The sequence below is a fragment of the Massilia sp. GCM10023247 genome, assembly GCF_042653325.1.
In the GTDB taxonomy this organism is placed as follows: Bacteria; Pseudomonadota; Gammaproteobacteria; order Burkholderiales; family Burkholderiaceae_D; genus Telluria.
This window is the reverse complement of sequence record NZ_JBHSIB010000026.1, coordinates 171612-212303: the sequence shown is the minus strand read 5'-3', so window position 1 is coordinate 212303 and position 40692 is coordinate 171612. Positions and strand designations below refer to the sequence as shown.

The window sequence follows — 40692 nt, the reverse complement described above, 5'->3', positions numbered from 1 at the left end:
TCGGGTAACATCGTCAACATAGTGTCACCTATGTCTCCCGACAAGTGTCACCCATGTGTCCCGGCCAAACAGGCTTCGCCGCTCACGCGTTCAACCGGCGCGAGATCGGCCGGACCGGATTTTCATACGTGATTTGAACGCGTGGACGGCGGAGCCGTCCACCCTACGTTATTTCAGGTAACGCTCGAACCACTCCACCGTCCGCCTGCGCTGGTCCAGCTGGTGCTCCGGCTTGCGGATCGCGTGCCCTTCCCCGTCGTAGATCACCAGCGTCGTCGGCGTGCCCATCGCGCGCAGGCCGTGCCAGAACTCCATCGACTGCACCGCCGGCGTTTCGACGTCGCGCTCGCCCACGTAGAGCAGGGTCGGCGTTTTCGAGTTCCTGATCGACTCGATCGGCGACGCCTTGCGGTACACGGCCGGGTCCTCGTACATGGTGGCGCCGAAGAAGGGCACCATCCACTGGTCGATGCCGTTCTGGCCGTAATAGCTGATCCAGTTGGCGATGCCGGCGCCGGCCACCGCGGCCTTGAAGCGGGTGCTGTGGGTGACGCCCCACATGGTCATGAAGCCGCCGTAGGAATGGCCCATCAGTCCCAGGCGCGCGCCGTCGACCGGCGCCACCGCCAGCGCCGCGTCGACCCCGGCCAGGATGTCGCGCCAGTCGCCGCCGCCGAAGTCGCGCCGGTTGGCCTGGGTGAAGGCCAGGCCCTGGCCGAAGCTGCCGCGCGGGTTGGGCTGGAACACGAAATAACCGCGTTCGACCAGCTCGCGCACCAGAGGGAAGCCGAATTCGCCGCTGGCCACGAAGCGCGGCATCGCCGCCGACGCCGGCCCTCCGTGCACGATCACCACCATCGGGTGCTTGCTGCCGGGGCGCACTTCGCGCGGTCCGATCAGCCAGCCCTGGCTGCGCAAGCCCTCGTTGGTCCAGCCGATGCTGCGCGCCAGCACCTGCGGCGCAAAGCCCTCGTTGTCGCGGGTCACGGCTCTCAGTTCCGGCAGGCGTCCGGCGACAATCCGCGGCGCCGTCTCGTAGGTCTCCATCACCGACACCGCGCTGCTGCCGTCGCGGCTGAAGACGATGCGGCCGTCGCGCGAGCCGTTCGCCCCGACCGCGCCCGACCACAGGGTGCGCGCGGTGTGGGCCGCGGGGTCGACCGCGACCACCGCCATCTCGGCGCCCTGCAGGCTCGACGCCAGCAGTTGCGTGCCCTGCCAGGCCAGGCCGTTGAACGAGCCGGCATAGCCGGGCGTCACGTTGACCGGCTCGCCGCCGGCGAGCGGCACCGTGAAGAGGTCGCCGCCGACCGAGCCGAAGTCGCTCATCAGGCCGCCGACGAACGCGACCGTGCGGCCGTCGGGCGACACGTGCGGCAGGCTGAGCTGCATCTTCGGCGCCGCCACGATGCGCAGCGCGCCGCTGGCGGCATCGATGTGGCCGAGCGTGGCCACCCACCAGTTGTTGTCGCCATTGCCCTGCGCGCTGGTCGCGATGAAGCCCTTGCCGTCGGGCGTCCAGTCGTATTCGTAGACAAAGCTGTCGGCCGGCGAAACCAGGCGCAGCTGGCCGCCGGCGGCGGGAACCACGGCGATGCGCTGGGCATCGTCGCTCACGCCGATCTCGCCGACCTGGCGCGCGCCCGCTTCCACGGCGCCGGTCTGCTTGGTGGCGCCGACCGTGGCCAGCAGCGCGATGCTGGCGCCGTCGGGCGACCAGCGCGCCGTGTTGGCCACGCCTTTCACGGCCCCGAGCGGCGTCGTCTTGCCGGCGCGCGCCACCCACAGCGTCGCGACCGCGCCCAGCGGGTCGGAAGCGATGAAGGCAAGCGCCTCGCGGTCGGGCGACCAGGTCGGGAAATCGTAGGAACAGCTGGCGCAGGGATCGTATTCGGCGCTGATCTTGCCGCTGGCGGCGTCGCGCACGACGATACGCCCGTGCGGCCGGCGGCCGGGCGTGCCAGTATCCACCGCCTCGATCGCGGCGATCCGCTCGCCGCCGGCACTGATCGCCACCGCCCGGTATTCGCGCATCTGCGCCGCCTCGGCGCCCGCGGCGGCCGGGCTCGGTGTCAGGGTCAGTGCCAGCGGTAATGCCAATGCGGCGCCCGCTGCCACGCGGCCCCATGCTTGATCTACTACTCTCATCCGTTCTCCTCCTGGTCGGCGGCCTCGTTGCGGGCCAGCTCATGGTTAATTTTGCCAGGGGCAGTCTACGCGGATTCGGATGCGTCTGGTGCGCAACAAAATCGATGCAGCATGGGTAATCTTGCCTAGATGCATGAAATTCGGTGGCAGATAGTTGACGCACCGCTAGACTGCAAGTTCAAACTGGGCAGGAGTTGAGGATGATTTACAAGGACTGCGATAACAAGGAAGCGGTGGTCACGATCCTGCAGCGGATGCTGGCGCTGGCCGGTCCCGACAAGCGCGCGCTGATCGAGCGCCAACTGCGCACCATGCGCGCCGGGATCAGGGGCGAGCGCGACGCGGCCTGGCTGATCGATTCCTACCTGAAGGACGCCACCCGGACCGCGGTCGTGCACGACCTGCGGCTCGACTCCGGCGCCGGCGACGGCAAGGCGGCGCAAATCGACCACCTGCTGATCCAGCGCACGCGCCGCTTCCACCTGCTCGACACCAAGCAGTTCTCGCAGGGCGTGAAGATCACCGACGAGGGCCAGTTCCTGCGCTGGAACGAATCCGCAAAAAGCTGGGACCCCGTGCCCTCGCCGCTGCTGCACAACGAACACAACCGGGCGGTGCTGCGCCGCACGCTCGAGACACTGGGACTGGGCGACTGCCCGATCGAATCCTGGGTGCTGGTCGCCCCGCATGCGCGCATCGAACGGCCGCGCCGCTTCGATACGGCGCGCGTCATGCGGGCCGACCAGTTCATCGAAAAAATGAACAAGTCGCTCGAGGGCGTGCCGGCGCTCGCCGCGGCCGGCCTGCTGCGCAGCGGCCTGGTCGATTCGATCGGCGACATCGCCAACAAACTGGCCGCGCTGCATTGCCCGTCCACCACCGATTACATGGCGCGCTTCGGGGTCGCGCATGAAGCGCAGCCGGCGAATTCACCAACTGCGCCACCGGCTGCAGCAGCAGCGGCGCCGGCAGCGGCGAAGGCGGTCGCGCTGGCCGACGCATGCCAGGACGAGGACCAGGCCGCGGAGCCGGCGCCAGCTTTGCCCGCTGCAGCGCCGGCCGCCTGCGGCGCCTGCGGCAGCGCCCTGCTGGCGCTCCAGCACGGGCGCTTCGGCTATTACTTCCGCTGCGCCGGCTGCGGCGGCACGACGCCGGCCGAACTGGGATGCGGCACGCCCGGCCACAAGGAAGTCCTGCGCAAGGAAGGAACGCGTTTTTACCGCGAGTGCGGCGGCTGCGGCAGCAGTTCCCTCTACTTCAGCAACGCGGAGTAGGCGCGCCGGGCCGCGCCGGGCGCATGGTTCAGGCCCTGGCGGCCGACAGCATGCGCTCGACGTAGCGCGCGATCAGGTCGATTTCCAGGTTGACCTTGGAACCCGCATGCAGGTGCTTGAGGGTCGTGACCTCGATCGTGTGCGGGATCAGGTTGATCGAAAAACGGCACAGCTTCGCGCCGCCCTGCACCAGGTCCTCGACGCGGTTGACGGTCAGCGAGACGCCGTTGACGACCACCGAGCCTTTATAGGCGAGGAATTTCGCCAGCTCGTGCGGCGCGTCGATGACGAGCTCGCGCGATTCGCCCACGGCCTCGAAGCTATGCACCGTGCCCAGGCCGTCGACGTGGCCCGACACCAGGTGGCCGCCCAGGCGCTCGGCCAGCGTCAGCGCCTTTTCCAGGTTGACTTCGCCCGCGGCGTCCAGGCCCACGGTCTTGCTCAGGCTCTCGCGCGAGACGTCGACCGCGAAACTGCTGTCGGTCTTGGCGACCACGGTCATGCAGGCGCCGTTGATGGCGATCGAGTCGCCCAGCACGACGTCGGCCAGCGGCAGGCCGCCGGCATCGATCTCGAGGCGCACGCCGGCGTCCTCGCTGCCGGCCAGCGGCGAGACGGAGTTGATCTTGCCGACTGCGGCGACGATTCCAGTAAACATACGGTTTATCCTTATTTCGATTCTGTCGTGGTGAAGCGTGCCAGGATGCGCAGGTCGCTGCCGACCTGGCTCACGGCGTGAAAACGCAATACGATCCTGTCGGCCAGGCTGGCGAGCGGCGGCAGCGCGAACATGCCCTGCCCGGCGCCGACCAGGCTCGGGGCCAGGTAGACCAGCAGCTCGTCGACGCAGCCCTCGCGCACCAGCGACGCGTTCAGCTTGGAACCCGCCTCGACGTGCACTTCGTTGATCTCGCGCCGGCCCAGTTCAAGCATCAGCGCCGGCAGGTCGACCTTGCCGCCGGCGTTCGGCAGCAGGATGACTTCATGGCCGCGCGCCTGCAGCATGGCCTGCTTGCCGGGGTCGGGCACGGCCGCCACGATCCAGCAGGGCGCGCCCTGCAGGATGCGCGCGGCGGGGTCGATCTCGAGCCGGCTGTCGACGATCACGCGGCGCGGCTGGCGCGCCGCGGGGCCCATCTCGATCCCGCGCACGGTCAGCTGGGGATCGTCCGCCTTGACGGTGCCGATGCCGGTCAGGATGGCGCAGGCACGGGCGCGCCAGGCATGGCCGTCGGCGCGGGCCTCGGGTCCGGTGATCCACTGGCTCTCGCCGCTCTCGAGCGCCGTCATGCCGTCCAGGCTGGCCGCGGTCTTCAGGCGCACCCAGGGCCGGCCGCGCTGCATGCGCGAGAAAAAGCCGATGTTCAGTTCGTACGCGGCATCGGCCAGCAGGCCGGATGCGGTCTCGATCCCGGCCGCCTGCAACTGGGCCATGCCGCGCCCGCCGACCAGCGGGTTGGGGTCGCCCATGGCCGCCACCACCCGTTTCAAGCCGGCCTCGACCAGCGCGGTCGAACAGGGCGGCGTGCGGCCAAAGTGGCTGCAGGGTTCGAGCGTGACATAGGCGGTCGCGCCGCGCACGTCCTGGCCGCGCGCGGCGGCGTCGCGCAGCGCCTGGACCTCGGCATGGGCCTGGCCGGCGGGCTGGGTGTGGCCGGCGCCGATCACCTCGCCGTCGCGCACGATCACGCAGCCCACGCGCGGATTCGGCGCGGTGATATACATGCCTTTTGCGGCCCACTCCAGGGCCAGGGCCATGCCGTCGGTATCGGTCTTGATCTGCAAAGTCGCGCTCGTGCTCATGTTCGTTCATCGGGACGCGACTCAGGAAGGCGCCTCGGCGCCCTCGCAGTTGTCGTCGCGCGCCGGGTCGCAGGCACGCGCCCGGCCCAGCATGTTGATTTTAATACGGCGGATCGCCCCGCCGTAAAACAGCGTCAGCGTCCCCGGGCGCGCTGCCGCGCTGCTGGTGTCGCTGCAACTGCGCCCGGCGCCATTGTAGGCGATGTAATACGGCGGCGCAGGGCCGGCGAAGCCGAAGTCGAACGCGAACCCGCTCGCGAGCGGCCCGTGCACGGCGATGATCTCGTCGCCGGGGCCGGCCGCGCCGTCCTCGTCGCGGTCCGCGAACACGGTCCAGCCCTGCGCCCAGTCGCTTCCGGCCGGGTCGCGCGGGGCCAGCCGGATGCGCTCGTTGCGGGCAATCGCCTGGGCCCGCGCCAGCCCGATCGCCTCGATCAGGTCGCTGGTGGCGCCGCGCAGTTGCTGGGCGCGCAGCAGCGCGTTCAGGTCGGGCAAGGCGACGGCCAGCAGCGCCGCGCCGATGGCCAGCACGGCCAGCAGCTCGACCAGGGTGAAGCCGGGCCGGCGGCGCCTCATGGCCAGCAACGCCGCCCGCCGGCGCCATGCTCGCCCGTGCTCGACAGCGTCAGGGTGCCGCATTCGGGGTCGCGAAAACGCGCGTCGACGTGCGCGGTGCCGGGCCGCGCACTGAGCTGGACGCAGTCGCGCAGCGCGCTGCCGGGGCAGGCCTCGGCCTCGAGCTCATAGGCGCTGCCCTGCGCATCGCTGCCGGACCACCAAGGCAGTCCCTCGACCGGTGCCGCGCGCGAGAAAGCCACATAGCTGTGGTGCAGCGCGCGGTGGTGCTCCTGCTGCAGCATGGCGTTCATCAGCGCCACCTGCCCCTCGGCGCGGCGCGCCTTGATCACATAAGCGCTATAGGCGGGATAGGCGAGCGCCGCCAGCACCGACAGGATGGCCAGCACCACGACCAGTTCGACCAGGGTAAAACCGCTGCGGCGCAACATCGTGTTCTCCTCGTTGAAGTCGTTGTCAGGAACCAGGAAATGTTTCAAGAAGCAGCCCGGTGCAGCTCGGGCCAGTTGGCGATCTCGCGCCAGCCGAGGCGGCGGCCGGCAGTGCCGCCCTGCCCCGATGCACGCTCGTAGTAGCCCTGCAGGACCACGACGGTGGCGGCATCGGCGCCGAAACCGATGGCGGTGATCCGGTAGCGCGGCTGGCTGCCCGGCAGCAGCTCGATCAGGTAGCGCGGCAGGCGCGCCGGCAGCAGGCCGGCGCCGGTCGGCAGCGCGCGCCCGCTGAAACGGCCGTATTCGACGGCGCGCTCGCCCGCCAGGTCGGTCGCCTGCCAGACGGGAGTACCCTGCGCCGCCTCGGCGCGGCACAGCCCGCTGCGCTCGGCGCGGCCGGTGCAGCGTTCCATGAAGGCGCCGGCGTCGTGGGCGGCGAAGATCGCGGAGCGCGCCGAGGTGGGCCCGGCCGCGCCGTCGATGTCGCGCTCGGCGTCGCGCAGCGCCGCCTCGGCTGCGGCGAACGCGATGTGGCGGTCGCGCTCCGAACGGGCCGCCTTCGCCGCCGACAGCGCGGCGCGCGTGCTCGACAGCGACATCATGAGGACGGCGAGCATCAGGAACAGCACGGTGGCGAGGGCCGCGCCCCGCTGGCGGCCTGGCGGCGAGTAAGGCATACGGCGTCCTAGTCGCGCGGCGCGCCGAGCGCGAACACGGCTTCCACGAGGCGCCGTGCGGGCGCCCGCCTTGCGCCGTCCAGCTCGCTTGAAGAGAGGCGCGTTCCCGGATCCGCCGCGCCCTGCGCGTCGGCATACGCGGGCCCGAACAGGAAATAAGCGCCCGGCTGCACGGCCGCGGGGGACGGCCGCTCGCCGTGCAGCAGGAGCGCGACCCGCACGCTGGCGACGCGCTTCCACCAGGTTTTCTTGTTGCGTTCGGCCTCGGCGGCGCCCGCCACTCCAAGGTCGGCGTCGAGCGCGGCGACGGCGCTGGCGTTCAGGTAGCGGTTCGGGATGCCGTCGCGCGGCGTGTCGGTGTCGATCCCGTACAGCACCTGGAAACCGTCGACGCCCTTGACGATGGCGTCGGCGTTCCAGTTGCCGGCGCCGCGGTACTTGCAGCGCAGTTCGGCTTCGCCGTCGGCATTCCGGGCGACATAGAAAATGCTCCAGCCTTCCTCGGCTTCGTGCCTGGCGAATCCGGCGCAGTCGAGCACGCTGCCGTCGCCGTCGGGGGCGCGGCCGGCGCCGGGATAGCGCACGGCCAGCACATCGCTGCCGTGGATGGCCTCGGGCAGCGCGGCAGCGATTCCGGCGCTGGACTTCCCCAGCGTACGGGCGTCGAGCCCCGCGATCGGCGCGGGCGCGGCCGGATCCGGCAAGGCCGGGCCGGGCCGGGCCCAGGCCACGGGACTTCCCTGGCGCAGCGCGCGGCCGACGAGTGCGAGCGCATAGCGGCCGCTGTCGTCGAGCTCGACCGCGTCCGCATGCGCGGCCTGGGCCCGGCTGGCACCGGCCAGCAGCTGCGCGGCCGCCAGCAGCACGCCGAGGCTTGCCGCGAGCGCCACCAGCAGCTCGACCAGGCTCATGCCGCGCGCCGCGCGCGCGTTCATCCGGCTACCACCATCACCAGGACCGGCAGCGCCGCGCGTGGCGGCATGCCGGAGCCGGCCCACGGGCGCCAGCCGATCTTGACGACGACCGGCGCCGCGGCGCCGCCGGCGCAGTCCCAGCCGGACAGCGCGAGCCCGGCATCGAGCTCGCGGCAGACCGCGATGCGCCCGCCCGGGAAGCCCGTGTAGACCGCGCGTTCGAGTTCGTGGATGTCGAAGCGCGCCAGCTGCGCGCTGTCGCAGCTGCTGCCGGCGAAGCAGTGCACGGGCGGGTCGGCCGGCGCGCCGGCGGCGCCGTCGTAGTCGAGCTGGAGGTATGGATTGGCGGCGTCGGGCAAGGCCATCTGCGCCGGGTTGACGCGCATGCGCGCCGCCAGCGAGGCGGCCAGCGCCACCGCGTCCGATTCGAGCGCCGCCTGCTGGCGCAGCCTGCTGCTCGCGGCCTGGGTGGCGGCCGCGCCGAGCACGCCGACGGCCAGCACGAACAGCGCGACCAGCACTTCGATGAGGGACAGGCCGGCGCAGGGCGCCAGGCGGGAACACGGCACGGATACCTCCACAGTCAGGCGCACGATTGCGCGAGCTGCGAAGTTATCAGCGCACTAAAGGATGAGGCTGCGGTGGCTCAAGCGTGCGCCGGGCGGCGGTTTATTTTTGCGGATGGCCGACTTCGGCGAGGGCCTGCTGGAACTCGGCCAGGTCCTTGAAGTCTTTATAGACGGAAGCGAAGCGGATATAGGCGATCTCGTCGAGGCGCTTGAGTTCCTGCATGACGAGCTCGCCCACATGGCCGGTGTCGACTTCGCGCCGGCCGCTGGTGAGCAGTTTTTCCTCGATCGAGGCGACGGCGGCGTCGATCGCCTCGGCCGACACCGGGCGCTTCCTCAGCGCCAGCATCAGGCTGCCGCGCAGCTTGCTGGACGCAAATTCGGTACGGCTGCCGTTCTTCTTGACGATGATCGGCATCGACAACTCGACCCGTTCATAGGTGGTGAAGCGTTTGTCGCACTGGACGCAGCGACGCCGGCGCCGGATGGCGTCGCCCTCCTCGGATGCGCGTGTATCGAGGACCTGGGTGTCTTCATGCTGGCAGAACGGACATTTCATGGCGTAATAATAAAGCAAAAAGGACCGGGCACCCGACTCGTCGGGTTCCCGATCCCTTGCGGTGTTACCTTGATTTCAACGACTGGGTAGCGCTACCCGCTCAGGCAGCGCTCAAGCAGCGCTCAGGCAGCATAAACCGGGTACTTATCGGTCAGCACTTTCACTTCCGCCTTGACGCGCTCGATGGTCGCGGCGTCGTGCGGATTGTCCAGCACGTCGGCGATCAGGTGGCCGACCTTGGTCGCGTCTTCTTCCTTGAAACCGCGGGTAGTGAAGGCCGGGCTGCCCAGGCGGATGCCCGAGGTGACGAAAGGCTTCTGCGGGTCGTTCGGGATGCCGTTCTTGTTGCAGGTCATGTGTGCCTGGCCCAGGATCGCTTCCGCTTCCTTGCCCGTCAGGCCCTTGGCGCGCAGGTCGACCAGCATCACGTGCGACTCGGTACGGCCGGAGACGATACGCAGGCCGCGCGCGATCAGGGCCTCGGCCAGCGCCTTCGCGTTCTTCACCACTTGCTGCTGGTAAGCCTTGAATTCCGGCGACAGCGCTTCCTTGAAGGCGACGGCCTTGCCGGCGATGACATGCATCAGCGGGCCGCCCTGGATGCCCGGGAAGATCGCCGAGTTGATCTGCTTCTCGAACTCGGCCTTCATCAGGATGATGCCGCCGCGCGGGCCGCGCAGCGATTTGTGGGTGGTCGAGGTGACGAAGTCGGCGTACGGCACCGGGTTCGGGTATTCGCCGGCCGCGATCAGGCCGGCGTAGTGCGCCATGTCGACCATGAAGTAGGCGCCGACTTCCTTGGCGACCTTGGCGAAGCGCTCGAAGTCGATCTTCAGCGCGAAGGCCGAGGCGCCCGCGATGATCATCTTCGGCTTGTGCTCGCGCGCCAGGCGCTCCATCTGCTCGTAGTCGATGTCTTCCTGCTCGGTCAGGCCGTAGGAAACGACGTTGAACCATTTACCGGACATGTTCAGCGCCATGCCGTGGGTCAGGTGGCCGCCTTCGGCCAGCGACATGCCCATGATGGTGTCGCCTGGCTTGAGCATGGCGAAGAACACGCCCTGGTTCGCCTGCGAACCCGAGTTCGGCTGCACGTTGGCCGCTTCGGCGCCAAACAACTGCTTGACGCGGTCGATCGCCAGTTGCTCGGCGACGTCGACGTACTCGCAGCCGCCGTAGTAGCGCTTGCCCGGATAGCCTTCGGCGTACTTGTTCGTGAGCTGGGAGCCCTGGGCTTCCATCACGGCCGGCGAGGTGTAGTTCTCGGACGCGATCAGCTCGATGTGATCTTGCTGACGGGTGTTTTCTTTCTGAATGGCGCCCCACAATTCCGGGTCAACCTTGGCCAGCGTGTGATCTTTTGCAAACATGAACAAACTCCAATCGATAAGAGAACCGGACAACGGCAGTGTTGGATCGGCAAGAGGGCCAGGAAGCAGCCAGCCGCGACGCAACGAATGCACGCGAACCATTGTCGGCTGCCCAGGCGAACGGCGGATGAAATCTCACGTTCCCCGGTGGGACTCCACCTTTTCCGCATCGCATCCGACGCGGTTTTCGCCAGTTACGTGAGAGGTAAATGGACTCAGGATTGTATGTGAACTGTCCGCTTAGAGCAAGGCAAGGCCTGCCAGGCTGGCAACTGCCCCGAGCGGCCGGGCAAGATGGTCGTTTCGGCTACAATCATGGGGCTTCTGCCAACCGAGGAACCCCATCATGATCGTTTTCATTACCGGCGCATCGGCCGGTTTCGGCGCCGAAATGGCGCGCACTTTCGTCCGCAACGGCCACCAGGTCGTCATGGCCGCGCGCCGCAGGGAACGCCTCGATGCGCTGGCGGCAGAGCTCGGCGAATCGGCGCTGCCGGTCGAAATGGACGTGACGAGCAAGGCGTCGATCGACGAAGCGCTGGCCCTGCTGCCGCAGTCCTGGCGCCAGATCGATGTCCTCATCAACAATGCCGGCCTGGCGCTCGGCACCGCCCCGGCCCACGAAGCGCCGCTCGACGACTGGGAAACCATGATCGCAACCAATTGCCAGGGCCTGGTGACGATGACGCGCGCCCTGCTGCCGGCGATGGTCGAGCGCGGCAGCGGCCTGGTGATCAACCTCGGCTCGGTGGCCGGCCACTACCCCTACCCCGGCGGTAACGTCTACGGCGCAACCAAGGCCTTCGTGGAACAGTTCACCCTGAACCTGCGTGCCGACCTGATCGGCACCGGCGTGCGCGCCACCAACATCGCCCCGGGCCTGTGCGGCGGCACCGAATTCTCGAACGTGCGCCTCAAGGGCAACGACGCGGCAGCGGCCAAGATCTACGAAGGCACTACGCCCCTGACGGCAAAGGACATCGCCGAGACCGCCTACTGGATCGCCACCCTGCCGCCGCACGTGAACGTCAACAGCATCGAACTGATGCCGACCTGCCAGGGATTCTCGCCGTTCGCCATCAAGCGCACCTGAGGTGCGCAAGGTGGACACCGATTTCCGGCGGCAACACAGCGTACGCCGCGGATTCAATAATTGTGAGAAAGTGTTACAGTTATTGTCCCGATAGCGTTGTCTCTCGTCTACTGTTGCCTGCCTGAAGGCTGGGCAAGGCATCCGGCTGCCTGCCTCGGCCGGATGTTCGTTCGCGGACAGCTACGCAGATAGCGTAAAATGTTTCCAACAATCATTTTTGGCAGAGTGACATGCCTTCCGTTTTCACCTGGGCAGTACGGGTCTACTACGAGGACACGGATGCCGGCGGCATCGTGTTCTACGCGAATTACCTGAAATTTTTCGAGCGCGCGCGCACCGAATGGCTGCGCGCCGCCGGCGTCAGGCAGCAGGAACTGATCGATCGCGACGGCGTGGCCTTTGTGGTGCGCAGCGCCAGCATCGACTACCACGCGCCGGCACGCCTCGACGACGAGCTGACCCTGACCCTGTCGATCGAAAAACTCGGCCGCGCCTCGGTGCAGTTCGTCCAGCAAGCCTGGTGCGGCGAGCGCTTGCTGGCCGCCGCCAGCGTCAAGGTCGGCTGCGTCGATATCGCCACGGTGCGCCCGCGCTCGCTCCCAAGCGATGTGGCTGATAAAATGCGTGCCGCTTGATCCATTCAACAATATTGCACAACAGATGACACCGACCCACGACCTTTCCTTCCTCGCCCTCATCAGCAACGCGCACATCCTCGTGCAGCTCATCATGCTGTTGCTGCTCGTGCTGTCGGTAGTAAGCTGGTCGTACATCTTCCGCAAGATTTTCGCAATCCGCGCCGCGCGCCGCCAGACCGAGCAGTTCGAACGCAGTTTCTGGGCCGGCGGCAACCTGCATACCCTGCACCAGTCCGCCTCCGCCCAGCGCGAGCAAAGCGGCCCGCTGGCACGCATCTTCGAAGCCGGCATGGGCGAGTTCATCAAGGGCAAGCAGGCCTCGCGCGATGCCCTCGACATGGGCGCCGTCCTCGACGGTTCGCGGCGTGCCATGCGCGCCGCCTTCCAGCGCGAGCTCGACGGCCTGGACCTGCACCTGAACTTCCTGGCCTCGGTCGGTTCGGTATCGCCCTACATCGGCCTGCTGGGCACGGTCTGGGGCATCATGAACGCCTTCCGCGGTCTCGCCAGCGTGCAGCAGGCAACCCTGGCCATCGTCGCGCCCGGCATTGCCGAAGCGCTGATCGCCACCGCCATCGGCCTGTTCGCGGCGATTCCGGCAGTCGTGGCATACAACCGCTTCACCCACGACATCGACCGCCTCGCTACCCGCTTCGAGAGCTTCGTCGAGGAATTCTCGAACATCCTGCAGCGCCAGTCGCGCTGATCGGAGGACGGATCATGGCCTTTTCCAGCAGCATGCGCGGCGGACGCCGCAGCAAGTTCAAGTCCGAAATCAACGTCGTGCCCTACATCGACGTGATGCTGGTGCTGCTCATCATCTTCATGGCGGTGCCGGCCAACCAGACGCCGAACGTGGTCAACCTGCCGAGCGCGGAAAAATCCGCCCTGCCGCCGGACACCTACATCCACATCACCGTCAAGCCCGACGCCACGCTGTCGATCGGCGTGGCCGGCAAGGAAACCGTCGCCGCGGAGTCGATGCCGAACCGCGCCGCCCTGCTCGCCCGCCTGCGCGAACTGCACGGCGACAATCCGGATTACCCGGTGATGATTTCCGGCGACCGCGACAGCAAGTACGCGGAAGTCATCGAGTTGATTTCCGAATCGAAAAAGTTAGGAATTAATCGCGTCGGCCTCGCCACGCAGTAATCAGCAATGTCCGCAACCAAGCCAGCTACCCACGGTGCCCCGTACACGGTGCCGCCCGAACCGAACCGCTTGCCCGCCATCCTGCTGGCGCTGGCGGTGCACGCCGCGTTGCTGGCGTTCCTGTGGGTCGGCATCAGCTGGCAGAACACCGAGCCGCCGGCCGTCGAAGCCGAGGTATGGGACATGAAGGTGCAGTCGGCCGCCCCGCCGCCGCCGCCGCCACCGCCGCAAGAAGTGGTGGAGCCGGAGCCGCGTCCGGAGCCGACGCCGGTGCCGCCGCCGCCCGTGCCCAAAGTGGCCGAGCCGGAGCCGGTCAAGCCGGCCCCGCCCGACATCAACCTGGAACGCGAAAAGAAGCTCGCGGAACAGAAGAAGCAGCGCGAGCTGCTCGAAAAGCGCGAGCTGGAAAAGAAAGAGCGCGAACGCGAGCTGGCCGAGCTGAAGAAGAAGGAAGAGGCGAAGAAACTCGCCGAGCAGAAGGAGCTCGAGAAGAAAGAACTCGAAAAGAAAGAACTCGAAAAGAAAGAACTCGAAAAGAAGGCGCTGGAGAAAAAGCTCGCCGCCGAGAAGGCGGAAGCCGACAAGAAGAAGCTGGCCGCCGAAAAGGCCGCCAAGGCGAAGGCCGAGGCTGCCGAACAGGCCAAGCTCGACAAGCTGCGCGACCTCGAGCTCAAGCGCATCACGGGCGCGGCCGGGGCCAGTGCGGGCGACGCCCAGAAATCGAGCGCACCGAAGGTCGACGCCGGCTATGTCGGCAGGCTGACCGCCCTCATCAAAAGCAACACGAACTTCACCGGCAGCACCGACGTGCCTGGCAATCCGAAAGCCGTGTTCAAGGTCGAGCAACTGCCGACCGGCGAAATCCTGTCGGTGCGCCTGACCAAGAGCAGCGGCGTGCCGCAGTTCGATGAAGCGGTGGAGCGTGGCATTAACAAATCGTCACCACTTCCAAAGAAGAAAGATGGTACGGTGGAGCGCAACCTCGTGGTCAATTTCTCCATGAAAGACCTGGACTGATCGCAGCTGAACAATCTTTGCCGAGAAAAGAACGCATGAAAAAACTTCATATCCTGTTATTTTCCGCCTCCCTCATGATGGGATCGGCGGCCAATGCCCAGCTACAAGTGGAAATTGCCGGCGTCGGCAGCAACCAGATCCCGGTCGCGGTCGCCGCTTTTGCCGACGAAGGTATCGCCCCGGCCGACATCTCGGACATCGTGCGCGCCGACCTCGAGCGCAGCGGCGTGTTCAAGGTGATCGACGCCGGCCAGGTCATCAGCGACAGCGCCAGCATCGACCCGAGCGCCTGGAAGGCGCGCGGCGCCGATGCCCTGGTGGTCGGCAGCGTGCAGCGCCAGCCGGACGGCCGCTTCGCCGTCCGCTACAAGCTCTACGACACGGTCAAGGGCAGCCAGCTGTCCCAGCTGGGCGGCGAAGTGCAGCCGAAATACACCCGCCTGCAGGCGCACCGCATCGCCGACGACGTCTATGAAAAGCTGACCGGCGTGCGTGGCATCTTCTCGACCCGGATCGCCTACGTGAAGGAAAACCGCGCCGGTCGCCAGTACGCGCTGGCAGTGGCCGACGCCGACGGCGAGAACGAGATCATCGCCGTCAGCGGCCGCGAGCCGATCATTTCCCCGTCGTGGTCGCCCGACGGCGGCAAGGTGGCCTACGTGTCCTTCGAAGACCGCAAGCCGGTCATCTACATGCAGGACCTGGTCTCCGGCAAGCGCCGCGTGATCGCCAACGAAAAAGGCAGCAACTCGGCGCCCTCGTGGTCGCCGGACGGCAGCAAGCTCGCCATCGCCCTGTCGAAGTCGGGCAGCTACCAGGTCTACAGCGTCAACGCCGACGGCTCCGGCCTGCGCCGCCTGTCGAATTCGAACGGCATCGATACCGAGCCGCAGTTCTCGGCCGACGGCCAGAGCATTTACTTCACCAGCGACCGCAGCGGCGGCCCGCAGATCTACAAGATGAGCGCCTCGGGCGGCCCTGCCACCCGTGTCACCTTCAACGGCAATTACAACATCAGCCCGCGTGTTTCTCCAGACGGCAAGACCCTGGCCTGGATTTCGCAGCGCGACGGCGGTTTCTCCCTTTACGCGAAAGACCTGGCCAGCGGCCAGGAGCTGCGCCTGGCCGATGGGGCCTCCGAACCGAGTTTTTCGCCGAACGGCAAGTACATCATGTACGCGAACAAAGGCGGCGGGCGTGCCTCGCTGGCCGTGGTATCGGTGGATGGACGGGTCAAGCAGCGCTTGAGCACGAAAGCGGGAAACATTCGGGAGCCCAGCTGGGGTCCCTTCATGAAGTAATGAAGCACAAGAAGTAAATCACCAACCAAGACCAGGAGAAAAAACCATGCGCAACGTTAAGAGTGTAAGTTTCATCATCGCCACTGCTGCCCTGCTCGCAGCCTGCAAGACCCCAGTCGCGACCACCCCGCCGCCAGTCGTCGAAAAGGCCCCTGAAGCCCCGGTCGCTACCGACGCCCGCGACGTCCGTCCAGTCGAAACCGCAACCGTCGACCCGCTGAACGATCCAAAGGGCGTGCTGGCCAACCGCAGCGTCTACTTCGACTTCGACAGCTATGTCGTGCGTGAAGACGGCAAGCCGGTCGTCGCCAACCACTCGCAGTACCTGAACCAGAACAAGGGCCGCAAGGTCCTGATCCAGGGTAACACCGACGATCGCGGCGGCACCGAGTACAACCTGGCCCTGGGCCAGAAGCGCGCCGAAGCCGTGCGCCGCTCGATGGCAGCGCTGGGCGTGGCAGAGAACCAGATGGAAGCGGTCTCGCTGGGCGAAGAAAAGCCGAAGGCAACCGGTTCGGGCGAAGCTGCCTGGGCGGAAAACCGTCGCGCGGACATCGTTTACCAGTAATCTGATCAGGACAGCTGAACGAGAGTTCTTAAGGCTGGCTTGATTGACAGCGGGGCGGGTGCAGTGCAGACTGCTACCGCCCCGTTTTTCAATCTGGAACACCGGTTTAGAAAGAGTACGACATGATGAAATTGTCCCCGTCCCGCTTTGCCCCCCTGCTGCTGGCGCTGATGCTGCCGCTGCAGGCGTCCGCCGGTCTGCTGGACGACGATGAGGCGCGCCGCGCCATCCTCGAACTGCGCGCCAAGGTGGATAACATCACGCGCGACCTCACCGCCCGTCTCGACGCCAAATCGGACAAGACCGCCACGCTCGACATGCTCAATCACCAGGAGCAGATGCTGGCCGAAATCGCCAAGCTGCGCGGCCAGATCGAAGTGCTGGCCAACGAAGTGACCAAGGCCCAGAACAGCCAGCGCACCCTGTACGCCGACCTCGACGCGCGCATCAAGAAGCTCGAGCCGCGCCAGGAAACCATCGACGGCGAAACCGCCCAGGTGCTGCCGTCCGAAAAGCAGGCCTACGAGAGCGCAATGCAGGTATTCCAGAGCGGCGACTACAAGCGCGCCGCCGCTGCCCTGCAAGACTTCGTCAGGCGCTACCCCGAGTCGGCCTACGCCTCGAACGCCCAATACTGGCTGGGCAACGCCTACTACGCCCAGCGCGACTACAAGAACGCGATCGCCGCCCAGGAAGTCGTCACCACCACCTACGCCAACAGCGCCAAGGCCCCGGACGCGATGCTCAACATCGCCACCAGCTATGCCGAGCTGAAGGATAAAGTGAAAGCCAAGAAGACGCTGCAGACCCTGGTCTCGAAGTTCCCCGGCACCCCTGCCGCCCAGTCGGCAAAAGACCGCCTGGCCGTCCTGAAATAAGGCCTCACAGCAACATCCAGGCGCTGCACGTTTGACAGCACGGCGGCAGCGCCCTATAATCTTGCTTCTTTCGGGTCGTTAGCTCAGCTGGTAGAGCAGCGGACTTTTAATCCGTTGGTCGCAGGTTCGAATCCCGCACGGCCTACCACGAATAAGTAAGAAGCCCACGCATTTCGGTGCGTGGGCTTTTTGCATTCCGGCGCCGCCATCCGCTCCGACTGCGCTTACTGCCTGGCGTACACCGTCCAGGCATCCAGGTCATACCCATTCTCGCTCTTGTGGCCGAGCATGCGCTTGACGGCCTGCTTCAGTTGGTAGACCGGCTTCGATGCGTTGCCCTAGCGGCGCAGGCGGGTCGTGCCGGGCTTTCTCGGCAAGACCTGGAACTTGCGGTGCAGGTTCCGGCTTGCCGCTGCGCGGTCGGCGTATTCGAAGATGCCGCCCGAGCCGGCGAACAGGATCTCGTTTCCGTAGCGTTCGGCCAGGCTGTTGCGCAGGTATTGCAGCCGTGTCGTGTACATGGCCCACCATTGCGCGCAAAAGCAGGGACCGCGCCGCCATGGGTCGGACAGCGTAGCGCGCTTCCCGGCCCATGCAGGCCGCATACCCAATCGTGCAGCTCAACTGTGCGTCATGCGCCACAGGTAAGCGCCCTGCACGCCCCTCCCCACATCGACGCGCACCTGCCGGCACCGGCTGCGATTCGGCAGGAAATCCTGTGGCAGAGAAATTTGATACATACGCGCAGCATTGTCGAACAGCGCCCGGTCCAAACCTCGGCAGGCTCCGTTACCACCAACTGTCGACAAAGGAGAAGACCATGCGCGCACTGCTTTGCCTTGCCCTCGTTCCGGCCGCCCTTGCCACGGCCGCCTTCGCCTCCGGCCCGATCAGCCGGGGCGATGCCATGGACCTGAAACGCGATATCGCAGGAGAGTACCGGCTCGAAAACGGCCGCGACGTCCGCCTGGCCCTGGTCGAGGACAGGCTCTACCTCGACCTGAACCGCCACTACCGCCGCGAAGTGGAACCCATCGCCGAGAACGTCCTGGCGTCGCGCGACGGCAGCCTGACGGTCCAGTACCTGCCGGATGGCCCGAGCGACCGGATCGTGATCCGCCATCCGGAACTGCCCGCGAACGCGCGGCTCGGGGAGCACAGCTGGCGCGGCCGATGAATGGTGGCCCGGCGCCCGGGCGCATCGAGCGCGTCCAGGCAGCCGTGCCCGTGCGCGCCGGCGCCTGCGGCCGCCGGCGCCGCGGCTTTGCCTTCCTGCGGAGCAACCCGTTTGCCTATAAAATGCTGCAACTAAATTAGGTATTACCCTTGTTTCCTAAAAGGCTGTCATGACCCTTCCCCTGCTGATCAACCTGGCCGCCGCCCTCCTCGGCTGCTTCCTTCTTTACCGGATGCAGGCGGCGCATGCGTCGTTCACGAAGCGCGTCTTCAGCGGCCTGGGCCTGGGCGTGCTGCTGGGCGCCGCCTTCCAGTTCTTCTACGGCGCGGGCTCGAACGAGGTGGCGCAGACCAATGCCTGGCTCGACGTGCTGGGCAGCGGCTATGTCAAGTTGCTACAGATGATCATCATCCCGCTGATCATGGTCTCGATCATCGGCGCCATCCTGAAGCTGCGCGATGCCGCCGCGCTCGGCAAGATCAGCGCGCTGACCATCGGCATCCTGATCGCCACCACCGCGGTGGCGGCCGTGATCGGCATCCTGATGGCCAAGCTGTTCGGCCTCTCTGCCGTAGGCCTGACTGCCTCCGCCGCCGAAGTCGCGCGCGGCGAATACCTGCAGGGCTCGCTGTCGACGGCGCAGGAGATTTCGCTGCCCTCGCTGCTGCTCTCCTTCATTCCGGCCAACCCCTTCCTCGACATGACCGGGGCCCGCAAGACCTCGACCATCGCGGTGGTGTTCTTCTCGGTGTTCGTCGGCATCGCCGCCACCGGCATCGCGGCCAAGAAGCCGAACGAATTCGCTTCGTTCAGCCATTTCGTGCAGGTCGCCCATACGATCGTGATGCGGATGGTGACGCTAGTGCTGCGCCTGACCCCGTACGGCGTGTTCGCGCTGATGACCAAGGTGGTGGCCGCTTCCAGCCTGCAAAGCATCGTCAACCTGCTCGGCTTCGTGCTCGCCTCCTACAGCGCCATCCTGCTGATGTTCTGCGTGCACCTGGCGCTGGTTGCCATCGCCGGCCTGCACCCGGCGCGCTACGTGAAGAAGATTTTCCCGGTGCTGGTGTTCGCCTTCACCTCGCGCACCAGCGCCGGCTCGATTCCGATGAGCGTGGCGACCCAGACCACGCGCCTGGGCACGCCCGAGGGCATCGCCAACTTCGCCGCTTCGTTCGGCGCCAACATCGGCCAGAACGGCTGCGGCGGCATCTATCCGGCCATGCTGGCCGTGATGATCGCGCCGACCGTCGGCATCGACCCGTGGACGGCCAGTTTCCTGCTGCCGCTGCTTGCCGTGGTCGTGTTCGGCTCGATCGGCGTGGCCGGCGTCGGCGGCGGCGCCACCTTCGCCGCGCTGATCGTGCTCTCCGCGCTCGACCTGCCGGTGGCGCTGGCGGGCCTCCTGATTTCGATCGAGCCGCTGATCGACATGGGCCGTACGGCGCTCAACGTCAGCGGTTCGATTACCGCCGGCACGCTCACCTCGCGCATCCTCGGCGAGACCGATATGCAGGTCTTTCATAGCGACGCGGAAATCACTCTGGACGCCGAGGAACACGCCACCTGAAGCCGCGCCACTGCTGATTGTTTGCGCACGGAATCGTGCGCGGACCCCCTGACGAATCCGTCTATGATGATGTCATGTCAACATCTACGACGGACAGCTAATGGAACAGAAGTGGCCACAGGAACTCTGGCTGGTCAGGCACGGGCAAAGTGCGGGCAACGTCGCGCGTGACGCGGCCGAGGCTGCTGCCGGGCACGAAATCGACATCGCCGAGCGCGACGTCGACGTGCCGCTGTCCGAGCTCGGCATCCGCCAGTCCGAAGCGCTGGCCTCCTGGTTCGCCAACCTGCCCGCGGACGAACGTCCGAACGTCGTGCTGCATTCACCCTATGTCCGCGCGGCCGAAACGGCGAAGGTCCTGATCCGCCGCCTCGAGCGCGATTCGCTGCTCGCGGTCAACGCCGACGAGCGCCTGCGCGAAAAGGAATTCGGCATCCTCGACCGCCTGACCACGCACGGCATCGCCCACAAATACCCCGAGCTGTATGCGCAGCGCCAGCACGTCGGCAAGTTCTACTTCCGCCCGCCCGGCGGCGAGAGCTGGTGCGACGTCATCCTGCGCCTGCGCAGCGTGCTCGACACGCTCTCGCGCGACTACTGCAACGAGCGCGTCGTGATCGTCGCGCACCAGGTCATCGTCAACTGCTTCCGCTACCTCATCGAGCGCCTCGACGAAGCGAGCATCCTCGCCTTCGACCGCGCCGGCGACGTCCCGAACTGCTCGGTCACCTCTTACCGCTTCGATGCCGAGGAAGGCAAGCACGGCGCCCTGGTGGTACGTCTCGTCAATTTCGTCGCGCCCCTCGAGGACAGCGGCACTCCGGTTACCGTCGGCAAAGACGTGCCGACGGCGCCCAAGGCGTGAGGCCGCCCCCATGAATGCCATCACCACGGCGCCTGCCATGCATACCGTCACGACCGAATTGCTGCGCGACTGGCCGCTGCCGATGCCGGGCGCGGAAGGCGACAAGGAAGAACGCGGCCACGTGCTGGTGCTCGGCGGCTCGCGCGAAATGCCCGGGGCGGTCATCCTCGCCGCCACCGCCGCCCTGCGCGCCGGGGCCGGCAAGCTGACGGTCGCCACCGGCGCCAGCGTGGCCCAACTGGTCGCCTCCAGCATGCCGGAGGCGCGCGTGATCGGCCTGGCCGAAACCGAGGCCGGCGGTTTCCTGCCCGATGCCATTGCCCGCCTCGATCCGCTGGCCGACCGCGTCAATGCCATCCTGATCGGGCCCGGCATGCAGGACGAAGCAGCCGCGGCCGCACTGGTGCACGGCCTGCTCGGGCGCCTGCAGGGCAGCGACACGGCCGTCGTCCTCGACGCCTGCGCAATGGGCACGCTGCTGCATGCGCCGCCCGACGCCAACCCGGACGCCGCCTTCCGCTTCGAACAGCCCGTCATCGTCACGCCGCATTGCGGCGAAATGGCGCACCTGACCGGCATCGAGAAGAACGACATCGTGTCCGGCCCCGATGCCCGCGCCCTGGCCGCCGCGGCCGAATGGAACGCGGTCGTCGCGCTGAAGGGCGCGCGCACCGTGATCGCCTCGCCCGGCGGCGATTTGTGGGAACACGAAGGCGGCAATGTGGGCCTGGCCATTTCCGGCTCGGGCGATACGCTTGCCGGCATCATCGCCGGCCTCGCCGCGCGCGGCGCCACGCTCGAACAGGCCGCCTGCTGGGGTGTCGCGCTGCATGCGCGCGCCGGCGAGCGCCTTGCGCGCCGCATGGGCGTGCTGGGCTACCTGGCGCGCGAAATCCCGGACGAAATTCCGGCGCTACTCGAATCTGTCGCCGGCCGCGAGGCGGGCGACGCAACGACCATCCGGGCAACACCGGTGGGCCGGGAAGAACGGTAGTCCGTTTGACCGGTATCAAAGTCCGCAGGCTGCATCGCGGAATAAAGCAAGAAGAGCACAATTCGACGAACTGGCGGTAATGTCGGCAGTCTAAATTTAACGTTGAATTCGTGCACTATACGGGGCCGCGTGTTGCGTCGGTTCCCTGAGGGCTTCACCAATGAACACGGACGGAAACAGTCGTTTTCAAGAGGTTCATGGTTGGAGCTGAACTGGCGTCGTAACCCCTCCAGCAGCCTCACCTGGAGACTACGGCACAAGATAGACGTGAACGAGGAGTTAAACAATGAGCGCAATGACCAAAGCACCAAAGATCCTGCTGACCGCAGCCCTCCTGGCCTCCATGCTGGGCGCTTGCAAGAAGAACGACACCACCGGCACCGGCACCGCCGGCGACACCTCGGCTACGTCGCCGAGCTCGACGTCGGGCACGAGCGGCACCACCGGCACCACGGGTGATACCGGCACCGGCGCAACCGGAACCGGCACCACCGGCACCGGCGCCATGGGCACCACTGGCGACACCACCGGCACCGGCGCGACCGGCACCACCGGCACCGGCGCTACGGGTACCACCGGCGACACCACCGGCACCACCGGCACCACCGGCACCACCGGCACGACCGGCACCAGCGGCACCAGCGGCACCTCGGGCACCACCGGCACTACCGGCACCAGCGGCACCACCGGCAGCACCGATTCGTCGGGCACCGGCACCGGCACCAGCGGCACCTCGGGCACTTCGGGCACCACCGGTACCACCGGTACCTCGGGCACTGGCCGCTAAGCGGCCCCTGTCGCTCAAAAGCGGAGCCCCACAACGAGGGCTCCGCATTTGCGCATGCCGGCAGATTTGTCTGCCGGCGTTCGGCGTGCGTCCGGTGATTCCGACGGTTCACGCCTTCCTTTGATGGGCTGCTGCGGCGCCTTCCTATAGTTCCTCCCTGCGGTTCCTCCCTGCGCTGCCCTTTCGCGGCCGTTGCTGCCGTACGTTCCTGCCGGTTGTTCTCCCGCCAGTTGTTCCCTGCCAGGTCTCCGTTCCAGTTCTCTGTACATGTCATCGCCGCGGCTGTACGCGTGGAGTCGGGACTCCACCCTACGGCTGTACGCGTGGAGTCGGATTCCACCCTACCCGGCCCCCGTTTCGCACGGTCGCGCCCGTAGGGGGGAGCGGGCGGCGAACCGCCCGCGACTCCGCGCCTTCCGCGCCAGTCACCGCACGCCTGCTCATCGCCACTGTGTCAAACAGCGCACAGTGGACGACGGGAAGTCCTGACACAATCACAGCTCGCACCCACACCGCCGGCCGGATAGATGAGCCGGCGGCAAGCCATTGAATGAGGAGTCCACCATGCGCACCATCCCAGCCTTACCGAAGATCGTACTCACCGCCGCTTTCCTTGCCGCCACCCTGGGGGCTTGCACCAAGAAGGATTCCGGCATCGGCGGCGATGGCGATGCGGCCGCGGTCGAAAGCAGGACGCCGGGATCGGGCGCGGGTTCCGCCGCGGGCACGAGCGGCGGCACCGCCAATTCCGGCAACGCGGGCTTGTCCGGAAACGAGTACGACACGAACATCACCCCGCGCACCGTCGGCGAAAACGAGAGCAGCGATAAAACCAGCTTGGGTGCCTCCGGCGGCGCCAGCGGTGTCGACATGGTCGCTCCCGACAAGGCCGGTCCGGGCGCGAACGGCAGTTCGGGCACGGCCGGCCTCGGCGCCACCGGCACCGGCGGTTCGCCGCAGGCCGGCGCGACCGTGGCTGCGCCTCCTGGCGCCGAAACCGGCCAGGCGCGCGGCCTGAGCACGAAGTCAAGCGGCCATACGGGCGACACCACCGGCACCGGTCCCGCTTCGACCAAGACCGACGCCGGCCGCTGATCGGCACAGGCCGCAGCAACGAAAAAGCCCGCTTGCGCGGGCTTGTTTTGTTACCGGAGACGGACTCAGACGCCTTCCGTTACCTTCGCCTCCGGCGCTTTCGCCAGCGGCACCGGTTTCGTGCGGCCGCGGCCGGTGACGGCACCGACGCCACGCGTGATCACGAGATAGATGAGGCGCACGAAGGTCAGCGTGAGGATGGCTTCGACGAAGGTCATCACGAAGGCCGGCAACGCATGGTAACGCTCGGCGCGGCGATGGAACTTCGCCGCCATGCGGTCGCGGGCGATCTCGATGCTGTCGTAGAAGGTCGGCACCACGAGCAGGGTCAGCACCGTCGAGGTGATGGTGCCGCCGATGATCGCCACCGCCAGCGGCTGGTAGAACTTGCCGTCCGGTCCCAGCGCCAGGGCGACCGGCAGCATGCCGGCGATCAGGGCGAAGGTCGTCATCAGGATCGGGCGCAGACGCATGCGGCCCGCCTTCATCAATGCTTCCTCGCGGCCATACCCTTCCGCTTCCAGCCCACGGGCGGCGTCGAGCAGCAGGATCGCATTCTTCGCCACCAGGCCCATCAGCATGATGATGCCGATAAAGCTCATCAGGTTGAGGGTGCCGCCGGTAAACAGCAGCGCCAGCACCACGCCGATCAGCGACAGCGGCAGCGACATCATGACGCCCAGCGGCGCCGTGAAGGACCCGAACTGCATCACCAGGATCAGGTACATCAGGCCGATGCCGCCCAACAAGGCCGTGGCCATTTCGCCGAACAGTTCCTGCTGGTCCTTGCCGGCGCCACCGAGCGCCAGGCCGTAGCCGGGCGGGAAGTCGAAGGTCTTGGCCAGCTTCATCGCATCGGCCGTCACCTCGCCGTTGGAGCGGCCCTGGGCATTGGCCGAGACGGTGATCACGCGCTGGCCGTTCTTGTGCTTGATCTCGGACGGACCCTTGCCCATGCTGATGCGGGCGATCTGCTCGAGCGGCACCATGGTGCTGGTGCCGGCAATCGCGATCGGCAGGCGCTCGATGTTCTCGATGTCGACGCGGTCTTCCGGATGCAGGCGCACGGCGACGTCGCGCGTTTCGCCGGTCGGGTCGACCCAGTCGCCGACTTCGATGCCGGCAAAGGCCACGCGCAGGGCGGTGGCGGCGTCGCCGACCGAGACGCCCATCGAATTCGCCAGGCCACGGTCGAGCTCGATCTGCAGCTCGTTCTTCGGATCCTGCTGCGACAGCGTGACGTCGACCGCGCCCGGCACCTGGCGAAGCTTGTCCATGTAGGCGGACGTGATTTCCATCAGCTTGCGCGAGTCGGGGCCCGTGAACTCGATCTGCACCGGCTTGCCGCCGCCGTTGAGGTCGTCGAGCACGACGTACTCGGCGCCGACCAGGCGCCCCACCTTGGCGCGCAGGTCGGCCGCGATGTCGGCGGCGCTGCGCTCGCGGGTATTGCGTTTGCCGATTTCGACATAGATCGAGCCGCCGCTCGGGCGCGCCACGACGTCGGTCGCGCGCACTTCGGGGATCGTGTGCGCCAGCGTTTCGGCCTGCTGCATTTTCAGCTTGGCGTACTGCAGGCTCGACGAGGCGGGGGTGCGTACCTCGATCATGATCTTGTTGCCGTCGTTTTTAGGCAGGAAGCTGGTACCGCCGAACATCACCTGCAGCGCAATCGCGCCGGCGAAGCTGGCCACGGCGATGAAGCCCATCCAGCGGCGGTGGTGCAGCGCCCAGGCGATCACGTTGCCGTAGCGGCCGGCCTGCGCGTCGAACCAGTCGTTGAAGCGGCCGAGCACCCTGGTCAGGCCTTTTTTGGGCGCATGGTGGTGGCCCGGCGGGTCGCCCCAGTAGGCCGACAGCATCGGGTCGAGCGTGAACGAGATGAACAGCGACACCAGCACCGAGCAGGTGACGGTCAGCGCGAACGGACGGAACCATTCGCCCGAGAGGCCCGGCATGAAGGCCACCGGAATGAACACGGCCATGATCGAGAAGGTGGTCGCGGCCACCGCCATGCCGATTTCGGCGGTGCCGACCAGGGCCGCGGTACGGCGGTCGCTGCCGGCTTCCATGTGGCGCACGATGTTTTCCCGCACCACGATGGCGTCGTCGATCAGCACGCCGATCGCCAGCGACAGGCCGAGCAGGGTCATGAAGTTCAGCGTGAAGCCGCACAGCCAGACCGCGATGAAGGCGGCCAGCACCGAGGTCGGCAGCGACAGCGCGGTGATCAGGGTCGAGCGCCAGGAATTGAGGAAGGCGTAGACCACGAACACGGTCAGCACGGCGCCGAACACCAGCGCCTCGATCACGTTGTTCAGGCTGCTCTGGGCTTCCTGGCCGCCGTCACGGGTGACGGTCAGTTCGGTGCCCTTCGGCAGTTCCTTGTTGATCGCGGCGACCTCTTCGCGCACCTTGTTGGCGATCGACACGGTCGAGGCGTCGCGGGCGCGGACGATCGAGATGCCGACGTTCGGATTGCCGCTGTGGATCGAGGCGCTGTCGATGTCGGCGAAGCCGTCCTGGATCTCGGCCACCTGGTTCAGGCGCACGATGGTATCGCCGCTGCGCTTGACGACGATCTGCGAAAAGTCTTCCGGACGCTCGATGCGGCCGATCAGGCGGATGCCCTTCTCGTCCATCTCGCCGCGCACCTTGCCCACCGGCGCGTTGGTGTTCTGGTTGCGCAGCGCGGCAGCCACTTCGCTGACCGAGACGTTATATTCGCGCAGCTTCTCGGCGCGCAGCAGCACCGACAGTTCGCGCCGCAGGGCGCCGTTGACGTTCACCGTGGCGACGCCGTCGATCGCGCGGAAGCGGTCGGCCAGCACGTCCTCGGCCAGGCGCGACAGCTCGGAATGGCTCTGGCCGTTCGAGGACAGGGCCAGGCTCATGATCGGCTGCGATGCCGGGTCGACGCGGCGCAGGATCGGCTCGCGCATCTCGGTCGGCAGCTTGTAGCGCACCGCCGAGATGGCGTTGCGCACGTCGTCGGACGCTTCGATCAGGTTGCGGTCGAAGTCGAAGCGCAGCACCATCGTGGCGCTGCCCTCGTTCGCGTAGGACTCGACCTCGGTCACGCCCTGCACGCTTTGCATCTGTTTTTCCAGGCGGTCGATGATCTCGCGCTCGCTCGTTTCCGGCGAGGCGCCCGGATACGGGATGCTGACCACGATCACCGGGATTTCGACGTCCGGGTTCTGGTTGACGCGCAGCTTGGACAGGGCCAGCAGGCCCATGCACATCATGCCCAGGATTAGCACGATCGTGGCGATCGGCTTCTTGACAGCGAAGTTGGACAGGAACATGGCTTAGTTCCCTTTGGCCGGCTGCGCGGCAGGAACGGCGCTGGCGATGCGGGCCGGCGCCGCCAGCTCCACCTTCTGGCCGTCCTTCAGGTTCGAGCTGGGGCTGCGCAGCACGGTGTCGCCGGCGGCCAGGCCAGACTTGATCTCGAGATTGCCGGTGCGCTGGTCGCGCATGCCGACCTGGACGTCGACTTTCGCGAGCTGGTTGCCCTTCACGCGCCAGGTATAGGTCTTGTCGCCCGCCTTGACGATGGCGCTTTCCGGCACCATCAGCGCGTTCGACGACTCGGCGTCGATGCGGCCTTCCGCATACAGGCCGGCCACGCGCGGCTGCTCGCCGGTCAATCCGACCAGCACCTCGACCTGGCGCGTGATGTTGTTGGCCGACGGGTCGATGCGCTTGACGACGCCGGTGAACTGCTGGCTGCCGTAGCCGTTGATGTGGAACTTGACCGGCTGGCCGACCTTGACCAGCGCGATCTTGTCGGTCGAGACGCGGCCCTCGAAGCGCATGCTGGTCGGGTCGATCACCTTGACCAGTTCCTTGCCCGGGGTGGCGGTGTCGCCGGCCGACACCTTACGGTCGCTGACGATGCCGTCGAAAGGCGCGCGCACCTGGGTGCGCGAGATTTGCTGGCGCGCCGCCGCCGCCCGGCTGCGGGCGGCCGACAGTTCGCTCTGGGCGCTGTTGCGGCGCACTTCGGCTTCGTCCTGGGCCGCGACCGAGGTCATGCCCGAGGCGCGCAGGGTCTTGAGGCGCTCGAGCTGGCGATTCGCCTGCTCCAGTGCCTGGCTGGCGGCGCGCACGCCGGCGTCGGCCGACAGCAGGCTGTCGCGGATCGCCGTTTCGTCGAGCTTGACCAACAGGTCGCCGCGCTTGACCGGATCGCCGTTTTCCTTGAGTACCTGCAGCACGACGGTGGAAACTTCGGCGCGCAGGTCGGCGCGGCGTTCCGGCTGGATCGAGCCGGTGATGACCGGGCCGGAGGCGAGCGAATCGCTTTGCACCGTCAGCAGATCCTGGGGAGCAACCAGCAGCTGGCTCGGTTTATTGTCCTTGGCCTCGGCCTTCGGATCTTTCGCCGGCTTCCCGCAGGCGGCCAGGGCGGACGCGATGGCAAGGACGAGTAAAGTGTTGCGCAGCATGGATTGGATCTCCCGAATTGGACGCTGAATATTTTTATGAAATTGGAATAGATATCTTCAGCGCGCAGTATCCGGGAGCCGGTCCCACCAGTCAATTGACGATCCCGTCCACTGTGGTTTTGTATGGATGAACTGCATTCTGGCGCGATGGACTGCAACCGCGCACGACGAAATGCATACGCCGCGCGCGTCCCCGAAGCGGTGGCGTCAGGCGCTGAACAGGCTGTGGATCAGGAAGCCCATGCCGATGCCGGTGGCGATGCCGCCGCAAATCTCGACCAGGGTGTGGCCCATGCGTTCGCGCAGGGTGATGTGGCCGGTGACCGCGATGGCCAGGCGGTTGATGGCGGCGGCCTGGCGCCCGACGTGCTGGCGCAGGCTATTGGCGTCGATCATCACGATGAAGGCAAGCGTGACGGCCACGCCGAAGGCCGGGTGGTCGATCCCCTCGCGCAGCGCGATCAGGGTCGCCATCGCGGTCACGACCGAGCTGTGGTTGCTGGGAAAGCCGCCGTTGCCGACCAGGTTGAAGGCCCAGCGCCGCTGGCGCGCGCTGTTGATCAGGAATTTGATCGGGCCGACAACCATCCAGGTCAGTACCGGCGTGACGAGATAAGCGAAATCCATAATCTTCCTATTTTGTATGCATGCTTGGCTGCATGTGTATGTCCGGGCGGAATTATCGCAGAAGCAATCGGCGTGGGCGATCTGCGCTGCGCCGCCCTGCCCCCGCGGCGCGTAATATGTTTCAAAAATGCTCAAAAACTGTGGCATCTCAACCAACAGGAAAGGAAGTTACATGCGCCACTTCAGGATATCCATTCTCGTTACCGTCGTACTGATGATCCTGGCCGGCTGGTGGGGCTATGAGCGTGGCGGCATGGCCGGCCTCGCCAGCGCGCTGTGGATCACGGCGGTACTGGGTGTGCTGGAAGTGTCGCTCTCGTTCGACAATGCGGTCGTCAACGCCTCGGTGCTGAAGCACTGGAACGAGTTCTGGCGCAAATTGTTCCTCACGGTCGGCATCCTGGTGGCGGTGTTCGGCATGCGCCTGCTGTTCCCGCTGGTGATCGTCTCGGTCGCCACCGGCTTCGGCCTGGTCGACGTCTGGAACATGGCGCTCGAGACGCCGGACGAATACTCGCGCCACCTGACCGCGCACCACGCCGAGGTATCGGCCTTTGGCGGCGCCTTCCTGATGCTGGTCTTCCTGAACTTCCTGTTCGACGACCAGAAAGAGCTGCACTGGCTCGGCTGGATCGAGGAAAAGGTCGGCAAGTTCGGCTCCGAAGGCCTGGCGACCCTGCTGACCCTGCTGGCCGTGTTCTTTGCGATGAGCCTGATGCCCGAGGAGCGCAAGCTGCCGGTGCTCATTGCCGGCGTGGTCGGGGTGCTGATCTATATCGGCGTGAACTGGATCAGCGGCCTGCTGGAAGAAGAGGAAGAAGACCCGACCATCGGCAAGATGATTTCCCAGGGCAGCATCGGCGGCTTCCTGTACCTGGAAGTGCTGGACGCCTCGTTCAGCTTCGACGGCGTGATCGGCGCCTTTGCCATCACCAACGACGTCGTCATCATCATGCTGGGCCTGGCGATCGGCGCGATGTTCGTGCGTTCGATGACGGTGTTCCTGGTCTACAAGGGCACGCTCCAGGAATTCGTCTACCTCGAGCATGGCGCGCACTACGCGATCGGCATCCTGGCCCTGATCATGTTCGCCAACGTCCACTACCATATTCCCGAGTGGTTCACGGGCCTGTCGGGACTGGCCTTCATCATGGTGTCGCTGTGGTCGTCGATCCGCCACCGCAGGCGCGGCGAGCTGGAACAAGCGCGCGACAAGGCCGAAGTGGCGTAATCGCCGGCGTCATCGCTGGCGTCATCTAGCGCAGAACGGCAGGGATGCCTGCCCTGCCGTTTTGACAATCCGGGCGCGCATGGCAGAATGGCGGCAGATTTTGCACGGGCGCCGCCTCGGCGCGCCGCGCGAGCCATCCGTCTCCCTTTCTTCTACCTTACCGAACCAGAACAACCATGCCGAAAGCCCTGCCGCAACGCTCCATCGCCATCCTGCTCTCCGTGCTCGTCGCCCTCGTCGTCGTGTTCGCGCTCTACACCTGGTTCACGCTGACCTGGTCCTACTCCGAAGGCACGCGCGCCGGCTACCTGCAGAAATTCTCGAAGAAGGGCTGGCTGTGCAAGACCTGGGAAGGCGAAATCCTGCTCTCGAGCATGCCTGGCGCGATTCCCGAGCGCTTCGCCTTCACGGTGCGCGACGACAGCCTGGTGCAAAAGCTGGAGTCGACCATGGGCCAGCGCGTCGAAATCAGCTATCAGCAGCACCGCGGCGTGCCGACCACCTGCTTCGGCGAGACCGAGTATTTCGTGACTGGCGTGAACACCGGGCCGAAGAACCCAGTATCCCCGAGCGACGCGCCGGCGGTAGCGCAGTAATATAAAAGGCATATCACCGGCAAGCGGTGATATGCCTTTTATATCGTAGGGTGGAGCGGGCGGCGAACCGCTCTCGACTCCACGCCTTGAACGCTGCAGTTCAGCGAACGCCCGCGCGTTACGGCTGCTCGACGGCTGGCTGAACGCGTGGGCGGCGCTCCAGCAACGTGAGCACCCGGCACCCGGGTATAGCCGACCACCCTACTAGTCGTTCCCCGAGCGGCGCTGGTGCATGATCACTTCGGCCAGGCGCGCCGCCGCCTGCTGGGCCGACGGGAGTTGCTTCAGGCGTCCCAGCACTTCGCGGGTGATGTTCTCGGAAGCGGCGCGCTGGCGCGCTTCCGCCTTGCGGTCGTTGATCGCGTCCTCGGTCGCCGACAGTTCGGCGGCCTGCTCTTCCAGGCGCTTCGTTTCCAGTTCCAGCAGTTCGCGGCGGGCGTCGGCCATCTGCTGGGTGGTGGCGGCGGTCTTGCGCTGCATGTCGGCGTGGGCCTGGGCGTGCTCGATCAGGGCGCGCTGGGCGTCGCGCTTTTCGAGCGCGGCCTGGGCGGCCGCGGCTTCGGCCAGCTCCCGCTCGCGCGCCAGGCGCGCGGCTTCTTCCTCGGCTTCGGCGCGCACGCGGGCGGCCAGCGCGGTTTCCTGCTCGGATGCCAGGCGCGCCGCGGTGGCCGCGGCGCTGCGGGTCTCCGCTTCCTGCTGCTCGCGCTGGGCGGCCAGCTCGGCCTCCAGCAAGGCCGCGGCCTCGCGCGCGGCCGCCAGCGCCTCGTGCTCGGCAGCCGCCAGGGCGGCCGTGACGCGCAGTTTTTCTTCCTCGGCAGCGGCGCGCTCGGCCTGCACCTGCGCCAGCTCGGCCGCGGCGCGCGCCGCAGACTCGGCGGCGGCCGCGGCGGCTTCCTCGCTGGCCGCTTGCTGGAACACCTTGGCCGCTTCTTCGCGCTGGGCGTCGAGCGCGGCCTGGCGCGCGTCGGCGATGCGGCGCTCGGCTTCGGCCTGCTCGCGCAGCAGCGAGGCCGCGTGCAATTCCGCCTTCGAGCGCGCTTCCGCGGCTTCGGCCAGCTCGCGCTCGTGCGCCAGTTTTTCCTCGATCCCGGCCAGGGCCGCCTGCTCGCCGGCCAGGCGCTCGCGCTCGGCGGCCGCCAGCTGGGCGGCCTGCTGCTCGCGGCGCTGCGCCAGTTCCGCGGCCTCGGCGGCCAGGGCGGCCTCCTCGGCTTCGCGTTCGATCGCGGCCGCCTGCGCGGCGTTGGCCGCCGCGCGCGCTTCGGCCGCTGCCTTGGCCTGGGCGGCGCGCTGCTCGGCCAGTTCGCGCTCGCGTTCCTGCTCGCGCGCTTCCAGCGCGGCCGCTTCGGCGGCGGCGCGGTCGGCTTCGGCGCGCTGCTGCGCGTGGGCCGATGCGGCCGCTTCCGCCTGCAGACGCGCTTCCACCTGCAGCCCGGCCTCGTGTTCGGCGATGGCGCGCGCCTCGGCCTCGTCGCGCAGCTTGCGGTCCGCCTCGATGCGCGCTTCGGTGGCGGCGACGATGCGCGCCTCGGCCTGCACCCGCGCTTCCAGGCTGGCGGCGGCCATCTGCTCGACCCGCTCGCGGTGCAGGGCGGCGTCGCGCAGCTGCTTTTCGAGCTGCAGGCGCGAACGCAGGGTGTCGGCGGCGACCCGCTGCGAGTCGGCCTGGGACTGGGCGATCGAGGCCCGTTCGTGTTCGACGTGGGCCAGCGCCCGCGCTTCTTCCAGCGCGCGCGCTTCGGCGGCGGCACGGGCAAAGGCCGAGGTCAGCGCGACCTGGTCGGCACGCTCGCGCGCCAACGCCAGCTCCAGGGCTTCGCTTTCGGTTTCGGCCAGTTTTTCGGCGGTCTCGCAGGCGGCCTTTTCGGCCCGCTCGCGTTCGCGCGCCAGCACCGCCACGCGCGCGTCGGCGGCGGCGCTGTGCAGCACCGCTTCGCGCGCGGCCTGCACCGCCGCGATGCGCTCTTCGGCCTGGCGCCGCGCGTCCTCGGCCTGCACCAACAATTCCTCGGCAGCGCGCGCGGCCTCGACCGCCATCGCCGCTTCCGCTTCGATCTGTTCGGCGGCGCGGCGGCGCGCCTCCTCGGCCGCGCGCGAGCGCGCCTCGGTCGCCAGGCGGCTTTCGGTATCGGCCTGCACGCGGGCGCGCAGCTCGGCCGTTTCGCGGCGCATCGCCTCCAGGCGCTCGCCGGCCGCCTGGGCCGCGGCGCGCAGGGTTTCCAGGCGGTCGCGGTTGGCTTCGATGGCTTCCTCGGACGCCTGGGCATTGGCCAGCGCGGCCGCGGCGGCGGCGGCATCCATCGCCGCGCGCTCCTCGGCCAGGGTGCGGGCGCGCGCCTCGGCGTGGGCGCGGGTTTCGGCGGCGACATTGGCCTTGGCTTCCGCCTCGACGCGCGCGATCGCTTCCTTGATCGCCACTTTTTCCACGGGTCCGCCCTGCCCCTGCTGCGGCGCCAGCGCGGCCGGCAAGGGCCGGCCCGGCGCCGGTGGCAGGTCGATGGTGAAGTCGGTATCGTCGTGTGGGGCTGGTACGGGTTCCATGGCGTTCTCGTATTGGGTTGCGCTGCGCTGCGCTCGCGCTGTTGCGTCCGCGACCCATTATCGGCGAAACCCGACAAGTGCGTCACGCGAAGCTGCGCGGTAAAAGCCGCGCAATTCCAAGGTTCACTTGTCGCAACGCTTGACATGCCGCGGGCAAGGCGCGGTGCCGAAGCCTGGCCGCGCGTACGGCGAGACGGTGCAAGGCCGCCGCGGCGGCAAAATTGTGACAATTTGAACAATGCCTGCTACGCTCGCATCATGGACACTCTCTCGACATCCGGCCAGGCGGCACTTGTCCGCCCGGGCACCACTTCCATCGCCGAATGGCAAACCCGCGTCGACCTTGCTGCGTGCTACCAGTTATGCGCGCTGTACGGCTGGGACGACGGCATCTACACCCATATTTCCGCCGCCGTACCGGGCGAACCGGGCCATTATTTGATCAACCCCTTCGGCATGCGCTTCAACGAAGTGAAGGCCTCGAACCTGGTCAAGGTCGACAGCGGCGGCAACATCGTCGGCCAGTCGACATACACAGTGAACCAGTCCGGTTTCCGCCTGCACGCGGCCGTGCACAAGGCGCGCCCGGATGCCGCCTGTGTCATGCATTTGCATAACCTTGCGGGCATTGCCGTCGGTATGCAGAAAACCGGCTTGCAGCCGCTATCGCCCTACGCACTGCGCTTTTACGGCGAACTGGCCTATCACGACTACGAGGGCATCGCCATGACGGAAGACGAACAGGCGCGCCTGGTGCACGACCTGGGTTCCCGTTATGCCATGCTGCTGCGCAACCACGGTAGCCTGACCGTGGGCCGTACCATTCCGGAAGCGTTCGTGCTGATGGAAACCCTGGACCGGGCCTGCGAGCTGCAATTGCGCGCGCAAGCGGCGATGGTGCCGCTGTGCCATCCGCCGGAGGCCATGTGCCTGAAGGCCCACATGCAACTGGTGGGCGATGGTGCGCCTGAAGGCGTGCTCGAGTGGCCCTCCCTGTTGCGCCGCCTGGACGCCGCCAGTCCGGAATACCGTACCTGATTCCCTTACCGAGAAGAAGCCACTATGCCGACCATTAACGTTCAACTGTTCGAAGGCCGTACCCTGGAGCAAAAACGCGCCTTCGTACAGGCCGTCACGGAAGCGACCGTCAACACCCTGGGGTGCCCGCCGGAATCGGTCGACATCCTGATCTCGGAGTTCAAGCGCGAGCACTGGGCCACCGGCGGCAAGCTGTGGTCGGACGAATAAGAGCGCCGAACAAAACTCCATGGCTGCGTTGCAGCCTCTCGCCCTACAATCGAGCCCCTCTCAAACCGGCCACAGCGGCGGCTCGTCCATCAGCGCCACCTGCTCGCGCAGTTCGAGGATGCGGTCCTGCCAGTACCGTTGCGTGTTAAACCACGGGAAAGCCAGCGGAAAGGCCGGGTCGTCCCAGCGCATCGCCAGCCAGCCGGCGTAATGGATCAGGCGCAGGGTGCGCAGGGCTTCGACCAGGTAGAGCTGGCGCGGGTCGAAGTCGCAGAAATCCTCGTAGCCGGCCAGCACGTCGGCCATCTGGCGCACCATGTCCTGGCGCTCGCCCGAGAGCAGCATCCACAGGTCCTGGACGGCCGGGCCCATGCGGCTGTCGTCGAAGTCGACGAAGTGCGGGCCGTCGCCGGTCCAGAGCACGTTGCCGCCGTGGCAGTCGCCGTGCAGGCGCAGCAGCGGCACTTCGCCGGCGCGTTCGTAGCAGCGGGCCACCCCGGCCAGCGCCTGCTCGACCACGCTGGCGTAGGTCGCGCGCAGCTCAAGCGGGATGAAATCGTGGCGCACCAGGTAGTCGTAGGGATCGCGCCCGAAGGTCTGCGGGTCGAGGGCCGGGCGCAGGCGATACGGTTCGATCGCGCCGACCGCGTGGATGCGGCCGATGAAGCGTCCGGTCCACTCCAGCACCTTGGGATCGTCGAGTTCCGGCGCCCGTCCGCCGCGGCGCGGGAAGACGGCGAAGCGGAAGCCTTCGAAGGTGTGCAGGGTGCGTCCGTCGAGCGTGTCGGCCGGCACCACCGGCACTTCGCGCGCGGTGAGTTCGGCGACGAACGCGTGTTCCTCGAGGATGGCCTCGTCGCTCCAGCGGTCCGGCCGGTAGAACTTGACCACCACCGGCGGCCCCTCTTCGCAGCCCACCTGGTAGACCCGGTTTTCGTAGCTGTTGAGCGCGAGCAGGCGCCCGTCGCCGCGCAGGCCGACGCTCTCGATGGCGTCCAGCACCCGCTCGGGACCGAGGCTGGAGAACGGATGCGCCCCAGGCGCGGCGGGTGAAGTAGACTCTGTAGACTCGGTATGCATGGTCGCCATTGTACGGCGGCGCGCTTTATTTCGTACGCATGCACGCCCCGAGGCGTTAAACTGCGCTATTCACCGAAACAAGAGCCCGATTAAAGAGCAATCCTATGCAACTCGAACAGCCCCTCACCGAAAAAGAATTCGACGAACTCGACCAGTTCCTCCTCTCCGAGCGCAGCCCGGAAGACGCGATGACGATGGACACCCTGCACGGCTACCTGACGGCGATCGCCATCGGCCCGGAAACCATCATGCCGGCCGAGTGGCTGCCGCGCGTCTGGGGCGAAGGCCAGGGTGAGAACAACCGGGCGGCGCCGAAATGGAAGAACGCGAAGGAAGAAGAACGCATCCTCAACCTGATCATGCGCTTCATGAACGAAGTGCTGATCACCTTCGAAGTCGCACCGAAAGAGTTCGAGCCCCTGTACTGCGAGCACGAGCACAATGGCCAGACCCTGATCGACGCCGAAGCCTGGTGCTGGGGCTTCTGGGAAGGCATGGAGCTGCGCCCCGGTTCCTGGGATCCGATCTGGGAGTCGGAAGTGGCCGAGCTGATGCGTCCGCTCTACCTGCTCGGCGCCGACGAGATCGAGGAATCCGAACTGCCGCTGGTCGAAGACCCGGTCAAGGCCCACCACCTGGCGCTCGAGATCGAAGCCAACCTGCCGGCGATTTACCGCTACTGGCTGCCGCTGCGCAAGGCTGCGGTGGAAACCGTGCGCCACGACACGCCCAAGCCCGGCCGCAACGACGATTGCCCTTGCGGCAGCGGCAAGAAGTTCAAGAAGTGCTGCGGGGCCGACGCGGGCTGATGTGCCAGCGCCACGCGTTCATCCAGCCGGTGCAAAGCCGCGCTGGTATGCCCGCGTGATTTGAACGCGTGGGCGGCGCGCCGGCCGCGACTGCTCTGCGGCTACGGTAGAGCCGTCCACCCTACGCCTTGCGCATCATTCCCGGCAGGATGAATAGTGGCGCGTTCAGGCCGCTTCCAGGCGCTCTTCCACCAGGGCCGCCAGCAGGTCCGAGCGGCCGACGACGCCCACCGCCTTGCCCTGCGGCCCCGTGATGACGACCTGGTGGTAACGGCCGTCGCGCAGCAGGGGCACCAGTTGCGCCAGCGGCGCCCCGGCCGGGAGGGCGGCAATCCGTGGCTGCATCACGGCGGCCACGCGCTGCCCGGCGCCCGGCACCAGCGCCCGCAGGCGCGCTGCCCAGCCGGCCTGGCGCAGCAGGTCTTCCTGCGCCAGCACTCCCAATACACGACGCTGGCCGTCGAGCACCGGCAAGGACTGCAGGCGGTGGCGCAGCAGCAGGGTGCGCGCATGCTCGACCGTGTCGCGCGGATTCAGGGCGACGATGTGCGTCGACATCAGCTCGGCGCAGGTGCGCTCGTGGAAATGGCGGGCCAGCGCCAGCTGGCGCGCATCTTCGACGATGGCGAGCAGGTCGTCGCGGCTGACGTCGAGCACCTCGCCATACCGCTCCAGCGCCGCCTCCAGGTCTTCCTCGGTGATGCCCAGCCGTGCTTCAGGCGCCGGATCGCCGGTCGCGTGCAGGTTCTTGTCCACCGCATGCTGGGCGTGCGGATAACGGTGCCCGGTGAGGTTGTTGTAGAGCAGCGCGGCCGCCACCATCAGGATGCAGTTGACGGCCACCGGGCTCAGGGCGAACAGGAAGCCGGCCTGGTGCACGGCATGCCCGCCCAGCACCGCGGTCAGGGCCACGGCGCCGCCAGGCGGATGCAGGCAGCGCAGCGCGAACATGGCCGCGATCGCCAGGCCGCCGGCCAGGGGCGCGGCCAGCATCGGATCGGGCACCAGCTGGGCGCAGGCGACGCCGACCAGGGCCGATACGGTATTCCCGCCGACGACCGACCAGGGCTGGGCCAGCGGGCTGGCCGGCACGCAGAACAGCAGCACGCTCGAGGCGCCCATCGGCGCAATCAGCCAGGCCGCCATGTCCGGCGCGATCAGGTGGGTCAGGAAGGCGGTGGCGAGCAGGCCGGCGCAGGCGCCGAAGGCGGAGCGGACGCGGTCGGTGCGGCTGGCGCCGAGCGGATGCGGCAGGAAACCGTGCAGCCATTGGATCAGGGTCGCTGGCATGTGGGAGCGCAAAACGGATAAAGAGCGCAATTACACCATAAAGCAGGGCTTCGCGTTGATTAACAGCACGCCCGGCGCCGCTTGCGGGCCGCAGACCGCCGCGCGTGCCTCGGGCGCTTGATGTACGATACTCAACATTGTCTTGTTCATACCACACCGACCCACCTCCGGAGACCCCATGACCGCACGCCTGACCACCACCGCGCTGCGCGCGCTTGCCGCCGCCTGCGCCGCCGCCTGCATCGCCGCTCCCTCGTTCGCCGCCGCCCCGCTGGCGAAAACCCCGGCGCCCGGCTATTTCCGCATGATGCTGGGCGACTTCGAAATCACCCCGCTGTCGGACGGCACGGTCGACCTGCCGGTCGACCAGCTGCTCACGCAAAAAGCCGACAAGACCAAGGCAGCCCTGTCGAAGGCCTTCCTGAAAACGCCGCTGGAAACCTCGGACAACGCCTTCCTGGTCAACACCGGCAGCAAGCTGATCCTGATTGACTCCGGCGCCGGCGTGCTGTTCGGGCCGACCCTGGGCAAACTGCTGGCGAACATGAAAGCGGCCGGCTACGCGCCGGAACAGGTCGACGAGGTCTACCTGACCCACATGCACAGCGACCACGTGGGCGGCCTGCTGGTGCAATCGAAGATGGCCTTCCCGAACGCGACCGTGCGCGCCGCCAAGCGCGAAGCCGATTACTGGCTGAGCCAGGCCAACATGGACAAGGCGCCGGCCGATGCCAAGGGCAGCTTCAAGAATGCCATGGCCGCGCTCGACCCTTACATGAAAGCCGGCAAGTTCAAGACCTTCGACGGCGATGTCGAAGTGTCGCCCGGCATCCGCGCCCAGGGCGGGCACGGCCATACGCCCGGCCACACCACCTTTGTCGTGGAAAGCCGCGGCCAGAAAATGGTCGCGATCGGCGACCTGATCCACGTGGCGGCGGTGCAGTTCGAGGACCCGGCGGTCACCATCGGCTTCGACGGCGACCAGAAAGCGGCAGCGGCCGCGCGCAAGAAGCTGTTCGACGCCGCCGCGAAAGACGGTACGCTGATCGGCGGCGCGCACCTGCAATTCCCCGGCCTGGGCCACCTGCGCACGGAGGGCAAGGGCTATCGCTTCATTCCGGTGAATTACACGCAGATGCGCTGATAGCGCCGCGTCAGAGCGCCAGCGCCGCGGCGTCCTCGCCGTCCTGTGCCGGGCCCCGCGCGCGCACGCCCGCCAGCAAGGCGCTCAAGCGCTCGAAATCGACCGGCTTGACCAGGTGCTCGGAAAAGCCCGCCTCCAGGGCCGCGCGCCGGTCCTGTTCCTGGCCATAACCGGAGACGGCGATCAGCACGCTGTGCGCCGTCTCGGGCTGCGCCCGCAGGCGCCGCGCCAGTTCGATGCCGTCCACTTCGGGCAGGCCGATGTCGAGCAGGAACACGTCCGGCCGGCTGAGGCGCCCTTGCGCCAGCGCGCGCAGCGGCGCGTGCTCGATCAGCACCGTGTGGCCGCATACCTCGAGCAGCATCGCCAGCATGCCGGCGGCATCGGCATTATCGTCGACCACCATGATCTTCAGGCCCCCCGCCGCGCGCTGTTCGGCCGGCGCCGCCGCCTGCGGGCTCGCCAGCGGCTGGGCCAGCGGCAGGCGCACCGTGAAGCTGCTGCCCTGCCCCGGCCCCGGGCTGGCGCAGGTGACCGTGCCCCCGTGCAGCTCGACCATCGTGCGCACCAGCGCCAGGCCCAGCCCGAGGCCGCCCTGCGAGCGGTCGGAGGAGCGCCGGGCCTGGGCGAACAGGTCGAAGGCGCGCACGGTCAGCTCGGGTTCCATGCCGATCCCCTCGTCGATCACGCTCAGCACCGCCATGCCGTCCTCGGCCCCGGCCTGCACTTCGATCGCCCGGTCGTCGGGCGAGTACTTGACGGCATTGCCGAGCAGGTTGGACAGCACCTGCACCAGGCGTGCACGGTCGCCGTCGAGCACCAGCGGCGTTGCCGGCAGGTGCAGCGCCAGGCGCTGCCCGCGCGCCGCCATGGTCGGGCGCACCTGTTCGACGGCTTCGTCGACGATGGCGCGCAGGTCGAGCGTGGTTTTGTCGAGCTCGATGAGGCCACGCGTGACGCGCGAGACATCCAGCAAATCGTCCACCAGGCGCGTCATGTGGCGCACCTGGCGTCCGATGATGGCGCTGCTCTGGCGCACCCGCGTTTCGTTGAGCGTACCGATGTCGAGCAATTGCGCCGCCGCGCTGATCGGCGCCAGCGGGTTGCGCAGTTCGTGGGCCAGCATCGCCAGGAACTCGTCCTTGCGCTGGTCGGCCTCCTTCAGTTTTTCCTCGGCCAGCTTGCGGTCGGTAATCTCGCGGAAGAAGATGGCGATGCCGCCGTCCTGGGTCGGGAAGGCGCGGATCTCGTTCCAGCCGCCGCGCCCGTCGATTTCCGGCAGCCGGTATTCGACCGCGCCGGCCTGGCGCGCTTCCATGGCCCGGTACAGCATGGCGCCGGCTTCGGAGCCGCGCACTTCGGGGAACAGGTCCCAGTGGTTGCGGCCGACGACTTCCTGCGCACTCTTGCGGCAGATGCGCAGGCCCTCGGCATTCATGCCGAGGATGGTCCAGTCGGACGCGACCAGGCCGAAGCCCTCGATCATGGTGTCGAAGATATAGCGGCTGCGGTCGCGTTCGGCCCGCAGCGCGGCCTGGGCCCGCGCCGTTTCCAGCGCGGCCCAGGTGCGCTCGGCCGTTTCGCGCGTAAAGCGGATGTCGTCGTCCGTCCAGTGATAAGGCTCGGCGCGGTTCAGGCTGAGGAAACCGACCAGCCGGCCGCCGCGCATCAGGGGCACGGTCAGCACGGCCGCCGCCGTCTCCTTGCGGAAGAGCATAGGGAATTCGCGGCAGCGCGGATCGGTGTCGACATCGTCGACGACGAAGGTGTCGCCGGCGCGCGTGAGCGCGGCGATGCGGGGGCCGAATTCGTCGAGGGGATAGGACTGGCGCGACAGTTCGAGGTGGCCGCCCGCATTCCACTGGTGGCGCACGGTAAACGCATGGCCGGCGTCGTCCACCTCGGCATAGGTGGCGCGCGACAGGCCCAGTTCTTCGCCCAGCAGCGCGCTGGCGGCGGCCAGCACCTCGTCCGGGGTGCCGAGCGGATGCAGGGCATCGGACAGCTTCAGCTCGCGCGCGGCGCGGCGCTCGGCCTGCACCCGGGCCGTCGTTTCGATGGCGGTGCAATACATCCCGGCCACGCTGCCGCCGCTGTCGTGCAGCGGCGAATACGAAAACGTGAAATAGGCCTGCTCGGCGTAGCCGCGGCGCTCGATGACCAGCGGCCTGTCCTCGAAGAATGCGGGCTTGCCGGACAAGGCGCGGTCGATGATC

General features: G+C 67.3%; 40 protein-coding genes, 1 tRNA gene and 1 riboswitch (1 of these 42 cut by a window edge). Of the genes, 23 read left to right on the top strand and 18 right to left on the bottom strand.

Annotation, left to right across the window (positions count from 1 at the left end; translation table 11 throughout):
- Nucleotides 1-168 precede the first annotated feature (168 nt).
- Nucleotides 169-2148, bottom strand: coding sequence for a S9 family peptidase (locus ACFPAH_RS21825; protein ID WP_379749566.1), 1980 nt, complete (start codon nt 2146-2148; stop codon nt 169-171).
- Between the two features lie 200 nt (nt 2149-2348).
- On the opposite strand from ACFPAH_RS21825, the gene ACFPAH_RS21820 reads away from it, so the two are divergent.
- A complete protein-coding gene (locus ACFPAH_RS21820; RefSeq protein WP_379749564.1) occupies nt 2349-3422 on the top strand; it encodes a nuclease-related domain-containing protein in 1074 nt (357 codons plus the stop codon).
- 28 nt (nt 3423-3450) lie between these two features.
- On the opposite strand, the gene ACFPAH_RS21815 is transcribed toward ACFPAH_RS21820, so the two are convergent.
- The 9 genes from ACFPAH_RS21815 to glyA all read right to left on the bottom strand — a co-directional run bounded on the left by ACFPAH_RS21815 (nt 3451) and on the right by glyA (nt 10324).
- Complete coding sequence (locus ACFPAH_RS21815; protein WP_379749562.1) at nt 3451-4080, bottom strand: riboflavin synthase; 630 nt, start codon at nt 4078-4080, stop codon at nt 3451-3453.
- An 11-nt stretch (nt 4081-4091) separates the two neighbouring features.
- The gene (ribD, locus tag ACFPAH_RS21810) at nt 4092-5225 is read right to left on the bottom strand and encodes a bifunctional diaminohydroxyphosphoribosylaminopyrimidine deaminase/5-amino-6-(5-phosphoribosylamino)uracil reductase RibD (RefSeq protein WP_379749560.1); all 1134 of its coding nucleotides are present in this window, start codon (nt 5223-5225) and stop codon (nt 4092-4094) included.
- 21 nt (nt 5226-5246) lie between these two features.
- Nucleotides 5247-5801: a GspH/FimT family pseudopilin gene (locus ACFPAH_RS21805; RefSeq protein WP_379749558.1), complete on the bottom strand. Its 555-nt coding sequence runs from the start codon at nt 5799-5801 to the stop codon at nt 5247-5249.
- A complete protein-coding gene (locus ACFPAH_RS21800; protein ID WP_379749556.1) occupies nt 5798-6280 on the bottom strand; it encodes a type IV pilin protein in 483 nt (160 codons plus the stop codon). Before ACFPAH_RS21800 ends, ACFPAH_RS21805 begins: the two co-directional genes overlap by 4 nt.
- Nucleotides 6277-6912, bottom strand: coding sequence for a pilus assembly PilX family protein (locus ACFPAH_RS21795; protein ID WP_379749554.1), 636 nt, complete (start codon nt 6910-6912; stop codon nt 6277-6279). Before ACFPAH_RS21795 ends, ACFPAH_RS21800 begins: the two co-directional genes overlap by 4 nt.
- Nucleotides 6913-6920: 8 nt before the next feature.
- A complete protein-coding gene (locus ACFPAH_RS21790; protein WP_379749552.1) occupies nt 6921-7847 on the bottom strand; it encodes a PilW family protein in 927 nt (308 codons plus the stop codon).
- Nucleotides 7844-8395, bottom strand: a complete 552-nt coding sequence (gene pilV, locus ACFPAH_RS21785) for a type IV pilus modification protein PilV (RefSeq protein ID WP_379749550.1) — start codon at nt 8393-8395, stop codon at nt 7844-7846. The genes ACFPAH_RS21790 and pilV overlap by 4 nt, the downstream gene beginning before the upstream one ends.
- Nucleotides 8396-8495: 100 nt before the next feature.
- Nucleotides 8496-8954, bottom strand: a complete 459-nt coding sequence (gene nrdR, locus ACFPAH_RS21780; RefSeq protein WP_379749548.1) for a transcriptional regulator NrdR — start codon at nt 8952-8954, stop codon at nt 8496-8498.
- Nucleotides 8955-9076: 122 nt separating this feature from the next.
- Nucleotides 9077-10324, bottom strand: a complete 1248-nt coding sequence (gene glyA / locus ACFPAH_RS21775) for a serine hydroxymethyltransferase (RefSeq protein WP_379749546.1) — start codon at nt 10322-10324, stop codon at nt 9077-9079.
- 103 nt (nt 10325-10427) lie between these two features.
- A riboswitch (ZMP/ZTP riboswitch) is annotated at nt 10428-10532 on the bottom strand.
- A gap of 138 nt (nt 10533-10670) precedes the next feature.
- Here glyA and ACFPAH_RS21770 point away from each other — a divergent pair.
- From ACFPAH_RS21770 to ACFPAH_RS21730, 9 genes are all read left to right on the top strand, one after another.
- Complete coding sequence (locus ACFPAH_RS21770) at nt 10671-11417, top strand: SDR family oxidoreductase (protein ID WP_379749544.1); 747 nt, start codon at nt 10671-10673, stop codon at nt 11415-11417.
- Between the two features lie 230 nt (nt 11418-11647).
- A complete protein-coding gene (gene ybgC / locus ACFPAH_RS21765; protein WP_379749542.1) occupies nt 11648-12052 on the top strand; it encodes a tol-pal system-associated acyl-CoA thioesterase in 405 nt (134 codons plus the stop codon).
- A gap of 25 nt (nt 12053-12077) precedes the next feature.
- The gene (gene tolQ, locus ACFPAH_RS21760; protein WP_379749540.1) at nt 12078-12761 is read left to right on the top strand and encodes a protein TolQ; all 684 of its coding nucleotides are present in this window, start codon (nt 12078-12080) and stop codon (nt 12759-12761) included.
- A gap of 14 nt (nt 12762-12775) precedes the next feature.
- On the top strand, nt 12776-13207 hold the full coding sequence (locus ACFPAH_RS21755; RefSeq protein WP_379749538.1) for a biopolymer transporter ExbD: 432 nt from the start codon (nt 12776-12778) through the stop codon (nt 13205-13207).
- 6 nt (nt 13208-13213) lie between these two features.
- Nucleotides 13214-14224, top strand: coding sequence for a cell envelope integrity protein TolA (gene tolA, locus ACFPAH_RS21750; RefSeq protein WP_379749536.1), 1011 nt, complete (start codon nt 13214-13216; stop codon nt 14222-14224).
- A 35-nt stretch (nt 14225-14259) separates the two neighbouring features.
- Complete coding sequence (gene tolB / locus ACFPAH_RS21745) at nt 14260-15525, top strand: Tol-Pal system beta propeller repeat protein TolB (RefSeq protein WP_379749534.1); 1266 nt, start codon at nt 14260-14262, stop codon at nt 15523-15525.
- A 46-nt stretch (nt 15526-15571) separates the two neighbouring features.
- Nucleotides 15572-16093 (top strand): peptidoglycan-associated lipoprotein Pal, encoded by a 522-nt coding sequence (gene pal / locus ACFPAH_RS21740; protein ID WP_379749532.1) that lies wholly within the window; start codon nt 15572-15574, stop codon nt 16091-16093.
- A 122-nt stretch (nt 16094-16215) separates the two neighbouring features.
- Nucleotides 16216-16971: a tol-pal system protein YbgF gene (ybgF, locus tag ACFPAH_RS21735; protein WP_379749530.1), complete on the top strand. Its 756-nt coding sequence runs from the start codon at nt 16216-16218 to the stop codon at nt 16969-16971.
- Between the two features lie 72 nt (nt 16972-17043).
- A tRNA-Lys gene (locus tag ACFPAH_RS21730) sits at nt 17044-17119 on the top strand.
- A gap of 190 nt (nt 17120-17309) precedes the next feature.
- On the opposite strand, the gene ACFPAH_RS21725 is transcribed toward ACFPAH_RS21730, so the two are convergent.
- Nucleotides 17310-17492 (bottom strand): hypothetical protein, encoded by a 183-nt coding sequence (locus ACFPAH_RS21725; protein ID WP_379749528.1) that lies wholly within the window; start codon nt 17490-17492, stop codon nt 17310-17312.
- Between the two features lie 299 nt (nt 17493-17791).
- Between ACFPAH_RS21725 and ACFPAH_RS21720 the strand changes: the two genes are divergently transcribed.
- The 7 genes from ACFPAH_RS21720 to ACFPAH_RS21690 all read left to right on the top strand — a co-directional run bounded on the left by ACFPAH_RS21720 (nt 17792) and on the right by ACFPAH_RS21690 (nt 23459).
- Nucleotides 17792-18148 carry a hypothetical protein gene (locus ACFPAH_RS21720; RefSeq protein ID WP_379749526.1) on the top strand — a complete coding sequence of 119 codons (357 nt, stop codon included), beginning with the start codon at nt 17792-17794 and terminating at the stop codon, nt 18146-18148.
- Entirely contained in the window at nt 18145-18288 is a 144-nt protein-coding gene (locus tag ACFPAH_RS21715) for a hypothetical protein (protein WP_379749524.1), read from the top strand. The genes ACFPAH_RS21720 and ACFPAH_RS21715 overlap by 4 nt, the downstream gene beginning before the upstream one ends.
- A gap of 29 nt (nt 18289-18317) precedes the next feature.
- Nucleotides 18318-19718 carry an L-cystine transporter gene (locus tag ACFPAH_RS21710; protein ID WP_379749522.1) on the top strand — a complete coding sequence of 467 codons (1401 nt, stop codon included), beginning with the start codon at nt 18318-18320 and terminating at the stop codon, nt 19716-19718.
- Nucleotides 19719-19818: 100 nt separating this feature from the next.
- Nucleotides 19819-20583: a histidine phosphatase family protein gene (locus ACFPAH_RS21705; protein ID WP_379749520.1), complete on the top strand. Its 765-nt coding sequence runs from the start codon at nt 19819-19821 to the stop codon at nt 20581-20583.
- A 10-nt stretch (nt 20584-20593) separates the two neighbouring features.
- On the top strand, nt 20594-21577 hold the full coding sequence (locus ACFPAH_RS21700) for an NAD(P)H-hydrate dehydratase (protein ID WP_379749518.1): 984 nt from the start codon (nt 20594-20596) through the stop codon (nt 21575-21577).
- A gap of 286 nt (nt 21578-21863) precedes the next feature.
- Nucleotides 21864-22364: a hypothetical protein gene (locus ACFPAH_RS21695; protein WP_379749516.1), complete on the top strand. Its 501-nt coding sequence runs from the start codon at nt 21864-21866 to the stop codon at nt 22362-22364.
- Nucleotides 22365-22928: 564 nt separating this feature from the next.
- On the top strand, nt 22929-23459 hold the full coding sequence (locus ACFPAH_RS21690) for a hypothetical protein (protein ID WP_379749514.1): 531 nt from the start codon (nt 22929-22931) through the stop codon (nt 23457-23459).
- A gap of 65 nt (nt 23460-23524) precedes the next feature.
- Here ACFPAH_RS21690 and ACFPAH_RS21685 read toward each other — a convergent pair whose 3' ends face one another.
- The 3 genes from ACFPAH_RS21685 to ACFPAH_RS21675 form a co-directional block, all read right to left on the bottom strand.
- A complete protein-coding gene (locus tag ACFPAH_RS21685; protein WP_379749512.1) occupies nt 23525-26767 on the bottom strand; it encodes an efflux RND transporter permease subunit in 3243 nt (1080 codons plus the stop codon).
- 3 nt (nt 26768-26770) lie between these two features.
- Nucleotides 26771-27913 (bottom strand): efflux RND transporter periplasmic adaptor subunit, encoded by a 1143-nt coding sequence (locus tag ACFPAH_RS21680; RefSeq protein ID WP_379749510.1) that lies wholly within the window; start codon nt 27911-27913, stop codon nt 26771-26773.
- A gap of 207 nt (nt 27914-28120) precedes the next feature.
- The gene (locus ACFPAH_RS21675; protein ID WP_379749508.1) at nt 28121-28540 is read right to left on the bottom strand and encodes a divergent PAP2 family protein; all 420 of its coding nucleotides are present in this window, start codon (nt 28538-28540) and stop codon (nt 28121-28123) included.
- 172 nt (nt 28541-28712) lie between these two features.
- Here ACFPAH_RS21675 and ACFPAH_RS21670 point away from each other — a divergent pair, with 172 nt between their 5' ends.
- Complete coding sequence (locus tag ACFPAH_RS21670; protein WP_379749506.1) at nt 28713-29771, top strand: DUF475 domain-containing protein; 1059 nt, start codon at nt 28713-28715, stop codon at nt 29769-29771.
- A 176-nt stretch (nt 29772-29947) separates the two neighbouring features.
- Nucleotides 29948-30367 (top strand): hypothetical protein, encoded by a 420-nt coding sequence (locus tag ACFPAH_RS21665; RefSeq protein WP_379749504.1) that lies wholly within the window; start codon nt 29948-29950, stop codon nt 30365-30367.
- 204 nt (nt 30368-30571) lie between these two features.
- Here ACFPAH_RS21665 and ACFPAH_RS21660 read toward each other — a convergent pair whose 3' ends face one another.
- Nucleotides 30572-32905, bottom strand: a complete 2334-nt coding sequence (locus ACFPAH_RS21660) for a hypothetical protein (RefSeq protein WP_379749502.1) — start codon at nt 32903-32905, stop codon at nt 30572-30574.
- A 258-nt stretch (nt 32906-33163) separates the two neighbouring features.
- Between ACFPAH_RS21660 and ACFPAH_RS21655 the strand changes: the two genes are divergently transcribed.
- Together ACFPAH_RS21655 and ACFPAH_RS21650 are read left to right on the top strand one after the other, a co-directional pair.
- Nucleotides 33164-33943, top strand: a complete 780-nt coding sequence (locus ACFPAH_RS21655) for a class II aldolase/adducin family protein (RefSeq protein WP_379749500.1) — start codon at nt 33164-33166, stop codon at nt 33941-33943.
- A gap of 24 nt (nt 33944-33967) precedes the next feature.
- A complete protein-coding gene (locus tag ACFPAH_RS21650; protein WP_379749498.1) occupies nt 33968-34153 on the top strand; it encodes a 4-oxalocrotonate tautomerase in 186 nt (61 codons plus the stop codon).
- A gap of 60 nt (nt 34154-34213) precedes the next feature.
- On the opposite strand, the gene ACFPAH_RS21645 is transcribed toward ACFPAH_RS21650, so the two are convergent.
- On the bottom strand, nt 34214-35233 hold the full coding sequence (locus ACFPAH_RS21645) for a serine/threonine protein kinase (RefSeq protein WP_379749496.1): 1020 nt from the start codon (nt 35231-35233) through the stop codon (nt 34214-34216).
- Nucleotides 35234-35337: 104 nt separating this feature from the next.
- Between ACFPAH_RS21645 and ACFPAH_RS21640 the strand changes: the two genes are divergently transcribed.
- The gene (locus ACFPAH_RS21640; protein WP_379749494.1) at nt 35338-36042 is read left to right on the top strand and encodes a UPF0149 family protein; all 705 of its coding nucleotides are present in this window, start codon (nt 35338-35340) and stop codon (nt 36040-36042) included.
- Between the two features lie 165 nt (nt 36043-36207).
- On the opposite strand, the gene ACFPAH_RS21635 is transcribed toward ACFPAH_RS21640, so the two are convergent.
- A complete protein-coding gene (locus ACFPAH_RS21635; RefSeq protein ID WP_379749492.1) occupies nt 36208-37332 on the bottom strand; it encodes an HPP family protein in 1125 nt (374 codons plus the stop codon).
- A gap of 178 nt (nt 37333-37510) precedes the next feature.
- Between ACFPAH_RS21635 and ACFPAH_RS21630 the strand changes: the two genes are divergently transcribed.
- Nucleotides 37511-38476 (top strand): MBL fold metallo-hydrolase, encoded by a 966-nt coding sequence (locus ACFPAH_RS21630; RefSeq protein WP_379749490.1) that lies wholly within the window; start codon nt 37511-37513, stop codon nt 38474-38476.
- Nucleotides 38477-38486: 10 nt separating this feature from the next.
- On the opposite strand, the gene ACFPAH_RS21625 is transcribed toward ACFPAH_RS21630, so the two are convergent.
- Nucleotides 38487-40692, bottom strand: partial view of an ATP-binding protein gene (locus ACFPAH_RS21625; protein WP_379749488.1) — the 3' portion only. It continues 296 nt past the right edge of the window; the window shows 2206 of its 2502 coding nt (coding positions 297-2502); its start codon lies off the right edge, out of view; the stop codon is at nt 38487-38489.

What these genes read in the sequence shown, in the direction of transcription:
- ybgF (WP_379749530.1), top strand. Translation starts at nt 16,216, where the DNA reads ATGATGAAATTGTCCCCGTCCCGCTTTGCCCCCCTGCTGCTGGCGCTG.
- ribD (WP_379749560.1), bottom strand. Translation starts at nt 5,225, where the DNA reads ATGAGCACGAGCGCGACTTTGCAGATCAAGACCGATACCGACGGCATG.
- ACFPAH_RS21655 (WP_379749500.1), top strand. Translation starts at nt 33,164, where the DNA reads ATGGACACTCTCTCGACATCCGGCCAGGCGGCACTTGTCCGCCCGGGC.
- ACFPAH_RS21630 (WP_379749490.1), top strand. Translation starts at nt 37,511, where the DNA reads ATGACCGCACGCCTGACCACCACCGCGCTGCGCGCGCTTGCCGCCGCC.
- ACFPAH_RS21715 (WP_379749524.1), top strand. Translation starts at nt 18,145, where the DNA reads ATGAATGGTGGCCCGGCGCCCGGGCGCATCGAGCGCGTCCAGGCAGCC.
- tolQ (WP_379749540.1), top strand. Translation starts at nt 12,078, where the DNA reads ATGACACCGACCCACGACCTTTCCTTCCTCGCCCTCATCAGCAACGCG.
- ACFPAH_RS21690 (WP_379749514.1), top strand. Translation starts at nt 22,929, where the DNA reads ATGCGCACCATCCCAGCCTTACCGAAGATCGTACTCACCGCCGCTTTC.
- ACFPAH_RS21725 (WP_379749528.1), bottom strand. Translation starts at nt 17,492, where the DNA reads ATGTACACGACACGGCTGCAATACCTGCGCAACAGCCTGGCCGAACGC.
- ACFPAH_RS21705 (WP_379749520.1), top strand. Translation starts at nt 19,819, where the DNA reads ATGGAACAGAAGTGGCCACAGGAACTCTGGCTGGTCAGGCACGGGCAA.
- ACFPAH_RS21790 (WP_379749552.1), bottom strand. Translation starts at nt 7,847, where the DNA reads ATGAACGCGCGCGCGGCGCGCGGCATGAGCCTGGTCGAGCTGCTGGTG.
- ACFPAH_RS21695 (WP_379749516.1), top strand. Translation starts at nt 21,864, where the DNA reads ATGAGCGCAATGACCAAAGCACCAAAGATCCTGCTGACCGCAGCCCTC.
- nrdR (WP_379749548.1), bottom strand. Translation starts at nt 8,954, where the DNA reads ATGAAATGTCCGTTCTGCCAGCATGAAGACACCCAGGTCCTCGATACA.
- ACFPAH_RS21650 (WP_379749498.1), top strand. Translation starts at nt 33,968, where the DNA reads ATGCCGACCATTAACGTTCAACTGTTCGAAGGCCGTACCCTGGAGCAA.
- ybgC (WP_379749542.1), top strand. Translation starts at nt 11,648, where the DNA reads ATGCCTTCCGTTTTCACCTGGGCAGTACGGGTCTACTACGAGGACACG.
- ACFPAH_RS21710 (WP_379749522.1), top strand. Translation starts at nt 18,318, where the DNA reads ATGACCCTTCCCCTGCTGATCAACCTGGCCGCCGCCCTCCTCGGCTGC.
- ACFPAH_RS21660 (WP_379749502.1), bottom strand. Translation starts at nt 32,905, where the DNA reads ATGGAACCCGTACCAGCCCCACACGACGATACCGACTTCACCATCGAC.
- ACFPAH_RS21755 (WP_379749538.1), top strand. Translation starts at nt 12,776, where the DNA reads ATGGCCTTTTCCAGCAGCATGCGCGGCGGACGCCGCAGCAAGTTCAAG.
- ACFPAH_RS21815 (WP_379749562.1), bottom strand. Translation starts at nt 4,080, where the DNA reads ATGTTTACTGGAATCGTCGCCGCAGTCGGCAAGATCAACTCCGTCTCG.
- ACFPAH_RS21635 (WP_379749492.1), bottom strand. Translation starts at nt 37,332, where the DNA reads ATGCCAGCGACCCTGATCCAATGGCTGCACGGTTTCCTGCCGCATCCG.
- glyA (WP_379749546.1), bottom strand. Translation starts at nt 10,324, where the DNA reads ATGTTTGCAAAAGATCACACGCTGGCCAAGGTTGACCCGGAATTGTGG.
- pal (WP_379749532.1), top strand. Translation starts at nt 15,572, where the DNA reads ATGCGCAACGTTAAGAGTGTAAGTTTCATCATCGCCACTGCTGCCCTG.
- ACFPAH_RS21670 (WP_379749506.1), top strand. Translation starts at nt 28,713, where the DNA reads ATGCGCCACTTCAGGATATCCATTCTCGTTACCGTCGTACTGATGATC.
- tolA (WP_379749536.1), top strand. Translation starts at nt 13,214, where the DNA reads ATGTCCGCAACCAAGCCAGCTACCCACGGTGCCCCGTACACGGTGCCG.
- ACFPAH_RS21820 (WP_379749564.1), top strand. Translation starts at nt 2,349, where the DNA reads ATGATTTACAAGGACTGCGATAACAAGGAAGCGGTGGTCACGATCCTG.
- ACFPAH_RS21685 (WP_379749512.1), bottom strand. Translation starts at nt 26,767, where the DNA reads ATGTTCCTGTCCAACTTCGCTGTCAAGAAGCCGATCGCCACGATCGTG.
- ACFPAH_RS21805 (WP_379749558.1), bottom strand. Translation starts at nt 5,801, where the DNA reads ATGAGGCGCCGCCGGCCCGGCTTCACCCTGGTCGAGCTGCTGGCCGTG.
- tolB (WP_379749534.1), top strand. Translation starts at nt 14,260, where the DNA reads ATGAAAAAACTTCATATCCTGTTATTTTCCGCCTCCCTCATGATGGGA.
- ACFPAH_RS21680 (WP_379749510.1), bottom strand. Translation starts at nt 27,913, where the DNA reads ATGCTGCGCAACACTTTACTCGTCCTTGCCATCGCGTCCGCCCTGGCC.
- ACFPAH_RS21795 (WP_379749554.1), bottom strand. Translation starts at nt 6,912, where the DNA reads ATGCCTTACTCGCCGCCAGGCCGCCAGCGGGGCGCGGCCCTCGCCACC.
- ACFPAH_RS21665 (WP_379749504.1), top strand. Translation starts at nt 29,948, where the DNA reads ATGCCGAAAGCCCTGCCGCAACGCTCCATCGCCATCCTGCTCTCCGTG.
- ACFPAH_RS21700 (WP_379749518.1), top strand. Translation starts at nt 20,594, where the DNA reads ATGAATGCCATCACCACGGCGCCTGCCATGCATACCGTCACGACCGAA.
- ACFPAH_RS21675 (WP_379749508.1), bottom strand. Translation starts at nt 28,540, where the DNA reads ATGGATTTCGCTTATCTCGTCACGCCGGTACTGACCTGGATGGTTGTC.
- ACFPAH_RS21645 (WP_379749496.1), bottom strand. Translation starts at nt 35,233, where the DNA reads ATGCATACCGAGTCTACAGAGTCTACTTCACCCGCCGCGCCTGGGGCG.
- ACFPAH_RS21770 (WP_379749544.1), top strand. Translation starts at nt 10,671, where the DNA reads ATGATCGTTTTCATTACCGGCGCATCGGCCGGTTTCGGCGCCGAAATG.
- ACFPAH_RS21720 (WP_379749526.1), top strand. Translation starts at nt 17,792, where the DNA reads ATGCGCGCACTGCTTTGCCTTGCCCTCGTTCCGGCCGCCCTTGCCACG.
- ACFPAH_RS21825 (WP_379749566.1), bottom strand. Translation starts at nt 2,148, where the DNA reads ATGAGAGTAGTAGATCAAGCATGGGGCCGCGTGGCAGCGGGCGCCGCA.
- ACFPAH_RS21640 (WP_379749494.1), top strand. Translation starts at nt 35,338, where the DNA reads ATGCAACTCGAACAGCCCCTCACCGAAAAAGAATTCGACGAACTCGAC.